The sequence below is a fragment of the Pseudoalteromonas sp. CO109Y genome, from assembly GCF_004208935.1.
Classification (GTDB): domain Bacteria; phylum Pseudomonadota; class Gammaproteobacteria; order Enterobacterales; family Alteromonadaceae; genus Pseudoalteromonas; species Pseudoalteromonas shioyasakiensis.
This window is the reverse complement of the sequence record NZ_SGPD01000011.1, coordinates 346,027-403,697: the sequence shown is the minus strand read 5'-3', so window position 1 is coordinate 403,697 and position 57,671 is coordinate 346,027. Positions and strand designations below refer to the sequence as shown.

The 57,671-nt window shown below is 40.7% G+C and carries 53 protein-coding genes (1 of these 53 running past the window's edge); 16 read left to right on the top strand and 37 right to left on the bottom strand.

Features of this window, described 5'->3' with window-relative positions:
* Positions 1 to 1,281, bottom strand: partial view of an anti-phage deoxyguanosine triphosphatase gene (locus EXT43_RS04680; RefSeq protein ID WP_055021046.1) — the 5' portion only. The gene continues 15 nt to the left of window position 1, outside the view; only the first 1,281 of its 1,296 coding nucleotides appear in the window; its start codon is at positions 1,279 to 1,281; its stop codon lies beyond the left edge, outside the window.
* 214 nt (positions 1,282 to 1,495) lie between these two features.
* On the opposite strand from EXT43_RS04680, the gene EXT43_RS04675 reads away from it, so the two are divergent.
* From EXT43_RS04675 to ttcA, 6 genes are all read left to right on the top strand, one after another.
* Positions 1,496 to 2,314, top strand: coding sequence for a glucosaminidase domain-containing protein (locus EXT43_RS04675; RefSeq protein WP_058584850.1), 819 nt, complete (start codon positions 1,496 to 1,498; stop codon positions 2,312 to 2,314).
* A complete protein-coding gene (locus EXT43_RS04670; protein WP_054561320.1) occupies positions 2,307 to 2,975 on the top strand; it encodes a DUF2987 domain-containing protein in 669 nt (222 codons plus the stop codon). Before EXT43_RS04675 ends, EXT43_RS04670 begins: the two co-directional genes overlap by 8 nt.
* A 496-nt stretch (positions 2,976 to 3,471) precedes the next feature.
* A complete protein-coding gene (ppk2, locus tag EXT43_RS04665; protein WP_130166469.1) occupies positions 3,472 to 4,365 on the top strand; it encodes a polyphosphate kinase 2 in 894 nt (297 codons plus the stop codon).
* An 11-nt stretch (positions 4,366 to 4,376) separates the two neighbouring features.
* Positions 4,377 to 4,691 (top strand): hypothetical protein, encoded by a 315-nt coding sequence (locus EXT43_RS04660; protein ID WP_130166468.1) that lies wholly within the window; start codon positions 4,377 to 4,379, stop codon positions 4,689 to 4,691.
* A 118-nt stretch (positions 4,692 to 4,809) separates the two neighbouring features.
* A complete protein-coding gene (locus EXT43_RS04655; protein ID WP_130166467.1) occupies positions 4,810 to 5,229 on the top strand; it encodes a hypothetical protein in 420 nt (139 codons plus the stop codon).
* Positions 5,230 to 5,455: 226 nt separating this feature from the next.
* Complete coding sequence (ttcA, locus tag EXT43_RS04650) at positions 5,456 to 6,349, top strand: tRNA 2-thiocytidine(32) synthetase TtcA (protein ID WP_054561325.1); 894 nt, start codon at positions 5,456 to 5,458, stop codon at positions 6,347 to 6,349.
* Between the two features lie 64 nt (positions 6,350 to 6,413).
* Here the strand turns inward: ttcA and uspE are convergent, their stop codons facing one another.
* From uspE to ccoN, 10 genes are all read right to left on the bottom strand, one after another.
* Positions 6,414 to 7,337: a universal stress protein UspE gene (gene uspE / locus EXT43_RS04645; RefSeq protein ID WP_054553049.1), complete on the bottom strand. Its 924-nt coding sequence runs from the start codon at positions 7,335 to 7,337 to the stop codon at positions 6,414 to 6,416.
* A gap of 102 nt (positions 7,338 to 7,439) precedes the next feature.
* Positions 7,440 to 8,174 (bottom strand): FNR family transcription factor, encoded by a 735-nt coding sequence (locus EXT43_RS04640; protein ID WP_054553050.1) that lies wholly within the window; start codon positions 8,172 to 8,174, stop codon positions 7,440 to 7,442.
* 38 nt (positions 8,175 to 8,212) lie between these two features.
* Positions 8,213 to 8,884 (bottom strand): sulfite exporter TauE/SafE family protein, encoded by a 672-nt coding sequence (locus EXT43_RS04635; RefSeq protein ID WP_054561327.1) that lies wholly within the window; start codon positions 8,882 to 8,884, stop codon positions 8,213 to 8,215.
* Positions 8,877 to 9,044: a cbb3-type cytochrome oxidase assembly protein CcoS gene (ccoS, locus tag EXT43_RS04630; RefSeq protein WP_054553052.1), complete on the bottom strand. Its 168-nt coding sequence runs from the start codon at positions 9,042 to 9,044 to the stop codon at positions 8,877 to 8,879. Before ccoS ends, EXT43_RS04635 begins: the two co-directional genes overlap by 8 nt.
* Entirely contained in the window at positions 9,041 to 11,416 is a 2,376-nt protein-coding gene (locus EXT43_RS04625) for a heavy metal translocating P-type ATPase (protein ID WP_130166466.1), read from the bottom strand. The genes ccoS and EXT43_RS04625 overlap by 4 nt, the downstream gene beginning before the upstream one ends.
* Positions 11,417 to 11,425: 9 nt before the next feature.
* Positions 11,426 to 11,917, bottom strand: coding sequence for a FixH family protein (locus EXT43_RS04620; protein ID WP_062565225.1), 492 nt, complete (start codon positions 11,915 to 11,917; stop codon positions 11,426 to 11,428).
* A 149-nt stretch (positions 11,918 to 12,066) separates the two neighbouring features.
* Complete coding sequence (gene ccoP / locus EXT43_RS04615) at positions 12,067 to 13,032, bottom strand: cytochrome-c oxidase, cbb3-type subunit III (protein ID WP_130166465.1); 966 nt, start codon at positions 13,030 to 13,032, stop codon at positions 12,067 to 12,069.
* Entirely contained in the window at positions 13,029 to 13,214 is a 186-nt protein-coding gene (locus EXT43_RS04610) for a cbb3-type cytochrome c oxidase subunit 3 (RefSeq protein ID WP_054561331.1), read from the bottom strand. Before EXT43_RS04610 ends, ccoP begins: the two co-directional genes overlap by 4 nt.
* Before the next feature lie 5 nt (positions 13,215 to 13,219).
* On the bottom strand, positions 13,220 to 13,894 hold the full coding sequence (gene ccoO / locus EXT43_RS04605; protein WP_054561332.1) for a cytochrome-c oxidase, cbb3-type subunit II: 675 nt from the start codon (positions 13,892 to 13,894) through the stop codon (positions 13,220 to 13,222).
* A gap of 12 nt (positions 13,895 to 13,906) precedes the next feature.
* Positions 13,907 to 15,340: a cytochrome-c oxidase, cbb3-type subunit I gene (ccoN, locus tag EXT43_RS04600; RefSeq protein ID WP_036967883.1), complete on the bottom strand. Its 1,434-nt coding sequence runs from the start codon at positions 15,338 to 15,340 to the stop codon at positions 13,907 to 13,909.
* Between the two features lie 346 nt (positions 15,341 to 15,686).
* Between ccoN and EXT43_RS04595 the strand changes: the two genes are divergently transcribed.
* The 3 genes from EXT43_RS04595 to EXT43_RS04585 all read left to right on the top strand — a co-directional run bounded on the left by EXT43_RS04595 (position 15,687) and on the right by EXT43_RS04585 (position 20,773).
* Positions 15,687 to 16,106: a hypothetical protein gene (locus EXT43_RS04595; RefSeq protein ID WP_130166464.1), complete on the top strand. Its 420-nt coding sequence runs from the start codon at positions 15,687 to 15,689 to the stop codon at positions 16,104 to 16,106.
* 590 nt (positions 16,107 to 16,696) lie between these two features.
* Positions 16,697 to 19,288, top strand: coding sequence for a TonB-dependent receptor (locus EXT43_RS04590; protein WP_130166463.1), 2,592 nt, complete (start codon positions 16,697 to 16,699; stop codon positions 19,286 to 19,288).
* A gap of 108 nt (positions 19,289 to 19,396) precedes the next feature.
* A complete protein-coding gene (locus tag EXT43_RS04585; protein WP_130166462.1) occupies positions 19,397 to 20,773 on the top strand; it encodes a hypothetical protein in 1,377 nt (458 codons plus the stop codon).
* A 35-nt stretch (positions 20,774 to 20,808) separates the two neighbouring features.
* On the opposite strand, the gene EXT43_RS04580 is transcribed toward EXT43_RS04585, so the two are convergent.
* The 10 genes from EXT43_RS04580 to EXT43_RS04535 form a co-directional block, all read right to left on the bottom strand.
* A complete protein-coding gene (locus EXT43_RS04580) occupies positions 20,809 to 21,072 on the bottom strand; it encodes a hypothetical protein (protein ID WP_055198739.1) in 264 nt (87 codons plus the stop codon).
* An 11-nt stretch (positions 21,073 to 21,083) separates the two neighbouring features.
* Positions 21,084 to 21,914 (bottom strand): peptidoglycan binding protein CsiV, encoded by an 831-nt coding sequence (locus tag EXT43_RS04575; protein ID WP_130166461.1) that lies wholly within the window; start codon positions 21,912 to 21,914, stop codon positions 21,084 to 21,086.
* The gene (gene mfd / locus EXT43_RS04570) at positions 21,914 to 25,387 is read right to left on the bottom strand and encodes a transcription-repair coupling factor (protein WP_130166460.1); all 3,474 of its coding nucleotides are present in this window, start codon (positions 25,385 to 25,387) and stop codon (positions 21,914 to 21,916) included. The genes EXT43_RS04575 and mfd overlap by 1 nt, the downstream gene beginning before the upstream one ends.
* Positions 25,388 to 25,416: 29 nt before the next feature.
* Positions 25,417 to 26,310 (bottom strand): carbon-nitrogen hydrolase, encoded by an 894-nt coding sequence (locus tag EXT43_RS04565; protein ID WP_130166459.1) that lies wholly within the window; start codon positions 26,308 to 26,310, stop codon positions 25,417 to 25,419.
* Positions 26,303 to 27,361, bottom strand: a complete 1,059-nt coding sequence (locus EXT43_RS04560) for an agmatine deiminase family protein (protein ID WP_130166458.1) — start codon at positions 27,359 to 27,361, stop codon at positions 26,303 to 26,305. The genes EXT43_RS04565 and EXT43_RS04560 overlap by 8 nt, the downstream gene beginning before the upstream one ends.
* 84 nt (positions 27,362 to 27,445) lie before the next feature.
* Complete coding sequence (locus EXT43_RS04555) at positions 27,446 to 28,039, bottom strand: PilZ domain-containing protein (protein WP_130166457.1); 594 nt, start codon at positions 28,037 to 28,039, stop codon at positions 27,446 to 27,448.
* Positions 28,040 to 28,144: 105 nt separating this feature from the next.
* Positions 28,145 to 31,318: a multidrug efflux RND transporter permease subunit gene (locus EXT43_RS04550; protein WP_130166456.1), complete on the bottom strand. Its 3,174-nt coding sequence runs from the start codon at positions 31,316 to 31,318 to the stop codon at positions 28,145 to 28,147.
* A gap of 14 nt (positions 31,319 to 31,332) precedes the next feature.
* Positions 31,333 to 32,538: an efflux RND transporter periplasmic adaptor subunit gene (locus EXT43_RS04545; protein WP_054561341.1), complete on the bottom strand. Its 1,206-nt coding sequence runs from the start codon at positions 32,536 to 32,538 to the stop codon at positions 31,333 to 31,335.
* A gap of 202 nt (positions 32,539 to 32,740) precedes the next feature.
* Entirely contained in the window at positions 32,741 to 33,433 is a 693-nt protein-coding gene (locus EXT43_RS04540) for a haloacid dehalogenase type II (protein WP_130166455.1), read from the bottom strand.
* 55 nt (positions 33,434 to 33,488) lie between these two features.
* Complete coding sequence (locus EXT43_RS04535; RefSeq protein WP_130166454.1) at positions 33,489 to 34,142, bottom strand: peroxiredoxin-like family protein; 654 nt, start codon at positions 34,140 to 34,142, stop codon at positions 33,489 to 33,491.
* Between the two features lie 105 nt (positions 34,143 to 34,247).
* Here EXT43_RS04535 and EXT43_RS04530 point away from each other — a divergent pair, with 105 nt between their 5' ends.
* The 5 genes from EXT43_RS04530 (at position 34,248) to phnW (ending at position 41,104) form a co-directional block, all read left to right on the top strand.
* The gene (locus tag EXT43_RS04530; RefSeq protein WP_130166453.1) at positions 34,248 to 35,123 is read left to right on the top strand and encodes a LysR family transcriptional regulator; all 876 of its coding nucleotides are present in this window, start codon (positions 34,248 to 34,250) and stop codon (positions 35,121 to 35,123) included.
* 85 nt (positions 35,124 to 35,208) lie between these two features.
* Entirely contained in the window at positions 35,209 to 35,769 is a 561-nt protein-coding gene (locus tag EXT43_RS04525) for an RNA polymerase sigma factor (RefSeq protein ID WP_055021034.1), read from the top strand.
* Complete coding sequence (locus tag EXT43_RS04520) at positions 35,766 to 36,836, top strand: FecR domain-containing protein (protein ID WP_130166452.1); 1,071 nt, start codon at positions 35,766 to 35,768, stop codon at positions 36,834 to 36,836. The genes EXT43_RS04525 and EXT43_RS04520 overlap by 4 nt, the downstream gene beginning before the upstream one ends.
* An 8-nt stretch (positions 36,837 to 36,844) precedes the next feature.
* Positions 36,845 to 39,868, top strand: coding sequence for a TonB-dependent receptor (locus tag EXT43_RS04515; protein ID WP_130166451.1), 3,024 nt, complete (start codon positions 36,845 to 36,847; stop codon positions 39,866 to 39,868).
* A 141-nt stretch (positions 39,869 to 40,009) separates the two neighbouring features.
* Complete coding sequence (gene phnW, locus EXT43_RS04510) at positions 40,010 to 41,104, top strand: 2-aminoethylphosphonate--pyruvate transaminase (protein ID WP_063527496.1); 1,095 nt, start codon at positions 40,010 to 40,012, stop codon at positions 41,102 to 41,104.
* A 56-nt stretch (positions 41,105 to 41,160) separates the two neighbouring features.
* Here phnW and EXT43_RS04505 read toward each other — a convergent pair whose 3' ends face one another.
* From EXT43_RS04505 to EXT43_RS04475, 7 genes are all read right to left on the bottom strand, one after another.
* Positions 41,161 to 41,847 (bottom strand): UTRA domain-containing protein, encoded by a 687-nt coding sequence (locus EXT43_RS04505; protein ID WP_063527497.1) that lies wholly within the window; start codon positions 41,845 to 41,847, stop codon positions 41,161 to 41,163.
* A 64-nt stretch (positions 41,848 to 41,911) separates the two neighbouring features.
* Positions 41,912 to 42,472, bottom strand: coding sequence for an HD domain-containing protein (locus EXT43_RS04500; RefSeq protein ID WP_062565240.1), 561 nt, complete (start codon positions 42,470 to 42,472; stop codon positions 41,912 to 41,914).
* A gap of 12 nt (positions 42,473 to 42,484) precedes the next feature.
* Complete coding sequence (locus EXT43_RS04495; protein WP_063704860.1) at positions 42,485 to 43,879, bottom strand: FAD-dependent oxidoreductase; 1,395 nt, start codon at positions 43,877 to 43,879, stop codon at positions 42,485 to 42,487.
* Positions 43,879 to 44,688 (bottom strand): phosphonoacetaldehyde hydrolase, encoded by an 810-nt coding sequence (gene phnX / locus EXT43_RS04490; protein ID WP_063528091.1) that lies wholly within the window; start codon positions 44,686 to 44,688, stop codon positions 43,879 to 43,881. The genes EXT43_RS04495 and phnX overlap by 1 nt, the downstream gene beginning before the upstream one ends.
* A 20-nt stretch (positions 44,689 to 44,708) precedes the next feature.
* The gene (locus EXT43_RS04485) at positions 44,709 to 46,013 is read right to left on the bottom strand and encodes a DUF5690 family protein (RefSeq protein ID WP_130166450.1); all 1,305 of its coding nucleotides are present in this window, start codon (positions 46,011 to 46,013) and stop codon (positions 44,709 to 44,711) included.
* A 48-nt stretch (positions 46,014 to 46,061) separates the two neighbouring features.
* Positions 46,062 to 48,875 carry a TonB-dependent receptor gene (locus EXT43_RS04480; RefSeq protein WP_130166449.1) on the bottom strand — a complete coding sequence of 938 codons (2,814 nt, stop codon included), beginning with the start codon at positions 48,873 to 48,875 and terminating at the stop codon, positions 46,062 to 46,064.
* Positions 48,876 to 49,014: 139 nt separating this feature from the next.
* The gene (locus EXT43_RS04475) at positions 49,015 to 49,413 is read right to left on the bottom strand and encodes a biopolymer transporter ExbD (RefSeq protein WP_063528094.1); all 399 of its coding nucleotides are present in this window, start codon (positions 49,411 to 49,413) and stop codon (positions 49,015 to 49,017) included.
* Positions 49,414 to 49,703: 290 nt separating this feature from the next.
* On the opposite strand from EXT43_RS04475, the gene EXT43_RS04470 reads away from it, so the two are divergent.
* Positions 49,704 to 50,681, top strand: coding sequence for a catalase family peroxidase (locus EXT43_RS04470; RefSeq protein ID WP_130166448.1), 978 nt, complete (start codon positions 49,704 to 49,706; stop codon positions 50,679 to 50,681).
* Between the two features lie 215 nt (positions 50,682 to 50,896).
* On the opposite strand, the gene EXT43_RS04465 is transcribed toward EXT43_RS04470, so the two are convergent.
* The 9 genes from EXT43_RS04465 to EXT43_RS04420 form a co-directional block, all read right to left on the bottom strand.
* The gene (locus EXT43_RS04465) at positions 50,897 to 51,523 is read right to left on the bottom strand and encodes a hypothetical protein (RefSeq protein ID WP_130166447.1); all 627 of its coding nucleotides are present in this window, start codon (positions 51,521 to 51,523) and stop codon (positions 50,897 to 50,899) included.
* A gap of 53 nt (positions 51,524 to 51,576) precedes the next feature.
* The gene (locus tag EXT43_RS04460; RefSeq protein WP_130166446.1) at positions 51,577 to 52,080 is read right to left on the bottom strand and encodes a hypothetical protein; all 504 of its coding nucleotides are present in this window, start codon (positions 52,078 to 52,080) and stop codon (positions 51,577 to 51,579) included.
* A gap of 116 nt (positions 52,081 to 52,196) precedes the next feature.
* Positions 52,197 to 52,769, bottom strand: a complete 573-nt coding sequence (locus EXT43_RS04455; RefSeq protein WP_130166445.1) for a hypothetical protein — start codon at positions 52,767 to 52,769, stop codon at positions 52,197 to 52,199.
* 142 nt (positions 52,770 to 52,911) lie between these two features.
* Positions 52,912 to 53,226: a hypothetical protein gene (locus tag EXT43_RS04450; RefSeq protein ID WP_130166444.1), complete on the bottom strand. Its 315-nt coding sequence runs from the start codon at positions 53,224 to 53,226 to the stop codon at positions 52,912 to 52,914.
* A gap of 487 nt (positions 53,227 to 53,713) precedes the next feature.
* Entirely contained in the window at positions 53,714 to 54,100 is a 387-nt protein-coding gene (locus EXT43_RS04445; RefSeq protein ID WP_130166443.1) for a hypothetical protein, read from the bottom strand.
* 134 nt (positions 54,101 to 54,234) lie between these two features.
* A complete protein-coding gene (locus EXT43_RS04440) occupies positions 54,235 to 54,795 on the bottom strand; it encodes a hypothetical protein (protein WP_130166442.1) in 561 nt (186 codons plus the stop codon).
* Positions 54,796 to 54,944: 149 nt separating this feature from the next.
* On the bottom strand, positions 54,945 to 55,139 hold the full coding sequence (locus tag EXT43_RS04435) for a hypothetical protein (protein WP_058584875.1): 195 nt from the start codon (positions 55,137 to 55,139) through the stop codon (positions 54,945 to 54,947).
* Positions 55,140 to 55,615: 476 nt separating this feature from the next.
* Positions 55,616 to 55,966, bottom strand: a complete 351-nt coding sequence (locus tag EXT43_RS04425; RefSeq protein WP_130166440.1) for a hypothetical protein — start codon at positions 55,964 to 55,966, stop codon at positions 55,616 to 55,618.
* Positions 55,967 to 56,075: 109 nt separating this feature from the next.
* A complete protein-coding gene (locus EXT43_RS04420; protein WP_130166439.1) occupies positions 56,076 to 56,606 on the bottom strand; it encodes a hypothetical protein in 531 nt (176 codons plus the stop codon).
* Between the two features lie 618 nt (positions 56,607 to 57,224).
* On the opposite strand from EXT43_RS04420, the gene EXT43_RS04415 reads away from it, so the two are divergent.
* On the top strand, positions 57,225 to 57,620 hold the full coding sequence (locus EXT43_RS04415) for a hypothetical protein (RefSeq protein WP_130166438.1): 396 nt from the start codon (positions 57,225 to 57,227) through the stop codon (positions 57,618 to 57,620).
* Positions 57,621 to 57,671: the final 51 nt, after the last annotated feature.

Here is a 57,671-nt window from a genome sequence, read left to right as displayed (position 1 = left end):
AAACAAGCGCTGATAGGTTTTATAAGCATATTCATCACTCATCCCAGATAAGTAGTCACATATTATGCGCATTGCATTATCACCTTGCTGATGCGCATTTAGCCACATTTCTTGGGTTGTTTCCGGTAATAAGCGCATTGGGTCGCTGGCAAAAGCACTAAATAGCTCAATCAGCAGGTTTTGCCCTTTAAATTCAACTTGCTGCATCTTTGGCTCGCGAATTAAACGTTTAAAAACAAAATGTTTTAGCACGTTAAGAATTTCGGCAAATTCATCCGGTAGGCTTACTGTGTATTGCAGTATTTCTGATTCGAAATCTGCGTTTTGTACAACTAACTGAGCGTTAATAATAAAGGTGTTAACCAACTCACCAATAGCGTCTTTACGCTCATACTCGTGATGAGAAAAGAGTCTGGCGGTTATCGAGCTTAAATGGGTAGTTAGCCACGCTGAATCGAGCTCTTGTAATTGTACAAGGGCGTGGTTTTGCCAATCAGCCAGCGTTAAAACCTCTGTAGCTATGGCATCTTCTAAATCGTGAACGGCATAAGCAATATCGTCGGCTAATTCCATAATTGCTGAGTCTATCGATTTGTAATGGGTTTTAGCTCTAAACTCATCAACCTTATAATGACTACTCAGCAGCGCTTTATCGTTATTCGACAGTGGCTCAATGATCCAATCGAAAACATCTTTATCGTCTTTATATAAGCCTTTGGCTGGTCGCCAATGGTCAGCTTTAATAAAACTACGTTGCTCACTCAAAGGTGGAATGCTGTGCCACAAATCATCAATAAAGGCTGGATATTTAATAAAGCCTAATAAGGTGCGTCTGGTTAAGTTCATGCCATAGCCATTAGAATAGGGCTCAAGCTTAGACACAATTCTTAATGTTTGGGCGTTACCTTCAAAGCCACCATGCTCGCGCATCATGTAATTTAATGCTATTTCACCACCATGACCAAAAGGAGGGTGGCCAATATCATGAGCAAGACATAGGGTCTCGAGTAGGCTACCGCTCGGAAAATTCGTAAATTCAGGGTGCTGCTTTTTTAGATGACGTAATAAACCACTGCCAATTTGAGCAACTTCTAAAGAATGGGTCAGACGGGTTCTATAAAAATCATTTAAGCCAATACCCATAATTTGGGTTTTAGCCTGCAACCTCCTAAAGGCTGCGGCGTGGATGATTCGAGAGCGGTCAACTTGCCAAGCTGAGCGGTTATCGTTTGGACGATATTTTTGCTGATCAATAATGCGAGCTTGCCAAGATTGGCACATAAAAATAACCTACCTTTTTCTCGTTTGCTTGCTTTTCAGTATACGCAAGCGCTTGAAAATTGCGAGTAAATTGGCGCTAAATCACGCTATTTTGGTAAAGGTTTAGGTAATTTCCTTAGGGCAAATTCGCCAAAAATAGACGGTTTTGGTATACTTCGCCTTTGTGTGTGCGTGACGTTACCGCACATGAGTAGTAGTTTATATGAGAGAATACATGCTTAATTACGTTTTTCGAGCTTTACTTGCTGCTTTTTTTGCATGGGCGTTGTTATCGCCATTTGTAGATAAAGAAGTAGTAGAAAGTGGGTCTGAACAATCGCAGACAACGCCAAAAGGGACCCAGCGCGTAATCAAAAAAGAAAAGCCATTACATAATGTGAAACTGCCAGATTTTGCAGCTTTTACTGATGTGAAAGAAAAGAAACATGCATTTTTTGATTTTATTCGCCCTCATGTTGAGGCCGAAAATAAAAAGATTCTACAGCAGCGTGCGACTTTAGAAATCGCGCGCATGATGCTGGAGTACAATGAGCCACTAAGTAGCAAACAGCAATCAGATATTAAAAAAATACTGAATAGCTACAAGTTGCCTACCACCATAGATACTTTATCGCTTACCCAGGCACTTCGTCGTGTTGATATTATTCCTAAAGAGCTTGCGCTTATGCAAGCAGCTAATGAGTCAGCATGGGGTACGTCACGCTTTGCACGTATTGGCTTAAACTTTTTCGGCCAGTGGTGTTATAAAAAAGGCTGTGGCATGGTTCCTCGTCGCCGTGCCAACGAAGCTGCTCACGAAGTGGCTGCATTTCAATCGGTACGTGCTGCTGTAAACTCTTATTTTAAAAATATTAATACCCATGCGGCGTATAAAGATTTAAGATCAATTCGTGCTGATTTACGTCGCCAGCAAAAGCCAATTGATGCAACTAAGCTAACACAAGGTTTACTGTCTTACTCTGAACGACGTGAAGCGTACATTGAAGAATTGAATAAAATGATAAATCAAAACAGAGCTTACTTTGATGAATAAACTCCTTCCATGGTTAAAAGCAGCAACCATCGCGGTTGCGCTAGGTGCAGTTGCTTCAAAGGCCGCTGCAACAGAATTTGTTGTTGCCTATGATGGCTTTTACGATCGTTTAAAAGTTGTTAATAAAGGCGAGTTTCAATACGCTCAAGTTAACTTTTATTTGTCTGATATTGCTAGCAACGAAGTATGCACAATTAAATCAGGTAAAATAATTACAGAAAAACAAGAGTTTGACTTAACTTATACAGATAAGGCTCAACTACTTTTACCATTCGATAAGCAGCTTGATACAGATAAAGCCGTAATAGTTGTTCAACCAGAAAATCCAAAACATGAATGCCAATTAAAGTTACAAATTGAAGCAACGGATCTGGCTGATTTTGAACTCAGTAAAGCGAACTTATATACGTTAAATGAAGAATTTGACGAGCTGTTATCTGATTTATCAGGCTTTTTTGTTAGCAAATTAATGTGGTTTTTACTGCCTGAACAACAAGGTGTTGTACTTAAATTTAACGGCCAAGATGCTATTTCGGCAAATGACGTTAGCTGTAAGGAGCAGCGTTGTTCAATAAAAGTAACAGACGACTGGCAAGACGATAACACAGTGCTTAGCAGTCATGCTGAGCTTATCAGTGCCACACCGTGGATTGTTAAATAGCGACCATATATTGGTAAAAGCGTTTAAACATCGGCAAAAGGGACCTTATTAGGTCCTTTTTTCGTTGTGAAGCAGATAGTTCTTATGTCTCTTTTTTTAAAGAGTTGCCTCGTTATTTTGGTTTAGTATCAAAATCTGAAATTCATCGTAAGCAGTGCAGTTACTTTGACTATTTCTTTTATCTACATTACTCCTCTTAATTCATATCTTTTCTAACTATTTGTATTGCTGTGCATTTAAGAATTAGCGTGTTTTTAGATCTGAAAACAGTATGAAGATATGAGTTTTTACTGATTGTTTCTTGCTATAGATAAAAGGTTTAATTTTATTTTAGCATCCTTGTTTTTACTTAATTATTAAGTGCTAACCTTCTATTTTTAAATGATTTTTCAAGAATTAAAAATATAGATTTAGATCAAGTTACTTAGCAATAACTGGCTTAAAGTAAAACTATAAAGATCTCAATATAGGTAGTTATAGTTTAAAAGGAGTCGTTATGCAGACAGTCAATGTCGAACCTGTATCAGTTAAACAACAGAAATTAGCCGAAGCCAATGCGAAACAAGGTGTGGTTTTTGATCTAAATGTTAAAAACCCAAGCTTAAAGTGGAATGCTGACGGTAAATACCCATATAAACGCAAAATGGACGTGGTTGAATACGAGCGCCATAAACACGAACTGCAAATCGAGCTTTTAAAAATGCAAGGCTGGGTAAAAGAGACCAACCAGCAAATTGTGATTTTATTTGAAGGTCGTGATGCGGCGGGTAAAGGTGGCACTATTAAGCGCTTTATGGAGCATTTAAACCCTCGTGGGGCGCACGTAGTGGCTTTAGAAAAACCATCTGCAAGAGAGCGTGATCAATGGTACTTTCAGCGTTACATTAACCACCTACCTACCAAGGGTGAAATTATACTATTTGACCGTTCATGGTATAACCGAGCCGGTGTTGAGAAGGTAATGGGCTTTTGTGATGATCACGAATATTTAGAGTTTATGCGTCAAACACCTCAACTTGAACGTATGTTGGTGAATAGCGGGATAAAGCTATTTAAATATTGGTTTTCGGTCAGCAGAGAAGAGCAATTTAGACGCTTTAAATCTCGCCAAAATGATCCACTCAAACAATGGAAGCTAAGCCCAGTTGATATGGCATCACTGGCTAAATGGCATAATTATAGTGATGCCAAAGATGCCATGATGTTTCATACCCATACTAAGGATGCACCTTGGACACAAATTCGCTCTGATGATAAAAAGCGCGGGCGTATCAACTGCATGCGTCATTTCTTAAGCTGTTTGGATTATCCAGAAAAAGATCACGAAATTGTGAATCGTCTCGACCCGCTTATTGTCACTGAACCTACCCGCATGTCTGCACGTCAGTGAAGGAGAATACTATGCAAAATTCACAGTCAGTATTTGAGAAGCGTCTTGCTAAGCTCGAAAAAATTCTCGAAAAGAGTAAAAAAGAAGTGGCTAGAACCTCTGAAATCGCAAAAGATGCAGCACTAAAAGCACAAGCAGCTGTAGAGTGCGCTAGTGAAGCAGAGAACCTAGCCGAAAATGCTAAAAAGCGCTTGAAAGCAGCTAAAAAGCAATTAAAAGAGGCCAAAGTGTTAAAAATAGCGCAGAAAAATGCGTCGAAAAAGTCGGCAATAAAACGTGCTAAACGAATGGCAAAGAATAAAAAAGCTAAAACTAAAAGCGCTTAAAGTTAACAAAGGGCACAGGGCTCATATGCCCTTTGTTTTTTATTAAGCGTATAGCTGGACATTTTTACGATTCTCGATATGCTAAACCTTACTTTTTCAGGGACTTAAAAGCATCTTAATGAAAACTTCAGCGCCTATTTTTGTTATTTTACTGCTATGTTCAGCTTGTAGCAGTCATTCACCTATCAAACAAGAAATGCAAACTAAGTTGCAAGGCTCATGGCAGTCTACAAATAGCCCAGTTTGTGAAGCTAATTTTCATACCATAACGTTTAAAAATAAAATATTAGAAATCTCTTATGATGAGCAGGGCTATATTTCCGCGTCTGAAGCGAGAAAAACCTTCGTTTATAATATTCTCTCAGCAGAGAAAAATTTAATCCGTGTGCAGCTTGAAAATGAAACCCGCTTAGATAAAAAGGGCAAGCCTGTGGTTTGGCATCTAAAACCTCTTAGAAATGATAAATACTGTTGGGGCAGAGATGATTGGCCTGACCTTGCTTGTACAGCTTCTCGTTACAAATGCACTGTAAAATAAATCAGCAGTCAGTTTACAGAGGTCAGAAAATTAGAGCTTTCAGCCTGTAAATTGATGAACCTGTGGGCCTATTCCCTAAGCGCTGTGCTTTACGTGGTATCTCTACGAGTGAAGCGCTTTAATTATCCCATGCTAATTATTTCAACTGGCTCAAAAAGTCCGTATAATCCACGCCGAACTTTTTACTATGAAACATGGCTAACAAAAGCCTGTATGAGCAGAGCAAATGAATCAAACTGATACTAGAAAAGAAACTCTTGAATTTAATAAACTTCAAAAGCGTCTAAGAAGGCATGTTGGTAACGCAATTACTGATTACAACATGATCGAAGACGGTGATGTTGTTATGGCATGTATCAGTGGTGGTAAAGATTCTTTTGCAATGCTAGATATTTTGCTTAATTTACAAAAAGCAGCGCCGATTAAATTTGAAGTGATTGCAGTAAACCTTGATCAGAAGCAACCTGGTTTTCCTGAGCACATTTTGCCTGATTACTTTGAAACGCTAAATATTCCGTATTACATCGTTGATAAAGATACTTACTCAGTAGTAAAAGAAAAAGTACCAGAGGGCAAAACAACCTGTGGTCTGTGTTCACGACTTCGTCGCGGCACACTTTATTCATTTGCAGAAAAAATTGGTGCAACCAAACTAGCACTTGGTCATCACATGGATGATATCGTTGAGACAATGTTCTTAAATATGTTCCATGGTTCGCGACTAAAAGCGATGCCACCAAAATTGCGCTCTGATGATGAACGTAACGTGGTAATCCGTCCGTTGTCATATTGCCGTGAAAAAGACTTAATTAAATACGCTGAGCACAAAGACTTCCCAATTATTCCTTGTAATTTATGTGGCTCACAAGAAAACTTGCAGCGTCAATCAATCAAAGCCATGTTGACTGAGTGGGATAAGAAAACTCCAGGTCGTGTTGAGAGTATCTTTAAGTCTTTACAAAATGTTAGCCCAAGCCAGCTTGCAGACAGAAACTTATTTGATTTTGAAAATTTACCACTTGATAGAGAAGGCAATCGTGAAAGCTATGACTTTAGCGAGGCGGTGGTCTCATCAACAAACATTGATGAATCATTATTTATTGATGTAACAAATATATAAAAACCCCCAAACTGTATATAAAAAAAGCCCCAAACTGGGGCTTTTTTAATGCATATTTAAAAGGTTATTTAGCAAGTGGGCTCACATAGCCGTCTGGTTTTAGTGCTAAAACATCGCAGTCAAGGCTATCAATAACATGCTCTGCTGTGTTACCGACAAGCGCTGCACTTAAGCCAGTACGTCCAACTGTACCTATCACTACTAATTCGCTGTTGAGGCGTGCAGCCACATCAGGAATAACATCTTCTGGTAAGCCTTCTTCAATGTGGCAATGAGCTTGGTCAATATCAAACCCTTCAGCTAATGAAAGCGTTGATTCAAAGTGATGTTTTTTAACTGATTCGTTATAAACACCTGGGTTGAATTCAGGGATTTCAATAGCGATATTAACTGGAGTTGCCGGGTAAGCATTCACAAGGTTAAGTGTTGCGTTGGCTAAATCACAAATGAAACGAGCGTCATTGATAATACGCTTGTTAAGTTCAAGGTGTTGTTCATTCTCACTCACTGCGTTCACAGCAGCTAAAATATTGCCTTTTGCCGGCCACTCTTTCTCTTTAACAAGCAAAACTGGAGCAGGGCACTTACGAATGAGGTGCCAGTCAGTTGGTGTGAAAATAACAGACTTAAGTGTATCGTGTTGATGGGTGCCTTTGACAACAAGGTCAAAACCATCGTTGATCACGGTATTGATAATGGCTTCGTAAGGGCGGTTATGCCAAACCACACAGCTATCAATGGTAAGCTCTGGATAAAGGGCAATTTGTTCATTTAACCATTCTTGGCGGTCTTTTATGACGGCTTCGCGCATTGCTTCACGCTCATCAGCAGAAAGCATTGTGGTCATTTCATAAGAGAAGTCGTAGATACTGAGGAAAGCGGTGATGGTCGCGCCAGATTTTTTGGCTAGATCAATTGAGCGGCTTAAACTATGCTGCTGCTCTTTGGTTGGGTCTATAACTGCTAAAATTCGTTTAATTGCGTCCATGTGCTGCTCCTTAACTGTTCCGCAAAAAGTAGTACTTTGAGTGTAACCTAAATTTAGAACAGTTAAAGGGGCAAACAATATAAAGTTGCGTTAAATCAAACTCTATTTACATTTAATCGCTGCTGTTGCTGCAAGCGCTTGCTGGTCCAAAATGGTGATAAATTTACCTTCAACCTTAATAAAACCAGCTTTTTGGAAGCGGCTTAAAAGGCGGCTAATTGTTTCAACAGTAAGGCCTAAATAATTACCGATTTCACCACGTGTCATGGTTAAACGGAATTCTTTACGTGAGAAACCACGTTCACCAAAACGCTCTGCAAGATTATAAATAAAACTGGCTAGACGCTCTTCAGCTGACTTTTTATTGAGTAACAATAACATTTCTTGGTCATAGTTAATTTCATTACTCATTAAACGCATAATTTGTTGGCGTAGTTTAGGTAGTTTACCCGCTAATTCGTCTAGAGTATCGAATGGAATTTCACATACCATTGAAGTTTCAAGGGCTTGTGAGAAGCTTTGATGAGCCATTTTGTTAATAGCATCGAAACCAACTAAATCACCAGCTAGATGAAAACCAGTTATTTGTTCATCACCTTGTTCAGACAAAGTATAAGACTTAAACGAGCCAGAGCGTACCGCATAAATGGCATTTAAGCTTTCGCCAGACTCAAATAAATAATCACCTTTATGCAGTGGTTTCTTACGTTCGATGATTTCATCGAGACGATCCATTTCTTGACCGTTTAATGAAAATGGCAAACATAGCTGGCTGATACTGCAATTATTACAGCTAATTGTGCATAAGCCTTTTGACTTGTTTTGTGAGAAGTCCATACATCAAATCCATTCAAATAAGTTAACAACCAGTAAGATTAATGAATTAGCTTATCGGTTGCTATAATTAATAAGTATATACCGTACCATATTATTACGCTGCCTAGAATAACCCTAGTCCAAACATGGTTGAAAATAGTGTTTATTTTCTGGCTGACGAGTCCTACGCTTATCATGGCAGGAAAGGTGCCTAACGCGAAAAATAACATCACACCTGCACCATGTGATGCTGATGGGCTAGTCAGTGCCCAGGTTAGCGCTGAATAAACCAATCCACAGGGCAACCAGCCCCACAAAGCGCCATAGAGTAGGGCTTTTGGGGTAGTATCGACCGGTAATAAATAACGATTAAGTTTAGCTAAATGCTGCCATACTAGGGTTTTGCCAAGTTTTTCTAGCCACTGTAGAGTTGCCGCTAAACGCATAATGTAAACCCCAACAAGGAGCATAAAAATACCACTCAAAAACGACAACGCTATCGATATAGAAGTATTTTGCGCTGCAAAGCGACTACTAATTCCTGCAACAAGAGCACCGGCAAGCATGTAACTTAGTGCGCGGCCTAGGTTATAAGCAACCGAAAAGCTCACTGCACGGTTTTTGTTGGCGGCAAGTTGTAAACTACTGGCAATGCCACCACACATGGCTAGGCAATGACCACTACCTAACAAACCCATTATAAATGCACTAATAAACAGCGGATCAATCATTACTTTTGTTGTGCTGCTCTTTATCGTCTTCGAACAGGATACTGTGGCCCTGTTTGTTTAAATCAGAAAATTGTTCGCTTTTTACAGCCCAAAAGAACACCCCAATAGCAATTAGCACAAATAAAATGGCAATTGGGATAAGCATGTAGATGATACTCATAGTTTTAATAACCTTAATGAGTTGGTAATAACCAAAATGGAGCTTGCAGACATACCAATTACAGCCATCCAAGGAGCAACGAGCCCAAGGGCTGCCAATGGTAAAATCGAACCATTGTAAATAAGTGATAATGCCAAGTTTTGCTTAACAATACGGCGCGTCTTTTTCGAGACAGTAAGCAAATGCTCTATGGCGGTTAGATCACTATTGAGTAATACCACATCGGCACTGTTTTTGGAAATATCAGCGCCGGTTTCCATCGCAATCGATAAATGCGCACTGGCAAATACTGGGCTGTCATTCACGCCATCACCCACCATAGCAACAATGGCACCTTTACTGGCAAGTGCTTCGACATGGGTTTGTTTGTCGCGAGGGCTACATGCAGCATGCACGGTATCTAAATTTAGCTGTTTTGCAATTCGCTCACCACTGTTAGAGGCATCGCCCGTTAACATATGGCACTTAATTTGTTGCGAATGAAGTGTAGTAATCAATTTTTCTGCGTTATTACGTAGGCTGTCGGCTAAGTAAAAGCGCGCAATGACTTGTTTATCGATATATAAGGTTGCTTGCGCATCTGCTTTTTCGGTATCAAACCAACCGCTTTTACCTATCGCCAAGTGCTGTTCATTGAGTAAAGCGGTAATGCCTTTACCCGGTTCGATAGTCACATTTTCAATAGGGTTCACTGTGTCGTTGAAACCAGCGAATGCATTAGCAATGGGGTGCTCAGAGAAACTTTCAAGTTGCGCTGCTAAGCGTAATGCATCAGCTTCACTGTATTGGGTGTTAACTAGTTCAACGCGTTCAATGGTAAAGCGACCTTGCGTTAAAGTACCTGTTTTATCAAAAGCAATATCTGTTAATTGTGGTAGCGTTTCTAACACATGGGCTTGTTTTATTAAAATTCCACGCTTCGTAAGGCTGGCTACAGCACACGTGAGAGCGGTTGGAATTGCTAAGCTAAGCGCACAAGGGCAGGTTGCAACAAGTACAGAAATTGTGACCCAAAAGGCATGCTCGGGGTCTATTTGATACCAACCAATTGCTGTTATTGAGGCAAACACTAATAAACAGGCAACAAACCACTGCGCTACTTTATCTGTTATCTCAACTAATCGCGGGCGCTTGGTTAACGCTGTGTGTTGTAACTTAATAATTTGATTAAGCAGGGTATTTTGACCGATTTTGTTGATCTCAATACTGATCACGCCATCATGGTTAATCGTTCCTGCGTAAACTTGATGGCTGACAAACTTATTAACGGGTTGATGCTCGCCAGTCATCATGGCTTCATCAACGGTTGTTTGACCTTTTGTAACAATACCATCAGCAGGAATTGTCTCGCCTGCTTTGATTAATACAACATCACCCAGTTTTAGTTTTTTAGCGGCAATTATCGATTCTTGATTATTCTCATCGATAATACGAGCTGTAAGCGGCAGTAACTTTTGCAAATTAGCGGTAAATTCACTGGCTTTTAAACGGGCTCTAAATTCTAAATACTTACCTAATAATAATAAGAAGGTAAACATACAGATAGATTCAAAATAAACTTCGCCAACCGACATTAATGTGGCATAACAGCTTGCCCCATAAGCACCAAAAATAGCTAATGAGACGGGTAAGTCCATATTCAGCTGTTTGGCTTTTAAACCATTAATGGCATTGGTTAAGAATGGCAGGGCACTGTAAAGAATAACTGGAGAAGCAAGCACTAAGCTTATCCAGCGGAAATACTGCTCGAAGTTCTCTTCCATGCCAGAGAACATGCCAAAATACATGGCAAAAGCAAACATCATTACTTGCATGGTCATCAGACCGGCAACCCCTAAACGGCGGATGTAGGCTTTTGCGGCTTGCTGTTTTTGGCTTGCTTCAAGGTCTGCCTGAAACGGATAGGCTTTATAGCCGATTTCATGTAATGAGGTAATAATTTGGCTAAGCGGTGTAATCGATTTATCCCATTGGATCATGGCACGGTTGGTCGAAGTATTTACATCAACACGTTTGATTGCTTTTAAGTTAAGTAGTTGTTTTTCGATTAACCAAGCACAGGCAGCACAGGTGATGCCTTCAACCGTTAATAGCACTTCTGATAAATCATTAGTGGCTGAAATAAACTCGTCTTGAATATCTTCGTTATCGTAACTTTTAATCAACTCGAGTTGCTCTGGAACAAGTTGTTCAACTTTACCAGAGCGCACAGTTCTAAATTTATAGTAATCGGTCATGCCTTGGGCGACGATATTCTCAGCAACCGTTTGGCAACCAATACAACACATAGGTTGTGCCTTACCGTCTATTTCGACAGTCGCATTAAAGCCTTTTGGCACACTTTCAAGACAATGAAAGCAATTATCGGACATTAGAGTTTACTACTTATATTCAGGGCTAATCGAAATCGTTTTTTCAGTTGGTAGAATTACATCTTCTTTAAGTTTCCAACTGTTATCGATTGGTTCAATAAACACTGTGTATGCACCGTCAACATGGGTGTCGAGTAGGGCAGTAAAATCGCCATGGGCGTTTTTCATTAGGCTTACATCAAAGTCATTGGCTTTAATGGTGCGATGATAAAATGACATTTTTAAAGAATGAACATTGCTTGCATCACCCTTGGTGAAAGTGAAAGTTACTTTGTCGCCTGCAACATTTAAATCGCCATGTAAATAAAGTGCTTTTGCTTTATTAAATTTGCTGAGTTCAAGGTTAATTGCTTTGCCTTTTTTATAGTAATCATCAACAACCATATCTGGGCCGTTGCCAATCGCCATATAAATAAGACCAGCACAGCCGATGATGGCTGCAAGAGGAAAAGAGATTAAAAACCATGGCCAAAAGTTTTTATACCAAGGAGTGGGTTTCATAGTACTTATACCTTTAAAAACGTTGTACGCATTTTATCGGATTTAAAAGCAAAAGACTAAAAAAAAGCCTCCAGATGGAGGCTTTTTTGATCTTAATTAATCTATTGAATTAAAAGATTAATTGTTTATACATTTTATTAACCGCGTGGTTATTTATCTTGCGATAAGCTGTAAACGTACGCTGTTAATAAGTGAACTTTATCTTCACCTAAAATGTCTTTCCATGCTGGCATTACACCGGCGCGGCCATTGATTAGTGTTTCTTCAACAGCACGTTTAGAACCACCGTATAACCAGATGTTATCTGTTAGGTTAGGTGCACCAAATGGTAAATTGTGTGCAACTGAACCTTTACCGTCAGCACCGTGACACGCAGCACACATTGCAAACTTAGCAGCACCTGCAGCAGCGTCTTTTTGGTTAACAGTACGGCCTGAAAGGCTAAGTACGTGAGCAGTCATTTCTTTAATGCCTTGCTCGCCAAGTGCATCACCCCAAGGTGGCATCGCAGCAACACGACCGTAAAGAAGTGTTTCTTTGATCTTGTCTGGTGTACCGCCGTATAACCAATCGTTATCCGTTAGGTTAGGGAAGCCTTGACCACCACGTGCATCTGAACCATGACATTGTGCACAGTTTTGAGAGAATAAACGTTGACCAATCTCAAGCGCTTTTTCATCTTTAACTAGTGTTTCAATATCTTGTTTTGCGAATGACTCAAAGATTGGGCCAAAACGCTCATCAGCAGCGATAAACTCTTGGTCTAATTGAACGTTCTCACCATTTTCTAAGGCTACTCTAGTTGCTTCTTTTGAAGCTGCTAAAGATTTTACACCCTGGTTAGAACTTGTCCATTTACCTAAACCTTCCCAGTTACCTAAACCTGGGTAAGCAGCTAGGTAGTATACAGACCAAATGAATGTAGCGAAGAACATGTAAGTCCACCACTTTGGTAGTGGGTTGTTTAGTTCTTCAATGCCGTCAAACTCGTGACCACAGCTTTCGCCTTCTTTAACACCTGTGTAGTTTTTTAAGTTCCACAGTAGTAGGCCGAAGATGATAGCAAGACACGCTAGGGTTAATACGATAACCCATATACTCCAAAAGCTAGTCATTTCTCAGACTCCTTTTCCTCGTTAGAGATTGTGTTGTTGTGTTTTTTTTCATCTTCAAATATGGCATTAGCAGCGTTATCAAATCGGCTTTTGCTACGCTTGCTGTATGCCCATACAACAATCACAATAAACAGTACTAAAATTACCAGAGTCAAAATGCCTCTGTATGTTCCGTAATCCATAATAATTACTTCAAGTGTGTGCCAAGCTGTTGTAAGTAAGCGATTAGAGCTTGCATTTCAGTTGCGCCTTCACCATTGTTCATGGCTTCGATTTTCGCAATGTCAGCTTTTAGCTCTTCGTCACTTCCGTAACCTTTACCGTCGTAACGGTCGCTTGCTTTGTCGATTCCGAAGCTATCACGGAATACTTGAAGCTTTTTAAGTGTATGGGTCGTATCGACTCTGTTTTCGTCTAACCAAGGAAACGCTGGCATGTTTGACTCAGGAACCACAGCACGTGGGTCCATTAAGTGAGCATGGTGCCAATCGTCTGAGTAACGCTCACCAACACGAGCAAGGTCAGGACCAGTACGCTTAGAACCCCATTGGAATGGGTGATCCCATACTGACTCACCAGCTACAGAGTAGTGACCGTAACGCTCAACCTCGTCACGGAAAGGACGAATCATTTGTGAGTGACAGTTGTAACAACCTTCACGCACGTAGATATCACGGCCTTCCATTTCTAACGCTGTAAGAGGGCGTAAGCCATCAACAGGTTTAGTCGTATCGTCTTGGAACATTAGTGGAGTAATCTCAACTAACGCACCAAAGCTGATTGCAAAGACAGTCAAGATAGCCATTAGGCCAACGTTCTTTTCGACTATTTCGTGTTTGTTTTGTGAATTATTATTGCTCATCGTGCTACTCCATTATGCCAATTGTGCGTCAGCGTCTAATTGAAGCGAATCTTTCTTCGCTGCAATAGTACGATAAACGTTGTAAGCCATAATTAGCATACCTGTTACGATGAATACACCGCCTAGGAAACGCATGATATAGAACGGATACGAAGCTTCTAATGACTGTACAAAGCTGTACATTAACGTACCGTCTGAGTTTACTGCACGCCACATTAGACCTTGCATTACACCTGAGATCCACATTGCTACGATGTATAGAACAACACCAACAGTGTGTAACCAGAAGTGCGTGTTAACTAGTTTAACACTGTACATACGGCCTTGTGAGAATAGTGCAGGGATTAGGTGATAGATAGCACCGATAGAAATCATTGCAACCCAACCTAGTGCACCTGAGTGTACGTGACCTACAGTCCAGTCAGTGTAGTGAGAAAGCGCGTTAACTGACTTAATAGCCATCATTGGGCCTTCGAACGTAGACATACCGTAGAAAGATAGAGAAACAACTAAGAAACGAAGTACTGGGTCAGTACGTAGTTTATGCCATGCACCTGATAACGTCATGATACCGTTGATCATACCACCCCAAGATGGAACGAATAGGATAACTGACATAACCATACCTAAGCTTTGCGTCCAGTCTGGAAGCGCAGTGTAGTGTAGGTGGTGAGGACCTGCCCAGATGTATAAAGAAACAAGAGCCCAGAAGTGAACTACCGATAAACGGTAAGAATAAACAGGGCGACCTGCTTGTTTTGGTACGAAGTAGTACATCATACCTAAGAAACCAGCAGTTAATAAGAAACCAACAGCGTTGTGACCGTACCACCACTGAACCATTGCATCTACAGCACCTGCGTAGATAGAGTATGATTTAGTTAGTGAAACTGGAATTGCCATGCTGTTTACAATGTGTAAAACGGCAACAGTAATGATGAAACCAGCGTAGAACCAGTTCGCAACATAGATGTGCGATACTTTACGCTTGATTAACGTACCAAAGAATACAACTGCGTAAGTTACCCAAACAACGGCGATAAGAATATCGATTGGCCATTCAAGTTCTGCGTATTCTTTTGAGCTGGTGATACCTAGTGGTAAGGTAATCGCTGCTAGTACGATAACAAGTTGCCAACCCCAGAAGGTGAAGGCTGCTAGTTTATCTGAGAAAAGGCGCGTTTGACATGTACGTTGTACGACGTAATAAGACGTCGCAAAAAGTGCACTTGTACCAAATGCGAAAATTACTGCGTTCGTGTGTAACGGACGTAGTCGAGAGTAAGTTAACCATGGTGTATCAAAGTTAAGTGCTGGCCAAGCTAATTGGGCAGCAATCAGAACCCCAACACTCATGCCAACGATGCCCCAAATCACTGTCATAATAGCGAATTGGCGTACAACTTTATAATTGTACTCAGTTTGTGATGCTACTGTTTGGCTCATTTTCTGGCTTCCGCTGCAATAAATGCGTTTTAGAAATGAATTACCCACTTTTATTCAAAGTGGGGCCTACTATTACTTCACAAGCGTGTTACCTAAAGCCAACTTAGCAGTGCTAGCTTCAGAAAACAAACTCGAGAAACCCTTATTTTTGCGATGGAAATGATAAAATTTTTGACCTTAAAAAGATAGGTCAATTGCATAAAATTATGACATCAATCAAATTTTAGCGCTTTGTTGGTTATTTTTTGTCAGAGATTGTATTTTTATTAGCTTATTCCATCTAGCATGGTTGTCTTTTCGCGGGTAGCTCACTAGTATCCGCTTTTATTTTATACAGGCAAATAGAGTGCGAACTAGTTTATTACCCGTTTTCCTTTTCAGTGTATTTTTAGCTGCATGCGATAGCCAAAGTATAGAAGAGGGCGGCACAAGTACAAGTTGTGAGAACAATAGTCATTGTTATTACCCTAATAATGCAGAAGTTTGGCTGAGCAACCCAGATGTCAGCCCTGAGTTGCCTTTTGCAATCAACCTAAAGCTGCCGAAAGATGCTAAAAACCTCTCTGCAAAACTTGAAGGGGTCACTATGTATATGGGTTTTATTCCACTGCAGTTTAAACAGACAGGGCAAGTTTGGGTTGCTGATACTATGGTTGGCGCATGCTCTGAGCCTGTAATGACCTGGAAAATGATGCTCACTTATACTACTGGTGACAATCAACCACAAACTTTGCTTTATTATTTCGATTCACTGCAAACTCGATAACATCTTCCCTTATTATTGTTGATCACAGCTTTTGATTATTTAAAAGCTGTGATTGTCGTCATCCCTACGTCATCTTTTTCTACTTTAATGTTCTTTATTAGCCGTATCTTTATACGGAATTACAAATTGACGGAACAAAAACAAAAATTCTTCCTCTAATACACTGTTTAACGGACTAACTTTGTCTATTTAGTTAATTTAAGTGAATAACTATGGTTAGCAGTCTTACCAAGCTTTTACGGTTTTTATAACGTTGTGTGATCAACTTGTAAAAATTTCATTTGTAGCACTAATTGGGCTTTAGTTACACTTGATTACAAAGTGCGTGCAATTGATTTCAATCGTGTTTTTTTTGCTACTTAATAATGTTACATTGCTGATGTAGAAGTGTTTTTTTCTGTTAACATTGATACATCGTGAAACCTTATTACCTAAAATGGATACACTATTTTGGGGTTGTGTTTTCTTTAACCTGCCATTCAGTTTTCGTTCAGTTAACTGAGCCTAAGTTGCCCTCCGCTGACTCGTGATTCTAATAATAACGAGCGCTACCTAACTAAAGGTAAATTTCCAACAAGTAGGGTTTTCACATGAAAAAATCAATTCTTGGTTTAGCTGTTGTTTCAGCAATCCCAATGTTCTCAAGCATGCAAGTTTTAGCTGCTGATGATGCAGCAGAGTCTATTGAAAAAATTCAAGTTACAGGTTCTCGCATTAAGCGTACCGATATGGAGACGTCTAGTCCTGTAACTTTAATTGGTGCAGATGACATCAAAGCAATGGGTGCATCAAGCATCGATGGCGTTCTACAAAAAATGACTGCAGCAAGCGGTGCGATGACTAACCCTGCTGTTAACAACGGTTCAGGCGGTAACGCACGTGTTGACCTACGTGGTTTAGGCGCACAACGTACTCTAGTACTAGTAAATGGTCGTCGTATGATCAACTCTGGTACTGGCGCAGCATCTACTGTTGACTTAAACACAATCCCAGTATCAATGATCAAGCAAGTTGAAGTACTAAAAGACGGCGCATCTGCTGTATACGGTACTGACGCGGTAGCTGGTGTTGTTAACATCATCTTAAAAGACGACTTCGAAGGTCTAGACATGAACCTTAACGGTGCTATCACTGGTGAAGGCGATGCAGACGAAACGTCTTTCGATATCACAATGGGTTCAAGCTTTGACCGTGGTAACGTTGTAATTGGTTTACAATACACAGACCGTGGTGATGCTTCTCAAGCAGACCGTGATTTCTCTGATTGTCCAATCGAAGAAGATTACGAAAACGGTAGCTTCTACTGTGGTGGTTCTTCTTACACGCCTTTCGGTCACGTTTGGGCTGAAAATGCAAGCTTACAAGGTCAAGCAGACGGCGAGTGGCACGACTTCACTTCAGCAGGTGATGCTTACAACTACTCAGCAACAAGCTACCTTTACACGCCAATGCGTCGTTTAAACCTAACAGGTATCGGCCACTTTGACGTAACTGATGAAACGCGTTTAGTTTCTGAATTCACTTACTCTAAGCGTTGGTCAACTCAACAAATGGCTCCACAGCCAGTATGGTTTGACTTCACTTACGATGCAGCAACTATGGGTGATTCACTTCTTTCTCACGGTGTAGCTGATGGTGAAGACATCTCTTACGGTCGTCGTATGACTGACGTAGGTCCTCGTGGCTATGAGCAAGTTGTTGACACTGTACGTGCAGTAATCGGTCTTGACGGTGCATTCGACAACGGTTGGGGCTGGGATACTTCAGTAGTATTCGGTCGTAACGACTCAGTTGACCGCGCAACTAACCTACTTAACATGGGTTCAATCCAAGACGCAATCGAAGAGGGTACTTTCAACCCACTTAACCAAGCTGATTGGTCAGGTAGCAACCTTGCACAGTACAACTACACTGAAAACAACTCAGGTGGTAGCCAATTATTAGTTATTTCTGCTGGCCTTAACGGTGAAGTAATGGAACTTCCTGCTGGTTACGTTGGTTTCGCTGCTGGTATCGAGCGTCGTGAAGAAAAAGCATGGTACGTTCCAGATTCACTAACTTCACAAGGTCTTGCAAATGACCCACGTGTTGAACCAACTGGTGGTCGTTTTGACGTAAACGAAGCTTACGTTGAATTCGCTGTTCCACTTCTAGCTGACGCACCATTTGCTCAAATGGTTGACTTAAGCGCTGCTGTTCGTGCATTCGATTACAGCACATTTGGTTCAGATGAGACTTGGAAACTAGGTCTAACTTGGCGTGTAAACGACGAACTAATGCTACGTGCTGTTCGTTCAACTGCATTCCGTGCTCCTACAGTATCTGAGCTTTACCAAGGTAAATCACCTTCATTCGAACAAGTTAACTTCCCTGGTGCACAAGACCAAGCTGAAGTAACTGTTGGTGGTAACGACCAATTAACGCCAGAGCTTGCTGATACAGTAACTGCTGGTTTCGTATACGCTCCAGAATGGTTCGACGGTTTCTCAATGACTGTTGACTACTACGAAATCGAAATTGAAAACTCAATTTCAAGCGTAAACAACCAGTACATCGTTGAAAACTGTCTTGATGCTTCTACTGGCGCATACAAGAACCAAGATACTGCTTTATGTCAGTCTTCTGCAATCAACTTCAACCAAAGCACTGGTCGCATTAGCTTCAACAACCAATTACAAAACATTGGTAATGAATCTACTAAAGGTTACGACGTAAACTTCAAGTATGCATTTGAAGCTGCAGGTCTTAACTGGCGTACAGGTCTTGATGTAACAATCCTTGATGAGTACATCGTTGATTCAGGCACAAGCACAATCGATTACACAGGTCTTGTAACTTCAGGTATCGGTAGCTACGCGAAAGTTAAGTCTAACTTCACTCTTAACGCGTCTGGCGACAACTGGGATGCACAATACCAAGCACGTATGATCGACGGCCTAGACAGCTACGCATGTCTTGCTGACGACAGCGAGTGTCTAGTACCAAGCGTTGGTACTGTTGTATACCACGACATCAGCGGTTCATACATCCTGAACGACACAGTGTCATTCTCTGCAGGTGTTAACAACTTATTCGATAAGCAAGCACCTTACTACTCAGGTAACAATGACTCAAACACTGACCCGTACACATACGATGTACTAGGTCGTCGTTTCTTCGCTGGTATGAACATCAAGTTCTAATCTAGTTTGAAATGATTACTAAGGCCCAGTTTTTACTGGGCCTTTTTTATTGTCTGAAAGCCTATCAACGCGTAAACTATAGAGGTACTTTTAACAAACGAGGTGATATTGCTTAAACAAGACGAAAACTTATCTTTTATTATTGAGCCTGAGCTTAAACCACGCACAGAGCAACGACTCGACCTGTATTTCTCCATTCCGAATGAAATGAGTGTTAACCCACAAACACTGAGCGAAGAATCATTCTTTAATAATAACTTTAAATCGCACCTTGCGTATAACGCTAACAACATTCACTTACCCTTAGTGAGAAGCCGCTTTGTTAGTAAAAACAAAGGTGAACAGCAAGATTATCGGCAAAACTTAAACTTATATTGTTATCAAGTTCGACTCGCGCTGAATGCCGATATTAAAGACACCCTAAAACACCAAGAAGCCGATGAGTTTTACCCTGCAGCCATTGAGTTGTGCCAGCAAACCAAAGGCTTGTTGAAAAAGCTAAGACGCTATACCCCAGATGATGAAAAGCTACTGCCATTTTATAAAAACGCCGATAACTACTTAAGCTGGCATGTAGAGCAGTCATTTTTGAAACTACTGGATGAAGGGCCGCGCAGTAGTGATTTTGCAAAAGAGCGCAGTGATCTATTAGAGTTTTGTAAAGCTGAAAACAGTTACCGTGAAGAGCAAGAATATAATTCGCAATCAACACTTGAAGATGCCAACCGTATCACCAATAAAATGCGCCTATTGCAACGTTTGATTGAGCATGGAGTGGTACTTACACGTAGCACGCGTCACTTAAACAGTTATTTAAAGCGTATGGTAAAGGGCACGGTGACTGCTGTGATCATGGCCTTTGTGATGTTGGTTGTGTTAAATGCTCGCTCAAACTTTACCGAAGTAACAGCGACGTTGATTTTGATCTTGGGTGTTATTTATGGTCTTCGTGAAATATTTAAAGAAGACATAACACGGGTGATCTGGCGAGCTATCGTACGAGGGCGACCAAAATGGCGCTTTCAATTTAAAAATAGCGTTACTAAAGACAAAATTGCCAGCCAATACATTTGGCTTGAATACACCAGTTTTAAACGCCTGCCTAAAGCGGTAAGAAGAATTTTTTCGAAGCGACGTCATCAAAATAAACAGGCTGCTCAGTGGCTGCATTTTGCAAGCGAAACACAAGTTAACGCGAAAGAGTTTTTACCTGGCTACGATACCTTGCAACAAACCATGCAATTTAGCTTGGCACCGTTTGCTCGCTATTTAAAGCGGGGTGAAGGTAAGCTCTATCATCTAGATAGTAATAAAATCTCTAAGAAAGCTGTAGAGAGGCGTTATCAGTTAAATGTGGTATTAGTGTTTACACAAAGCGAAGATGAAACTTTGTATCAGCGCTACAAGATTACGTTAAATCGCAGCAAAATTGTTAATATTGAGCGTATTTACTCACAAACTGACATTCTGAAAGATGAAAGATGAAAGATGAAAGGGTGGCCTTGGCCACCCATTTCGGTTTATTTAGCGTCTAAACCTGTTTTGCTGTAAAGCGACACTTTGTCTGATACTAAGGTAATTTCGATGTTCTTATCTTTGTTACCCCAGATACAGTTAGTGTGTAGTGTCTTTTCTTCACACTTATCAGCTGAACCTAAAATAGCTTCAACCTCAGTTTTATCCATACCAATTTCAATTTTTTCGTAGTTCTCTAAATTTACTTTTGAGCAACCAGCTAAAGTAAGTGCCGCAGCCGCTGCTGCAATTGCCATATATTTTTTCATAATTGTATCCATTAATGGTTGTAGCGTCTTATTTGCACGATCATCCCCATACGTGGGTGATCAAAATAATGTATCTCGTTACTAATCACACGTTTGAATTGTGAAAAACGTGCTTTTTCGTAATCACCTGTTTCTAAGCGCTGACTAATATCAAAATCTGCGTTTATAAACAGGTAGTGACGAACATAAATCTTCATTAAACCGTCTAATTCCCACTCTGGCACATTTTGCAGTTGGTCGGGAATATAGCGCTCAGTAGGTCCGACTAAACTAATAAAATCGTTGTTTTCTTCTACAGGACTTGCGTGTTTTGCTAAGTGCTCGCCGGCAAAGAGGCGGATACTCGGAGCTCTTTTTTCACTCATTTCAGGAAAACGCCAGCCCGTGTGTAAAATTGGGGTTAAACCTTTTCTATCAAGCTGATTTTTTTGCTCAACAAACTGTAATTGTTCTGGCGCCATTAAATAAATGTCGTCAGTGTCTTCACGGGGTTCAACAACGGGTGTCACAGGCAGTTGATTATAGCTAGCTAAAAAATCAACACTGTCATCACACACGTTAGAGTGAGGATTGCTATTGACTAAAGAATCTGTGAAAGAATCACTGCGAAACCGGCTATCACCTTCAATACAAGCCTGTTTTGCTTGTGCTGTGTATGCGGGAGATAATAAATCCTTGCTACGCTTAGCCTTGATTTCATCGTGTTTTAGGCTGAAATCTTCCTGTAAATAAGGAGCCGGGCGCTGTTTATAAATAAGAACTTCTATTTCGAACCAACGTGTTGCAAATGACGAGCTTGTAAATAAGCAACAAAGCAGTAGTAAACTATTTCTAAACAACATTAATGGCTAACCTTTTTTTCGAAATCTGCAATCATTGCAGTGACCATTTTTAAGCGTTCGCGAGCGTTGGCTTCGCTAATTGCAAAGCGCAGTTTGTTTGCGCCATCCATTTTATACACCTGCGGTGCACTTTGTATCAAACCTATAATGAAGCTAGGGTTAACCTTTGTATGCTGGCTAAACTCAAAATAACCACCTTTCGGGTTTGCTTCAATCTTCTTAATGCCAATATTACTTGCTTGCAGTTTTAATTGCTGCAAACTGAATAAGTTTTTCGTGGCGTCAGGCAGTAGACCAAAACGGTCAATCAGCTCTACCTGTAACTCATCCATATCATTGAGGTTAGCACAGCTTGCAATGCGTTTATAGATACCTAAACGTACGTTTACATCATGAATATAATCATCAGGCAATAACGCTGGCAGCTTTAAGTCAACTTCAGTTTGTTGACCGAGTAGGTTCTCAAGGGTTGGCTCTTTACCTTCTTTGAGGGAGTTAACCGCTTGCTCAAGCATTTCCATATACAAACTAAAGCCAATGGTTTGCATTTGACCTGATTGATCATCACCAAGCAGCTCACCGGCACCACGAATTTCTAAGTCATGGGTTGCGAGCGCAAAACCTGCACCAAGGTCTTCCAGTGACTCTATCGCTTCAAGGCGTTTAACCGCATCTTTACTGAGTGATTTAGGGTTACCAGTCAGTAGGTAGGCATACGCTTGGTGATGGCTTCGGCCTACACGACCACGCAACTGATGCAGTTGTGCCAGACCCAGCTTATCTGCTCTATCCATAATAATGGTGTTGGCAGTCGGTACATCGATACCGGTTTCGATAATAGTGGTACACACAATCACGTTATATTTTTGGTGATAAAAATCACTCATAATTTGCTCAAGTTCGCGCTCTCGCATTTGACCATGTGCGGTTGTTACGCTGGCTTCAGGTACCCATTCACTGATTTCTTCAGCAACTCGGTCTATGGTTTCAACATTATTATGTAAGAAGTACACCTGACCACCGCGTTTAATCTCACGCAGAATTGCTTCGCGAATTAGTTCAGCATCTCTTTGCCTAACAAAGGTTTTAACCGCTAAACGTTTTGCAGGCGGTGTGGCTATGATTGATAAGTCGCGCATGCCACTCATTGCCATGTTTAATGTACGTGGGATAGGGGTCGCTGTGAGCGTTAAAATATCGACATCGGCACGTAATGCTTTTATTTTTTCTTTTTGACGCACCCCAAAACGGTGTTCTTCGTCAACAATCAATAAGCCCAAATCTTTAAATTGAATATCTTGTTGAATAAGCTTGTGAGTACCAATCACGATATCTAATTTACCCTCAGCCATTTTATCTAGGGTGTCTTTTTGCTCTTTGGTTGAGTTAAAGCGCGATAAAACACCCACCTCAATTGGTAAATCGGCAAAGCGGTCTTTAAAGTTTTCATAATGCTGCTGTGCAAGCAGTGTGGTTGGTACAAGTACTGCAACTTGCTTGTTATCATTTACTGCCACAAAGGCTGCGCGCATTGCCACTTCGGTTTTACCAAAGCCAACGTCACCACATACTAAACGGTCCATCGCTTGCTTACTTTGCATATCACCGAGTACAGACTCAATGGCGTTGCGTTGATCGTCAGTTTCTTCAAATGGGAAGCTGTCGCTAAACTGACGATAAGCACTGCCATCAAGCTTAAATTTATTGCCAGGCTTTGCTTGGCGTTTAGCGTAAATATCTAAGAGTTCAGCAGCTACATCACGAACTTTTTCGGCGGCACGTTTTTTTGCTTTTTCCCACGCATCAGAGCCTAACTTATGAAGCGGGGCAGAGGCTTCTTCGCCACCTGAATAGCGGCTCAGCATATGTAACGCTGAAACGGGCACGTATAGCTTTGCCTCGTTGGCGTAGATGATCGTAACAAACTCAGTGATCACACCGGCAGCATCAATGGTTTCAAGGCCTTGATAGCGTCCTACACCATGATCAAGGTGCACAATCGGTTGACCTTCACGTAGCTCAGCAAGGTTACGAATAAGCGCGTCTTGGCTAGCTTCGTATTTGTGTTTACGGCGTCGACGCTGCGAGACCTTAATGCCTAATAATTCTTGCTCTGTGATAATGGTTAAACGTGGCTTACCGTCTAGCACCACACTTTGCTCAAGTGGTGAAACAATTAGGCCAACATCACTCGAACTATTGGTAAAATCGCTAAACGATTCAAATTCTTTAAGCTTTAAACCACTTGGCTTTAATAAAGTGAGTAATGATTCGCGGCGGCCATCCGATTCAACCGAGAGCAGCACGCGGCCTTTTTGTTTTTTCTCACTGGCAACATATTCAATTAAACCTTGGTACGGTTCATGTAACTTATGATCAATACGAACATTTGGCAGCTCTTTACTAGCAAGGTTGGTGTGACCCGCTTTGGTGCCTAATTTTGCTTGCGATAAACGAATGCGCGCGTATTTACCAAATTCACCAAATAGCTCATTAACGCTTTGATACAGTTTTACAGGTTCAAGTAAAGGTCTGAGCGGATCAACACGGCGGTTTTCATAGCGTACATTCACATCATGCCAAAACTGATCAGCAGCATGCTCAATATCGCCAAAATGCATAAAGGTTGTATTACTTGGTAAGTAATCGAAGATAGTTGCCAATTCATCAAAAAACAGGGGCATGTAATATTCGATACCCGCAGGCCAAGTTCCTTTAGTCACCTGCATATAAATTGAGTCTTGTTCAGAGCTTGCGCCAAATTGTTCACGATAGTTGATACGAAAACGCTCAATGTCTGAGTCGTTAGTTGGGAATTCGTGGGCTGGCAGTAACTCAATTTTGTCGACCTTTTCATCTGAGCGCTGGCTTTCAACATCAAATAAGCGAATGCTGTCGAGCTCATCATCAAAAAAGTCTAAACGGAATGGGTGTGGGCTACCCATAGGGTATAAGTCAACGATAGAGCCGCGAATCGCGTATTCACCGTGCTCCATCACTTGTTGTACATGTAAATAGCCCGCTTGTTCTAAGTTTTCACGCAGTGTGTGGGTATCTAGGGTATCGCCCACTTTAAAGTTAAGGGTTGAACCATAAATAAACGAAGCAGGGGCAGTACGCAGCATCAAGGTCGACACTGGCACGATTAATACACTTTGTTGTTCTTTTTTTAAGGTATTTAACGTGGCTAAGCGCGCCGAAATAATATCTTGGTGCGGCGAAAAATGATCATAAGGGAGTGTTTCCCAGTCAGGGAAGACCATGACTGGGTTTTCAGGCAACAGAAATTCGAGTTCAGTTTCAAGGCGTAGGGCGCTTGGTGTATCTGGGGTGACAATCACAACCAGCTCGTTGTGTTGTTTTACACCTTCTGCGATAGCGATGCTAAGCCCGCTACCGGTAAGTTGTCCCCATTGAATTTTATCTTTTTCAGATTTTACCCAAGGCAATGCTGCCCATTGCGCAAACGCCATTTACTACTCCTTTAAACTGTTTTTACTGCTTAGTCTCGATAAATCTTGGTTAAGTCCTGATAGTGATCGATACGACGATCACGAAGGTAAGGCCAAATTCGACGTATATTTTCACTACGTGCTTGGTCTAATTCAACAACTAATAATTGCTCATCACTGTTGTTCGCTTCGGCTAAGATTTCACCTTGAGGGCCCGCGATAAATGAGTTACCCCAGAACTGAATACCTTCACTTTGACCGCTTGGATCACTTTCATGGCCAACACGGTTACAGCTGATCACCGGCACGCCGTTAGCAACAGCATGAGCACGTTGTGAAATAACCCAGGCGTCTTTTTGACGTGTTTGCTCGTCTTTTTCATCACGTGGGTCCCAACCAATGGCTGTTGGGTAAATTAAAATTTCAGCACCGGCCATTGCCATTAAGCGTGCAGCCTCTGGGAACCATTGATCCCAACACACTAATACGCCTAGTTTACCAACAGAAGTTTGAATAGGCTCAAAACCTAAATCACCCGGTGTGAAATAAAACTTCTCGTAAAAACCTGGGTCATCAGGAATATGCATTTTACGGTATTTACCGGCAATGCTGCCGTCAGTTTCAAGTACCACAGCAGTATTGTGATAAAGACCCGTAGCGCGCTTTTCGAATAATGATGACACGATCACCACATTGAGTTCTTTAGCAAGTGCGCCTAAGGTGTCTGTGCTTGGGCCCGGAATGGTTTCTGCTAAATCAAAAACGTCTACATCTTCGGTTTGGCAAAAATACAAGCTACGGTGTAGCTCTTGAAGAACAATTAGCTTAGCGCCTTGGCTTGCTGCATCACGAATGCCAGCAATTGATTTAGCCATATTGTCTTGAGCATTACTGGTGTTTGATTGCTGAACAAGAGCAACCTTTAAATGCGTTGGTTTAGTCATTGTTTGTTCCTGCTAGAAAGCCGCGCGGTAATTGCATTGTAATACAGTGTAAGCTGCCAAATTGGTGAATAATTGGCACACAATTAATACCCACTACAGTGTGATCTGGGTATGCTTTGGCAACCTGACCAAGCGCCAGTTGGTCGTTTTCGTCACCATAAATTGGTACTAAAACAGTTTTATTGATAATTAAATAATTAGCGTATGTGGCAGGTAGTCTATCACCATCTTCATCGAAAACTGCTTTTGGCCAAGGTAAGGCAATCAGCGTGTAGTTTTCACCCTCTGCTGTTTTAAATGATTGCAGTTGTTTTTCCATTGCATCAAGGGCCGCGAAGTGCTCATCATTTTTATCGTCGCACTTAACATAAACAAGCGTGTTGTTTGGTGCAAAACGTACCAGCGTATCAATATGACTGTCGGTATCATCACCTGCAAGGTAACCGTGATCAACCCAAAGAAACGACGTAGCACCCAGTTGCTCAACCAGCGTTTGTTCTATATCTGCTTTTGTGAGTTCAGGGTTACGATTTGGGTTTAATAAGCACTCGCTGGTTGTGAGTAGCACGCCGTGTTCATTGATTTCGACGCCACCGCCTTCAAGAACAAGATCACTTTGCTGATAGCTATTTTTAGGGCTCGCGACTTGCTTTACAAGTACTTGATTAATTTGATTATCAAGATCACTTGCAAACTTATTGCCCCAACCATTAAAAATAAAATCCATTACTTTTAAATCTGTTGCGTCATCAATATTCGCACAGGTCAATGGGCCATGGTCACGTGCCCAGGTATCGTTACACGGTGTCACCACAAAGTGAATGCGATTAGCATCGACATCTGCATTTGCAAGTAAAGCTGCAATATGTGCTTTGAGGGCATTATCATGAGCTACAATCACAACATCTTGTTGTTGGCTTATTGCTTGGCAAAGTGCTACATACACAGGCTCAACAGCGGTTAAATTTGCTGCCCAATCTGTGTCTTGATGAGGCCAAGTGAGCATAACGGCATCTTGCTCAGCCCATTCAGGTAAAAGTCTAAATTTCATGAAGGTATTAAACAAACTAAGGTGGGGCTAGTTTAGCATTTTAGCCATAGATGTCAGCTTTTTGTGCGCGATAAAGCGTGATTTTTAACTGTCTTGCTGATTGTTTTCTTGCTGACGTTTTTTAAGTTGGCGTGTTTGTGCGTGCAAGGCTGCTCTTACGACTAAATCTTGGTCAGCATCGCGAATGGCAATAAACAATAATGTGTATTGGTATTTATCATCATCGCATTTTTCAATGGCGACTAATTCGGTATAGCAATAAATGGCAGATGCTTCGTGCTGCAAGAACAACTTAGTACGAAATGTTTGCCCTAATTCATACACATCAGCTGAGGTAAGTTTTACACCACCACCGCCATAACTATCGCAATAGTTTGCGTTATCGTCAGGCTGCTCTGAGGCTAAGATGTGACTCATGATTAAATCAATTTTACGGGACTGTGCTTGTAAAAAGGCTGCCAGTTCTTGTGCAACATCACCTAGATTACGCAATGGTCGCAAACTTGTTTGCTCAAGTTCGTTTACTTCGTTGGCAAGTTTAAATAGGGCAGGGATATCCGCTTCAAGTTCAGCATTGGTTTTTGGCACAGCACTTGGTTCAACCGCATATAAATTGACACGGTTGCTTTCGTTGATTTGAAAATATTGTTCAAATTCGGCTAATTTTTGATTATTCATGCTGTACTCCACACATCTTTCCTTAATACTAGCGTTCGAAGCAGTAAATTGCTAGTAATCAAATAATCAAAAAAAAGGGCAAACTCATTGTTTGCCCTTCATTTTTTACAGGTTACCCTCTTGGGTTTTAACATGTTCTTGTTGATGATGTTCTGCTATCTCATCAGCAAGCTCTTGTCTTGAACGTTTTTCAGTTAACTTACGCGCCGTTAACCAATAGAAGAACAGCGGCACAAAGAATACAGCAAGGAATGTCGCTGCCATCATACCGCCCATGACACCGGTACCAACACTATGACGTGCACCCGCACCTGCGCCAGAGCTCAGTACTAGAGGCACTACGCCTAAAATGAATGCAAGCGAAGTCATAATGATTGGTCGAAAACGTAACCGTGCAGCCTCAAGTGCAGCCGTACTTGCGCTCCAGCCTTGTTGATGTTTCATCAAGGCGTATTCAACAATAAGAATCGCGTTCTTACTGGCAAGACCAAGTAGTGTTACCAGACCAATTTGGAAGTACACATCATTTGTCATGCCAACAACCCAAACTGCTATAAGCGCACCAAAGGTACCAAATGGCAGAGCAAGCATCACAGACAGTGGTAGTGACCAACGCTCATACAGGGCTGCTAGAATCAAAAATACCATGATCACAGCAAGGCCTAAGGCAATTCCTGTGGTGCCTGAACTGCGTTTCTCTTGGAATGCAGAGCCTGTCCACTCGTAGGTCATATTAGGTGGTAATACTGCTTGTGCAATACGTTCAACTTCAGCAATAGCTTGACCTGAGCTGTAACCCGGCGCTGCATTACCCATCAGTTTAACAGCAGGTAAGTTGTTATAACGATTTAGGTTTTCTGGGCCACGGCTATACTCGATAGTGGTAAAGGCTGAAAGCGGCACCATAGTACTTTGATTGTTTTTAACATAGATACGGCCAATGTCATCAGGCTTCATTCTAAATTCAGCGTCTGCAGACATTAGTACTTGCCATGCGCGACCAAATTTATTGAAGTCGTTAACGTAATAAGTGCCTAAGTTACCTGCAAGAGCAGTGAACGCATCATCAATTTCGACACCCATGGCACGTGCTTGTTCACGGTCAACATCAACACGTAGCTGAGGTGCATCAGGGCGCCAAAGTGTTTGCAGGCCACTGATAATAGGGCTCTTTTGTGCTTCAGCTGTCATCAACTGCATTGCATGTTGAAGTTTGTCTGGGTCGCTATCACCTTTGTTTTGAATGTAAAATTCAAAGCCACCTGTGTTACCTAAACCAAAAATAGCCGGAGGATTAAAGGCAAGAACGAGCGCCTCTTTAATACCTGCTGTTTTCATGAAGAGCTCTTGCACCAGCGCCTTGGTATCAACTTCACGCTCATCCCAATGCTTTTGAGTCACGAATAAGGTTGCAGCGCTGTTTTTGTAACCACCGCCAATAAAGTCAAAACCGGTAAACGCCACAACGTTTTCGTTTGCTGGGTTTGATTGCACGGCCTCAACAACTTGCTGTGTTACTTGCTCTGTGCGCTCAAGTGATGAACCGTCAGGTAAGAAAATTGCTGAGATGTAATAACCTTGGTCTTCATCTGGCACAAGTGAACCTGGGGTGTTTTGCCAAAGGCCAATTGTTGCTGCAATCATACCTGTCATTAAGATCAGCCCTAACAGACCGCGGCGCACCATAAAGCCAACAGCACCGACATAACGGCCGGTGATCTTGGTAAACATGTCGTTAAACCATAAGAAGAAGCGGGCAGTTTGCTTGTGTTCTTGCTTTAAAATAAGTACACAAAGCGCAGGTGTCATGGTTAATGCAACGACACCGGATAAACTTACAGCAATCGAAATAGTAATAGCGAACTGGCGGAATAGCTCACCGGTTAAGCCACCTAAAAACGCAATTGGCACAAACACTGAACAAAGTACTAAAACAATGGCTACTACAGGGCCGCTTACTTCGCCCATCGCTTTAACAGCGGCGTCTCTGGCACCTAGGCCTTCTTCGTGCATGATACGCTCAACGTTTTCAAGTACCACGATGGCATCATCAACAACAATACCAATCGACAGCACCATACCGAATAAGGTGAGTGAGTTAATTGAGTAACCCAGCATATACATGCCGGCAAATGTGCCCAGTAGTGATACTGGCACTGCAAGGGTTGGAATAAGCGTTGCGCGCCAGTTTTGTAAGAATAAATACACCACTAAGAATACCAATACCATGGCTTCAAGTAGTGTTTTTACAACTTCACGGATTGATACTTCAACAAAGCGGGTTGTGTCGTATGACGTTAAATGAGCAAGGCCGGTAGGGAACTGGCTTTTCATTTCTTCAATAACACTGTTTACTTCTTCAGCTACATCAAGAGCGTTTGCTCCTGGTTGCAAGAAGATACCTAACAGTACCGCTTCTTTACCGTTAATCGTTCCTTTGAAGTTATAGTCTTTTGAGCCGAGCTCAACGCGGGCTACGTCTTTTAAGCGTAAGCTACTGCCGTCTGTGTTTGAACGAATAATGATATTTTCAAATTGCTCAGGCTCAGACAAACGCCCTTGTGCAGTTACACTGTAAACCAGCTCTTGAGGAGATTGTGTCGTAGGCGTCGCACCAATTTTACCTGCCGCGTATTGCGAGTTTTGTACGCGAATTGCTCCTGCAATTTCTTCAACAGTGACACCTAATTGGCTCATCACATCAGGGCGCAACCAAATACGCATTGCGTAATCTTTGGCACCAAAAATTTGTACACTGGTAGTGCCAGGAATGCGTTTAACACGGTCAAGTACGTTCATAGTGACATAGTTTGATGTCCATAAACTCGAACGTGTTCCATCTGGTGAGTAAAAGGCATGAACTTGTAAAAAGCTAGAAGAACCTTTTTGAACCACCACACCTTGGCGGCGTGTTTCTTCAGGTAAACGGGCTTCAACCTGTTTAACACGGTTGTTTACGTTTACAGCTGCTTGGTCAACATCAGTGCCAATTTCAAAAGTAACTTCGATGGTGGTTGAACCTGCACTGGTTGACGTTGAAGACATATACATCATGCCTTCAACACCGGTAATGGCATTTTCAATCGGTGTCGCAACCGTTTGCTCAAGCACATCGGCAGATGCACCCGGGTAGGCTGCGGTTACTTGTACAACCGGTGGGGCTATTTCAGGATATTGCGCCACAGGTAAGCTGCGCATCGCAGCGAGGCCGGCAAGCACAATAACAATAGATATAACAAACGCAAAAATGGGTCTGTCTATAAAGTAACGAGAAAACATAAGACTCCCTGTGCTTATTCTGCGTGGCTTGGGTTAGCGGCAGGTTGGCCAACATTGACTGGCATACCCGGGAAGAAAATACGTGCCATGCCATCAACAATAACTTGGTCGCCTTCTTTTAAACCACTGCGAATTAACCAAAAGTTTTGGTATTGCTCGTTTTCTGGTTTTTTGATCCATTCACCTACAGTAACAGGGGCAGGTAAAGCGACATCCATACCTTGCTCGTTTTTACTTACTACATAAACAAACTTACCAGTGCCGTTATCAAGTACTGCACGTTGCGGAACAATGAAAGCGTTTTTGCGTACTGCACCACTTAACTCAACGCGAACGAATTGGCCCGGGCGAAGTTGAAAATCAGGGTTAGGAATGATTGCCTGAAACTCACTGGTACCTGTGTTTGGATTAATACGCACATCAGAGAAGTTAACTTCACCGGTTTGTCCGTATAAAGAGCCGTCTTGAAGTTTAATTTGTGTTTTCCAGTGGCCTTGCTCAGGTAAAGTCAGTGAGCCATTTTTAACATCTTGACGCATTTGTAGTTGTTCACGCTCAGATAAGCCAAAGCGAATACGAATAGGGTCGAACTGAGTCATTTGAGTCAGTAATAAATCTGGTCCAGAAACATAGGTTCCTTCAGAAACAAACTCACGTCCCATTACACCTGCTACAGGGGCTTTTACTTGCGCATATTCAAGGTTTAGTTGCGCTTCTTTTAAGGCAACTTTTGCAGCGGCCAAATCAGTTTTAGCAATATCATTGGCTGAGCTTGCGTTATCGTAATCACGTTGTGAAACAGACTTTTCGGCACGTAGTTTAGCTAATCGTTTAACGTCACGATCAGCTTGAACAAGCGCTGCTTTTGCACCATCAAGTGCTGCTTGCGCACGATCAACCGCAAGTTGATAAGGTTCTAGGTCAATTGTAAACAGTGATTGGCCTTGCTCTACACGCTGACCTTCTTCAAAGTTGCGTGATTCAAGAATACCGGTGACACGGGCACGAACTTCAACTTCTTTTGAACCAGACAGCGTCGCCGGCAGCTCAATAGTAAAAGGGGCATCGTGAGTTTCCATTGTCATAGTCGCGACAGCAGCGGGGTGCATTTGACCCTGTTGTTGCTGTGGCGCTTCAGAACAACCTTGCAGTAGCAAAGGAGCAGAAACTAATAACAACGCAGATAATGATAATTTGGCAGGTGCGAAAGGCAGACGCATGTTTACTCCACAGTCCAATTGTTAAGTAGGTATACATAAAAAGTAGTCCATCAGCATGAAAGACGTCACTATGCATATTCATTTAGCGTTTAGTTTATACCCAAAAAAGAGAAAGGTACACCCTGTAGTTTACTTTTTTATTGGGCGTAAAAAAAACGCAAAGCATTTTTGCTTTTCGTTGATAGACAGGTTAAATCGCTTCTTACTTTTGAGCCAGTAATAAGGCTAACTCTTCAAGGTTTTTAACAATGTAGTCTGGTTGCTTTGCCAGTGGGTAAAGCGCTTTACCGGGCCTTGCGATAAACGCTGTTTGCATACCCGCTTCTTTAGCGCCTGTAACATCCCAGCCGTGCGCAGCAACCATCAAGGCTTCGTGAGGCGCTACATTTAATTGTTCAAGCAACCACTTGTAAGCGCGCAGATCGGGTTTATACACTTTAATATCTTCAACACTGTAACGGTGAGTAAAGTAATCTGTTAAACCAGCATGTTGGAACTGCGCTTTTACACCGTTATTTGACGAATTTGTAAAGCTGACTAGTTTATAGTCTTTCTTTAATTTCGCTAAAGCTGGTTTAACATCGCTATGGGCAGGTAAAGATAAAAGCGGTGGCACAATCGCTTGCTTTGCTTGCTCTTTAGTTAAGGAAATTTGATTATTACTTGCCACCATCATCAGTGCAGCAACGCCGATGTCAGCAAAGTCATGATAATCATTAGACACCGTACTCACTAAGGAATGATGCAGCATGGTCGAAAACCAAAGCGGTAATAGCTGGGTATTGCCATCAAGCGCTTTAGCGACTGAGCTTTGCATTTGTTCAAGATCAAGCAAGGTTTCGTTGACATCAAACACAATTACTTTTGGTTTTGCTTGGTGTTGAGACTCTGCCATTGTGCCTCCCGAGTAAGTTATGGTTACTAATAAAACTAGACTAAAAAATGCTTTTTTAAACATGATTTAGTGCCTTAACAGCGTTAAGAACATCTAAAGGCTCTGCTCTTAATGTGTAATCTTCATGAGCAAATGCAAATTGAATCACCCCTTGGCTATCAATAACATAGGTTGCTGGTAGTGGTAATTCGTAGCTTTCGTCACCATTGGCTTTTGGAATATCTAAACCAAGTTGATCGTAAACAGGGATCAAGCGTTCATCTAAGGTGAATACCAAGCCACACTTTTTAGCCAAAGAGTTAGACACATCAGAAAGCACCGTATAAGCCAGCTCGTTTTGCTGTTGAGTAGACAGTGATTCATCAGGTAACTGCGGCGAAACAGCAACTAACTGTGCATTTTGATCAGCAAATGCTTGTTGCATATTGTTAAGTGCACGTAGCTCTAAATTACAATACGGGCACCAGCCACCACGGTAAAAACTCAGCACAAGCGGGCCTTTCGCTAGCAACTCAGCCGAGCTGATTTGTTTGCCCTTGCTGTCGGGTAATTCAAATGCTGGAAACTTATCACCAACTTTTAAAGCATGTTTACTTAATTGTTCTGCAATCAGTTTTTCAGTCGTGACATCCATCAAATTTAAGATATCAGCTGGGACATTGGCTTTCTTTTGCACTTCAAATGCGTCGATTTGGGTTTTTAAAGACATACATACTCCAATCATTTTTACAATTTGTAGCAAGTATAGAGTTTTAAATTTTTATATATACAATACAAAACTGAAACCTAAATTCGAAAATATTGAATCAAAGCCATGTACAGTTTATGTGATTTAGAAACCTTTATTGCCATAGTTGAAAACCAAGGTGTAGTTGCTGCCGCTAAAGCTCAGGGCCTCTCACCTGCAACGGTAAGTCATCGCTTAAGTAAGTTAGAAAAAGCATTAAGTACTGTATTGTTGTTTCGTGACAGTCGGCGAATACGCTTATCGCCTGCAGGGGAGTTGTTTTATCAACGAGCTGGTGCCATTTTAGAAGCTTTATATGATGCTGAGCATCAAATTGGCGCAAGGGGTTCAGCAGTGTCAGGGCTTTTACGAGTCACTATGCCGCCTTGGGTCTTTTCGAAATTTGTGATGCCTGATCTTGGCCACTTTGAACAGCAATTTCCCGACTTAAAACTCGATTTTATGATTACAGATCAATTTGTGAATATTGTGGATGATGCCCAAGATGTGGCTATTCGGGTAGGTCAGTTGGCAGATTCAAACCTGCTTTCTCGTAAGCTTGTTAGTAACTCTCGTATTTTGTGCGCAGCACCGAGTTATATTGAAAAATATGGCCAACCTAAATCGGTGGCTGATCTTAAAGACCATTACTGGGTGTGTTTGCCATGGCAGCGACAGCTTAAATTTAACGAAGGCGGGCAAATAGTTAATTATAATGCGAGAACGCGTTTTACTGTATCTAACTCAGATAACATGACACAGGCGGCGATTGCAGGCCATGGCATAGCGATTAAATCTTATATTGCAATTAAAGATGACTTAGCCGAAGGGCGGTTAATCGAAATACTCCCTAATAGCCTCGTAGATGCTGACGCGCCAGTGTGGTTTTTAAAACCACAAAACAGCCTAGTGACGCGCAAAACAGAGGTTTTTTATGAGTTTATGAAATCTATGTTTACCTAAGGTACAAAAACTTAACAAATGGCTTGTAATTAAACTGAAATCTCGTACCCTAAAGCAATAAAAATATAATAAAGGTGAGTTAAGGATGACAGATCAAACTGGGGTTATCACCGCTTTTACCGAGATATCGAGCAAGCTTAGGCGCTTTGTATCACGTATCGTCAGCCCTGATGATGTAGAAGATATTGTGCAAGAGACGTTTATAAAAAGTTATGAAGCTGATCTTAAGCAAAATATCGAATATACTCACAGTTACATGCTGAAAACGGCTAAGCATTTGGCGCTAAATCATATTGCTAAATGGGACAATAAATACAAAGAATCGTTAGATGAACAACAGCAGGTTGAGCATCACATGCGTTCAATGGCACTTGAAGATGAAGTGACTTCTAAAGAACGTTTTTTGTTTTTTTGCCGAGTGACTAACGAATTAAGCCCTCAGGTTAAAAAATGTTTTATCTTAAAAAAAGTCTATGGCTTAAGCCAAAAGGAAATTGCAGCTAAAATGAGTCTTAGCGAAAGTACTGTTGAAAAACATATAGCCAAAGGCTTATTACATGTTCACCGAGCAATGAAATCACACGACGTACAACCACAGGCATTTACCCCAACCACAGAGTTCACTGCAAAAGAGGTGAACAAATGAGTAATGTTCATCCATTTTCATCAAAAGACATGATTCAAGAGCAGGCGAGTCAATGGATCAGTGCAATTGATCGTGGCCTATCTAAAGATGAAGTAAGCCAATTACATTTGTGGGCTCACCAAAGTGCGGCTCATCAAGAGGCATTATTTGAACTTGCGACCTTATGGGATGAAATGAGTGTACTTAACGAGTTAAGTAGCTTATTTCCTTATAAAGCACCGCAAAAACAACCTGCAGTGTTTGGTATGGCAACCGCTGCCAGCTTTTTAGTAGCGATGCTGCTTGGTTCTATCATGCTTATTTATTCAAGCTATTGGCAAAGTGAAGAAAACGATTACGCCAAATTTAGCAAAATTTACCGCACCAAAGTGGGTGAGCAAGCTGAATTTGTGCTACCAGACAGCACTATTGTTCAGCTTAATACCAATACTAAACTCGAAGTTGCCTACTCAGGCGATCGCCGGCAGTTGATTTTGAGCCGCGGTGAAGGGCGCTTCAATGTTGCCAAAGATCCGAGCCGTCCGTTTACGGTTATTGCTGGTGATAAATCATTTACTGCACTTGGTACAGTGTTTAATGTTCAGCGAAATACCGCTTCAGACTTAGAGCTAGTGGTGACTGAGGGCAAGGTGATGATTGCTGATCCGAGTACTCTGGTTGATGCTAGCGACTTTAATCGTTTAAAAGATGCCTCAGATAACAGTGCAGATATTAAAGCGCTTCGCGCTAATGTTGTTGTATCTGGTGAGAAAGCACTAATAAAACAAAGTAAAACAGAGCCAATTAAACAGTTATCGGTTGATGACGTACAACGTGATTTAGCATGGCAACAAGAAATGCTGATTTTTAATGGCGAGTCTTTAGGCGAAGCTCTACAAGAAGTAAGCCGTTATACTGCCACACGTTTTGAATTAAATGATCCAGAGCTTGCCTCATTAAAAGTGGCTGGTGTGTTTAAAACTGGCGACATTAAAGGTTTGCTTGATTCTTTACAGGCCAACTTAGGTGTAGAACATCAACGTTTAGGTGAACATCGTGTTAGCTTAACTATCGCTGCAAAAGGTTAGTTCTGTCTATGAGAATACGCCAATGTAATGATGTTAATTGTGCGCCACCTTCTCGTCACAAAAAATTAATTAAAAAAAAGTTAAATTTACATAGCGGATTTTTCTTCCTCACTTGTTTGTTTAAATTGCGCAGTAAGCAATTGCCGTTGTTACCTGCCTCTTTTGTTATTTATGGCCTCACAGCAGGCCAAGTAGCAATAGCGGCTGAAAAACAGATGCTGCAATTTGACATCAAAGCGCAACGAGCTGATTTGGCGTTAATCGAATTTGCAAAGCAAACCGAACAAACAGTCATTTTTTCTTTCGAATTAGCAAAGCAATATCAAGCGCAATCTGTGTTTGGCTTTTACACCAAACTTGAAGCACTGAATGCGATGCTAGAAGGCACTGAGCTCGATGCGGTTGTTGATCAACAAGGCTTGCTGAGTATAAAACTCAAACAAGTAGATAGGATAGATAATAACATGATCAAAGTATCAGGGGTCAGCGCTGCAGTCGTGCCATTACTGCTTGCCGCCAATACGCAAGCGTTAGCAGAAGATCAATCAGCAGAACAAAACATCGAAAAAATTGCCGTTGTCGGTAGCCGTGTAGCAGGACGCTCGGTTGAAGATTTACCGGTTCCGGTTGATATTTTAAGTGCCGAAGCACTCGAGAATACAGGTCAAACAGAAGTAGGCCGTATGCTTCAGGCTATTGCACCGTCTTTTAACTTTTCAAGCTCGTCTATCAGTGATGGTACTGATGCACTTCGCCCTGCAACCTTACGTGGTTTAGGGCCAGATCAAACCTTAGTTCTTATCAATGGTAAACGCCGCCACCAAGCGAGCCTTATTCACATTAATACTTCAGTAGGTCGTGGTACGGCGGGTACCGACATGAATGCTATTCCTGCTGCTGCAATCAAACGTATTGAAGTATTACGTGATGGTGCTGCTGCGCAATATGGTTCAGATGCCATTGCAGGTGTTATTAATATCGTATTAAAAGACGCTGAAGAGGGCGGTAAAGCAGCGATTAATTACGGTGAGTATTCAGAAGGCGATGGTGAAACTGTAACTGTTGATTTCAACAAAGGTTTTGCTTTAGGTGATGAAGGTTATTTAAATACCACAATCAACTACCGTGACCGTGCGCCGACAAACCGTGCAGGTCTTCATGGCTCATGTCAATTTTACGGCTGTACTGAACTTGATGACGGTACGCTATTAGCAGGCGACCCTCGTGAGTTAACAGCACCTCGTGATACGTTTAGGATTGGTGATGCAGATTCACAGCAATTTGCTCTAACCGTTAACACAGGCTATGAGCTTGCTGGTGGTGAGCTATATGGCTTTATCACTTATTCAAATCGTGAAAACGAATCAGCTGCGTTTTTCCGTCATAACGCAAATGCTAATGGTAACCCTGTATTACAAGATGGTGATGCAACCATTCCTATGGGTTTCTTACCAAAAATTAATACTGTAATTGATGACGTGTCTTATAACTTTGGTTATAAAAAATCATTCGATAATGGCTCAAGCATTGATTTATCGTACACCTACGGTGAAAACAGCATTGATTACACCACAAGTGACACTATCAATGGCTCTTACGCTAACTACCTTCGCTATGACCAAGGTTTAACGGCTGATGAAATTCGTGCCACTATTCCGCGTTCAGCATATGCATATGGCCTTGAATTATCACTGCAAACTCTAAACCTTGATTACACTAAAGATTACGATAACTTCTCATTAGCACTAGGTGCAGAGCTTCGTACCGATGAGTTCCGTATTCTTGAAGGTAGCGAATACGCATACCGTGATTACGATACAGTTGATGGTGTGAGCATCTATTCTGGCTTGAATGGCGGGGTTGGTAGTGTTGACGCTGCAAGCGGCACGCAAGGTTTTGGTGGTTCAGATCCGGCATCATCAGTTGATGAGTCGCGCGATGTGATCTCATTCTATATGGATGCAGAAACCTATGTTATCGATGATGTAATTATTTCAGGTGCGGTACGTTACGATAACTACAAAGGCTTTGGTGATACAGTTAACTTTAAGTTAGCGGGTAACTGGTCTGTCACTGAAGATGTGTCTTTACGTGGTGCATTAAGCACAGGTTTTAGAGCACCTTCTATGCAACAACTTTACTTTAATAACGTAAGTACACAGTTTGTTGTAGGCGATGACGGCAGCTTAGTGGCTGAGCAAGTAGGTACGTTTAGAAACGACAGTACCTTAGCGCAATCAATTGGTATTCCTAAGCTAAAAGAAGAGAAATCACAAAACCGTAGTTTAGGTATTGTGTATAACGTAACCGACAATATCAATTTAACCATTGATTACTACTCGATTGATATCGACGACCGTATCGTTATTTCTAACCGTTTAGGTAAAGGTTTATCAGATACGCTAGATGCTGCACTTGAAAGCTCAGGCGCAGGTGCGGGTCAGTTCTTCTTAAATGGTGCAGACACAGAAACAGAAGGTGTTGATTTAGTTGCCACATGGAACACTGAAGGTCTTGGCGGTACGCTAGATTTCACCTTTGCTGCTAACTTCACTAAAACAGATGTAGTTGATTTATTTACGCCATCAGGTAGTGGCCTTGAGACTATTCCGGTAGAAGATGTGTTTTCTGCCCAAGAAACATCAATTATTGAAGAATGGCAACCAGAAGACCGCATTAACTTAAGTGCGCTTTACCGTTTAGAAGATTGGACTGTAAACCTATCTCTAAACCGTTACGGCGAATACACAGTTGAAGATGGTGGTCGTCAAACATACGGTGCTGAAATCTTAACTGATGTTAAAGTTAACTACTTCTTTAACGAAAACCTGTCATTTAACATTGGTGCAAATAACTTATTTGATGTTTACCCAGATAAGAACACCATTGGTAATTCACGCTCGGGTACGATTGTTGATGCTAGCGGCAACACAATTGTTTCAAGCCCTGGTGTATTCACTTACTCACGTCGTTCAGCACCATTTGGTTTTAACGGTGCGTACTACTACGTAGGTGCAGAGTACAAGTTCTAAACTCCCTTTAGATTCCTTTATTATTTAACTTGCAAAGGGCCGTTAGGCCCTTTTTTAGTGCAGTCATAAAAACTTCACTTTTTTTATCAACATAAATCCCTAATAATACCTGGACTAGACCAGATTTAGGCGATATTAAAAATGAATGAATACTTACTGTTAACTCCTGGCCCATTAACAACATCGGATACTGTAAAACAAGCGATGTTAAAGGATTGGTGTACATGGGATGACGATTATAACTTAGGTGTTGTACAGGCTATTCGTAGCAAACTTGTAACTTTAGCCACTAAAAGCAATGACTATACGTGCACATTAATGCAGGGCAGTGGCACTGCGAGTGTAGAAAGTGCTTTAGGTAGTTTAGTCGCAAATGAGCATAAGTTATTGATAATAAACAATGGCGCGTATGGTAAACGGATGGCAGAAATTGCCCAGTATTTAGGCATTGACCATTGTGTTTTAAATTACACTGAAACTCAGCTACCAAACTGCGACGACATTGAAAAAACACTCTTGAGCGATGAAAAAATTAGTCATGTTGCAATGGTGCACTGCGAAACGACGACTGGCATGCTAAACCCAGCAAAGCAAGTTGGCGAACTATTATCACGCCATAACAAAGTGTATATTTTAGACGCTATGAGCAGCTTTGGTGGCGTACCGTTTGACTTAGCAGATTGGCACATTGATGTAATGATAAGCTCATCTAATAAGTGTATTCAAGGTGTTCCAGGTTTTGGTTTTGTTATTTGCAAACGTGACTTAATTGAAGACTCTCAGGGTGTTGCACGTTCGTTGTCACTTGATTTACATGCACAGTGGCAGTGTATGGAGAACAACCAAGGTAAATGGCGTTTCACATCTCCTACACATGTTGTACGCGCATTTCATCAAGCTCTTATTGAATTAGAACAAGAGGGTGGTATTGCAGCACGTCATAAGCGTTATAAAAACAATCAGCAACTCTTAGTGACTGCGATGAGAGATTTAGGTTTTGAAACACTCTTAGATGAGAGCTTACATTCACCGATTATCACCTCATTTTATTCCCCAACAGCAAATGGGTATGACTTTAAAGAGTTTTATTTGTTGCTTAAAAACCAAGGGTTTGTGATTTACCCAGGTAAGGTGTCAGATGCTGATTGCTTTAGAATTGGCAATATTGGTCATGTGTTCGAAAACGATATTACACGTTTAATTAAAGCAATATCAAACAGCAGATATTGGTTATAAAGAATGTTCACCCGTGTAAAGGCTTTGTTTAACAAAGCCTTTTTTCATTTATTGCCTTAGTGACCTTCGACAGTCATTTCAATGGCATTATGCAACCAATACTCAATATTGTAATCCACTAAACTTCCTAGTTCATCAAAGCGTTTACGAATAACTTTTAAACAGGGAGTACCACTATTTTTTTGCAATACCTGTGCTACATCGTCAGGAAGGACAGTCACACTAATTGCGCACTGCTCATTGACTACATTTGTTGCGTATTGATTTGCCATTATTTGTGTTATCGAGCCATTTAGGTTGTGCTCAGCAAGGCCATCAAAACGCGCAGCATCACAAAAAATATCTTCAAACATCACTAAGCGCTCATCAAGGCTGCGGGCACGTTGCAAATGGTGCAAAGTTGATGCAGAAAATTCTGCTTTTAAATCATGATTGCTAATTTCTTGATGGCTAATCACTTGGGTATCAGCAACAAAGCCTTGTTGTTTTGCCAGTTCATAAAAGTTTACTTTAGTGGCAGGGTTCCACTTAAGTTTTGTTGGCGTTACAAACCAACCACGGCGCGTTTGGCTATAGATCAATCCTTCAGCTTCTAAACGAAGTAGTGCCTCACGGACTGTAATACGGGTCGAGTTAAATTGTTCTTGTAACAAACGCTCAGAAGGGAGCTTGTCACCCGTGTTCAGAGTCCCTTCGCTTAGTAATTGATGTATGTAATTTCTGATTTGTTGATATAAAAGCATACCGTGCCTTTTTGCTAAATACAGCTTTAGCTTAACTGATAATAAAAGGATTTATAACGTTTGATTATGAAATTAAATAGTTATCTAAGTAATCTAGCCAAAAAGAAAGTGGTTCAATATGCATATTTGGATCTTTTGCACAGTCGTCAAGTTCTCTTAATTGTAAAATTTCTTCAAAATATGGCTGGGCTGCAAATTGATTAGCTTGTTGTAACGACAAAGGGCCACCTTGTTGTTGCAAGGTGAGTGTACTGGCAGGCGAAAGTGTTTGCTCATAACCAGCATTCTTTGCGACTAAATAGCGTTTAGCTTGAACATGTTGAGAAACCATGGCAACGACAGCAGCATTAAAGTTATTTTCTTTTAAAAAAATTGCGCCAAGCTCGCAGTGATTCACATATCCTTGCTTGGTCATCGTGAGATTTTGCTGCTGTGCGATTAAATGCCCAATATCATGTAAAAATGCAGCAACGACAGTATCAGCGCTTAATTTTTGCTGCAATGCAAGCCCAGCGCACTGGGCTGCATGAGAATACTGAGTACAAATTTCGTCATAGTGTTGGTAACCAAACTGCTCAAATAAATAACGGATCTGTGTAATTGTTGGTTGGTGTGTAATGGTCATCTTAAAAAAGCTCTACGATTTCATATCAACTTTTCCTGCGCTGCCTATGAAGCTGGCAAGATACGTATCTATTTGATTTACATGCGTGTTATTGTCTTCTGCTCGTTCTTTACGACGAATTGCATTACGAATTAGGTAAGCGCCGACAGTTCGAAAGGGCTCAACTACAAAGTTGTCTAATGCTTGATTTACAAGGCCACAGTGTTGCCAAACAGGTGCATTTTTTAAGATTAAAGCACACAGAATATTAGCCCCTAAAAAAGACTGTACGACGCCATTACCAGAATAACCCCCGGCGTAGATAACGTTTGCTTGATTATTCAAATGTCCAAAAAACGGGAAGCCAGTGACACTTCGGTCAGAAGGGCCTGTCCAAGTTCGATCAATTTCAAAATTATGGTTAGGGAAAAAGTGTGATAAAGAGTTATTTAATAGCGTTTGATAGCGACTCGGTTGCTCAAATTTATCACTCATTCTGTTTGCGAAGCTAAAATAATTTCCGCCTTTGCCTAGCATTAATCGACCATCAGTAGTGGTGCGGTAATAGTTTACAAAAATACGGGAGTCTATTATTGCAGCGCCATGATTGAGACTTAAATGCGCAAGGGTTTCAGGCATCGGTTTAGTAATTGCCATATCGCTTGAAACCAGCACGATATTGCGTTGAAACTGCGGTTTTAGGGTAGGGAGCCACGCATTAACGGCAAATACAAGATGATTAGCACAAATATTACCTTGGTTTGTTTCAACATTTAGAGGGGACTGTCCGCTATGTGCTTTGTATTGGCACTGTTCAATAATTTTAACGCCTAAACTTTCAGCGACCTGTTTTAAACCACGAACTAATTTTGCCGGCTGAATACTACCACCATGAGGTGAATAATGACCGCTAATATTGGCGGCTGACCCTGTATTGATGAGTGTTTGAGTATCACAGTGTTGCCACGCATTAAGATTATTATCCTCAAGCATTTTTATTGCGGGGGTTAACAAGTGCTTTTGTGCTTCATTTGAGGCGGTGTAATAACAGCCATCAATTCGACAATCGCAGTCGATACCGTGCTGACGAACAAACTCTGCAATTTGATGAACCGCTGACTCAGACTCTTTGACTAAAAACAGTGCCTTTTCGAGACCAACTAACTTACTTAAACTGGGCAGCTTAGTTGACCAAGTTAACATTGCACCGCCATTTCTCCCTGATGCACCTTGCCCGCAAAAGCCTTTTTCAATGATGGTAACTTTTAAATTAGCTTGTTGCTGCTTGAGTTTGATAGCAGTCCAAAGACCCGTAAAGCCACCACCTATGATACATACATCGCAATGGTGCTTTGTAGGTAATGAAAGAGGAAGCGCATAGGCTTCCTCTTGCATTGCGTTATCAAACCAAAAAGGTTGAAACTGCATTATGGGCGCTCCCCTCGGCTTAGCTTGGCATCAATCTCCATCAAAACAGTTTCAATATCAGCCAGCGAGTCAACCACGAAATGCGCACCTGCAGAGTACAAGCTTTGGTAAGCTTGACGTGTCAGTTGCTGCTTTTGCTCAGCACTACAAGCTTGCCACTCTTGTTCTGTTAAGCCGATAGCATTACCGCTTAATGCGAGGCCAATTGTCCACATTCCGGCATTCAAACCTTCTTCGATGCCGGGGGCAGAATCATCAATTTTTATACAGTTAGCGACTTTTTTAATGCCTAAAGCATTTACATTTTCAAGAGCCATCCAAGGGCCAGGGCGAGAGCCGGCTTTAAGGTCATCACTTGCTACCCAATGATCCGGTTGATAACCATAGTCTGCAGCGGCACTGACTAACACTTCCATAACTTGGCGAGGATAGCCCGAACAACTGCCTACTTTGATGTTTTGCTGTTTTAAGCGATTGATCACTTCAAGCGCACCAGGAATAGGCATTGCTCTGTCTGCTACTTTTGCCTTTTGTAATGGCATGAAAGTTTGATAGATGTGATCAATATCTGAGTCTGACATTGCTCGGCCAAACTGTGAGTGCCAGCGTGAAGCAACTGACTCCAATTTTCCAAGTGTGGCAATGTGATCCCATTTTCCCATACCCATTGGAATACGCGCTTCTGCAAGTGAAATCTCAAAGTCATGAGCTTGTTTAAATGCTTCAACAAAAATGGTGGTAGGGGCAACTGAGCCATAATCCACGACAGTTCCAGCCCAATCTAAAATGATAGCTTCTATGTTTTTCATAAGATTCTCTTTTAATTGTTTCAGGTAACAACCTGTTTTGAGTGATGAGTTCGAATAGAGGATAAACGTACTGTGAAATAACACAGTGAACATGCAACTAAAGCGGCGGCTACAATGCCAACTAAGTAACAAGCGTTAATAAAGAAGTTAAGCCAACTGAGCTCAGGCATAGCAAACGTTCTGTACAGTAAGATACTGACAGAGCCAAGATAGCCAGCAGAATCAGCAAGATAGATTAAAAAACCTGCATTAGCGACAGAGCCAACGGCTGAAATCATTCGGTCAAATAGAAAACAGTTATACGGGATGTAACTGATATAGAGACCTGAGCCAAGTAAAACCATCCACGCTTTTGCGGATATTATGTTAGCTTCGAAAGCAAAGGTACTCGACAATAACAAAGCGGCACCGAATAAAATAAAGCCGTGATTGACATAAAATGCGGTTTTGTTGTTTTTTACCAAAACCATCGCACCTAATGCGATAAGGACAATAAATGACATTCTTATCCCCGCGTAGGCGAAAATGGCAGGTTCTTCACCATGGCCAAGAGCTTGCCAAATTTCAGCTGCAAAGTTGTCACGGAAATCACGAAAACCAGTAAACAGCATAAAGCTTAAAATGAGGCAGCTAATACCAAACCAATATTGTTTAAAAAATTGCCAACGTGCTTTGCCATCCATAGGTAAGCGTTTTTGTCTTGCTTGTTCGTCCTCTGCTGTTGGTTCTGGAATGAGAGTTAAGCATTTAACACTAAACAATAGCAGCGGGAAAAATAGCGCACCTGTCGCTGCAGGCATCCATAGCTCAGGTACATTTAGTGTATCAATAAGCCATTTGCCTACACTGCGAACAAGGCCTGATGCCAATATAAAAGTGACACTCAAAATTGCGCCTAGAATTTCACTGGTTTTTCTTCCTTCAAGAAAGCTAAAAACAAGTCCCCAAATCATGCCTAGTGAGAGGCCATTAAAAAATAGCCAAATAACATTTAACCCAATCGGAGTGATAGCAAATAACACCAGCGATATTTCTGCAGCGGCAATAAGGCCAATAATTGTTAAACCTCGTTGCTGATGCTGCATCTCTGAAATAACTTTTATGCCAATAAATTTAGCGCATAAATAGCCAAAAACTTGCGCCAAAATCAGTGCAATTTTAAAGCTTACCTGCCAACTCGGATCGTCGAATTCAGTGTAACTATTTGCAGTGAATGGCTTACGAAATGCGTACATAGAAAAGTAAGTGAGAAATGCAGCACTGGCTGCAAATAACACAAAACCGGTTCCTTGGGCACGTTTAAGCCAATTAGGGTGTGAAAACATTAGGTATCCTTTGCGGGGCAATGGCCCCGCATACAACTCAAAGACTGATTAGAACTGATAATTAAAGCCAACCATGCCGCGTACACCGTAGTACTCTACTTGTAGAGGACGGCTTTCATCGCCTAGGTAGTATTTAAGAGGCTCGTTGGTTAAGTTATTCAGTTCGAGGTAGACTAATGCGTTTTCGTTAAGCTGATATGACGTCGTAAAATCAACGCTTGTATTGTCGCCATAATAGCTGTCAAATGGTTTGCTGCTGCCATGCTCTTCAATGTATTCACCTTTGAAGTTAACGGCTAATCGAGCTGCAAAATGTGTGTTATCGTAATACACCGTAAAGTTGTAGAGACTATCTGCTTGGCGAGGAATTGAGACTTTGTCTGCGCGACCAGGAATCGTCATTTCTGAATCCATGAAGGTCGCATTAGCCATGATGCCAAAGTTATCTAGTTCAGGTGTAATAAAACCTAAATCACGATTAAACGCCACCTCGAGGCCTGCAAGCCATGCGCTATCGCCATTTTCAGGGCGAATAATATTTACCCCAGTGTTATTGCCGAACTCTCCTATAGAGCTACTTTGAAAAATAGGATCGGTAATATCTTTATAAAATACCCCCAGAGAAACTAACCCTAAGCGGTCAAAGAAGTATTCAGCCATTAAGTCGACATTATTTGAATAAGTCGGCTCTAAATTTGGGTTACCAGAAGTTAATTCGTTGTCTGCTTCTAAGTAAGTCGCTCCTGGAGTTAATGAGCCAAAGTCAGGACGAGCAAAAGAGCGAGTTAATGCGAGTCGATAATTGGTTTGGCTGTTAGGGTGGTAGGTTAAATGCAATGCAGGTAACACAGACAAGTAGTCATTGTTTGCTTTAACGCTTTCGACTTTATCTTCATCTGCAAGGTAAATATAACCGTCAACTTCGGTGTCTGTTTGAGTTAAACGAAGACCTGTTAGCATTTCCCAATTAGCGTTAATGGTATATGTTGCCATACCATATAAAGATGCATGTTGTTCATTAACATCAAAGTTTCTGCCAAGCGCTCCACCATTTTCGATTAAAGCAGATTCACTCTTATCAAGGACAAACTTGCCTTTATTGTTATTCCAAAAATTTGCTAAGTCATCAGTACTTGCAACTTGCGAAAACTGACTTTGATAATCGTAAGAAAGCTCGCTTAAATAGTCACTTCGGCCCGGTTGGTCCGCTAATGTAAAATCACTCAGAGTAGGGGCTGCGCCATAGTTTTCAGTATCCCATGCATAAAATTCATCGCTGAACCTAGCAACGCGTTCTTTATCGCGATATTTTGCACCTACTTTAACAATAAGGTCGCTATTGAGCTGCCACTCAAAGTCTAAAGCGGCAACAATTTTATCTTTTTCATTCACCTTAATTTTATATAGTTCGACCCACGATAAGCCCATTTGGCTTGGATCAAACGAAAAGCCACTTGGTAGATGAGTGCTGATTTGGTCCCATGGATCTGAGCCACCATCAATCGTGTTATAAGCGTAGTTTTTGCCTGTATCTCTGTCTTCAAGGCCTTCGTAACCGACATTTTTTTGGTCAAATCGAACTACAAAATAACTGTTATCTTCGCTGTTAGGCGTGTTGCCATACCTAAATTCGTTTTCATAGCTAGATAAAGACCAATTTAATGTTTTGTCGTAACCAAAGAAATGCTCACCAGCAAACTCAAAGCCAGTCATTTCTGTTATGAGCTCATTTCTTATATGTTGTAGCTCTGCTCTGTTTTTATCAAAACGCATACGATGCTTATAGTGCGTTTCATCGTCGATTAGTGTGCCATACATGGCACTCGCACTAATACTGCCTTGTTCTAGCTGGTATTCAACAGAACCATTTAAACCGTAAGTTTCACGAGTTCCGGTGTAATCTCTTAGCTCTAAACGATAAATTCCTAAACCATCATTTCCTCTACGAGGCTCAAAGTTATCTGTTGCCCAGTCCCGTTGCCAAGCTGTTGCGTTAATTAAAAAACCTAATTTGTCATTTAAGATGCGATCGCCATAAAGTAAGTTGGCAGAGTAGTTATTTCCATCAGCTAGTTCATTTTGACCGAGTGCTAAATTGGCATTAAATACAAAATCATCAGGAGCTTTTTTGGTTATAAAGTTAACGTTACCACCAATAGCATCTCCCTCCATTTCTGGCGTTAATGCTTTTGATACCTCAACAAATTCAATAAGCTCACTCGGGAAAAAGTCAAACGCAGTGGCGCGGCTGGTGGTTTCTTCTTCTGCAGTTGGTAATCGGTTGCCATTGATTGTTGCAGAGCTCCACTGCGCAGGTAAGCCGCGAACAGCAACAAATCGGCCTTCGCCTTGATCGCGTTCTATAGAAACACCAGGGATGCGTTGAACTGCTTCAGCTGCGTTACGGTCTGGCAACTTACCAATGCCATCAGCCGAAATAACATTTTTAATATTTTTAGCATTCTTTTGGCTATTGGCCGCAGCCATTTCACCACGTTGAATTTGACCAACAGCAACGACTTCTTCAATGGTATTAGCTGAATTATCCATCACAATAGGAGACAGTAATTTAACCTCATTGTTGCTTATCTCAACATCAACAATCTGGCTGCGATAACCCATATAAGAAACTTCAAGTTGGTAGCGGCCTGCATCTAATTTAGCAAGCTCAAACTTACCATCATAATCAGTCACCGTTGATTGATTTGTGCCAACGACTTTAACCAAAGCACCTGGCAAGCGATTACTATGATCTGTGATAGAGCCTTGAATTTTTGCATCAGTGGCAAAAGCGCTATGCGCTGATAAAAATGGGTAGCTGCACAAAAAAACAGCTGTGCTGAGTGTACGTCGTTTAATCATCTGTTGAGCCTCTTATTTTTAAATTAATCTGGACTAGACCAGATTTGTTGCAGACAATAATAGAGAGGCTTTTTTACAAAGATGTGACGGTTTTTTATTTTTAATATTAAAAAAGGGTCAAATGACCCTTTGAGATAAGTTATAAAGACGTGCTTATAGAAATTGGCACATCTTGATATTGTTTTATTTTATCAAGCAAGGTTACTAAGGTTTTGTGGCTGCTTTGCTCACTTGCTGTTACTTGCACGTTGGTCATTTCAAACTGTGCGGCAAATAACGCAAGGTTAGCGATTATTTGCTCTGGTGTGATAAGCCGGTTTGCAAAATAAATACTGTCGTTTTCAGTGATAGTAAATTGTGCTTGTTTTTTAGGGTTTTCAAGACTTGGTTTTGCTAAAGGGCGATTTACTTCAATAGCGCGCTCTTTAACAAATGAGGTTGTGACGATAAAAAATATCAGCAAGATAAACACAATATCGAGCATCGGGGTCATATCTACATCAGCGTTTGCAGTGGATTTTTTATGTTGTTTCACCATAATTAGGTCCTTGTTGTTTTTGACCAAGCCACAAAATTTACAATTAAGTGGACTAGCCATAGTCGTGATTAATACCACGGATTATTTTTAAAATGCTGGGCGCCACAGCAGTTTTTCGGATCCTAAATTTAAAGTTAGCAGCTTTTAAAAATACTGTAGTTAAATAAATATTCTAAGTTTATTAAATGTTTGTAGCGTTTTTGTTGGTAAAAATATTTATTAACTTTGATGAAATCATTTTGAAGTTTATCTGGTCATTTTTGTCGGAATTAAGTTTAAAGGATGGATAAATGCTAAAAATTAAGTCTTTAGTTTGTGCTATGTGCCTTGTTTTACCAACAGTAAGTTTTGCTGAGCAACCAGTAAACGGGCAAGATTTTATCAATTTATTTGAAAAGCTTTCAGGTAAGCAGCCCGGTATCAGAAAAGGTCACGCCAAAGGGGTGTGTGCTGTTGGCACATTTACACCTAATCAAGCTGCAAAGCAGTATTCAATTAGCCCTTTATTTAATGCGCCATCAAAAGCAAATATTCGTTTTTCTATGGGCGGGGGTAACCCTCACGCTGATGAAACTTCTCGTGCCCCACGAGGAATGGGGGTGCAGTTTGTGCTAGAAAATGGTGATGTACACAATATTGCAGGGCTAACTACGCCAGTATTTGCAGGCAACAGCCCAGAAGCGTTTTTTGGTTTGCTAAGTACTTTAGTACCTGACGAAAAAACAGGGCAAATTGATTTTGCGAAAGTAAAAGCATACAGAGAGCAAAACCCGAGTACCTTAGGGCAATTTAATTGGCTGCAAAGCCATAACCCGCCAGCATCGTATGTGTCTTCGCGTTATTTTGGTGTGCATACCTTTTACATGGTTGATAAAAAGGGCGTTAAACATGCCTTTAGATGGACCATGGTGCCAGAAGAGCCAGAGCAGGTGCTAACAGAAGAGCAAATGAAAACCTTCCCTAAATCATTTCTGGCTAAGCGACTTGAAGAAGATTTAGCGAAAGGGAAGGTGCATTATCGTTTTCAAGCTGAATTAGCTGAGCCCGGTGATGCATTAACGGACCCTTCAGTACGATGGCCTGCTGATCGCAAAACAATTAATTTAGGAAAGCTCACCATAGAATCGACAGGTCAGTCAGGCTGCGATCTTACTAATTATGACCCTAATCTATTGTCTAAAGGCTTTTTGCCAAGTGATGACAAAGTACTTAAATTACGCTCAACAGCCTATGCGATTTCATTTGCGAAGCGTTTAACGGGGCAATAAGTCTTAAGTGTATCTGTCAGGTTTGATTAAAAGGAATTAATAAACCTGACAGGGGATATGAGTTAGAAGTAGACTGTCGGCTAAACTCGTTTTTGCTCATAAATGAGTTAGAGACGAAGGACGGATCTGTATAAACAAAGGGCCTTGGTAACGCCGTCATAAAGGGCCGACTGTAGCGGAACGTAGAGGAGTATTTTTTGATGGCCTTGTTAGCTTTACAACTGCTGGAAGTCGCCACGTGCTTTTAAAACCCCTTGTTGCTTTAGAAAAAATAGTTCATTCAAATAATTGCCATAAACCGCTGTAGCTCTGTTACCACTAATGTTGTAGTAAGGCTGTGGAAACCACACTTCAACTTCTTCTTTTTCATAACCAGAAATATCAAACTCTACTGGTGAGTAAAAATCAATTTTAACTGGTTTAATTGTTGTGTTCGCATTATTTGAATGAGTGTAATCATAGGCAGCGTATGCACCAGCCCAAACACCTGATTTTGTTTTATATACGGGAGTAAATTGGTATTTTGAATGGTAATACTTTCCATCATGTAATACGACATAAAGAAGAACGTGGTCGTATTCTGAGAATAGGGGAACACCGTAGTGATCAAATACCGTAAATTCTATTTCTGAACCATGATATGAGCCCTTAAAGGGTTTTATGATCTGGTATTTCGCAAGAAATTTACTATCAAATGAACTTTTATTTTCTTTGAGTTTTGGTGTAACAGGAGTCAGGCTAATTTTCTTGCCAACAAAAACAAAGTATTCACTATCTTCGGTCTCAGCTAATAGCTGGCTAGAGAGAAATAATGAAATGAAAAACAATATGAATTTATGCATGATCTATCCTTGTAAAGCTAAACATTATTGGGTCCTGTTGAATAGCTTTTAGGTTACCGCAAACCACAAAAGCTTTCAGGTGCTTTTTTATAAGCTGGAGATGCCTGAATTGAATCTTCTACAGATTCCACGAGTGCTTTTAATAATTTTGGCGTAGGCTCTATGAAATTTGAGCAGTTGCAAGACCAAGATACAGTATGACTGTCACCACCAATTTTTAGATATAAAGTTTTAGTTGGGCAAGGAGCACAAATCTCTATTCTTTCTATATCCTCAGATGAATCTGGTGCCACTTTTTTTCTGTGTTCAATTGAGTTAGGTAATAGGAAAAAGTTTATTTTATCTGCTTCGTGAATAATTCTCTCAATTTGAATTGTAGAAAGCTCTAATTTCTCTGAGTATTTGCCACGATCACCGCACAGTTGCTTTTTGTATTCTTGTCTATAATAGTCGTATGTCTCAAAGACATCTTGATAGTGCAGTTCAAAACTTTCAATTTGAGGACTTGAACTGCACCCAATTAATAAAGATGTGAGCAGCAAATATATGTGCTTCATAGGAAACCTAACGCCCGCTTAACAGGCGCAAAATGCTTGGCTAAAATTAGGAACGAAGTGACGCAAGCCAAGCTTTTTGCGTCCTTTGTTGAAGCGTTTGTTAGGCATACTGTACTCTAGATCAAAGGGTAACTTACAAACTGCCGGAGTAATGATGGACATAGGAATTTACTATATTCATCATTAAGTCTTCCCTTTGGTTGAATTGAAGGATAAATCATTGCGTAGTCTGCAAAATACGCAGCTTGTTTCAATAATTCCTGAGTACAAATTTCTTCCTTGCCTTCATTTTTTAATTTATTAATAAGATCTAATGAATGGCTTTCTACATCTTGAATCCAAATATCAATTCTTTCTTGATCAGGTGGATCGTCAAAACAAAATGCTGCACCTTCAACATGCCAATTATATTCGCTTACAGAATCCCACTTAACCTTACCTTCAACAAACCCCTCAGCAAGCTCAATTCCTTTTCTACTTTCTTCTTGAGTCAGCAATGACCAAATGCTACGGCATGAGGATAGATAAAATTGAAAGAGTGGCATTTCAACACTTAGATAATCCATCCAATTTTCAGAATTTGGATATACCTCAAATTTTTTGGCAACAGAAATATAAGGTTCTTGAGTCCAAATAAATTCGATCATCAATGAAGCATTTTTACATTTAAGCCATTCGTCTTTCGTCATAAGTTTAATTGTATGCCTAACGCCCGCATAACGGGCAAAAACACGTAGGCTACAATACCGAGCGAAGCGCAGGGAGCCTACGTGTTTTTGTCCCCAGCGAGCGCAGCGAGTGGTTAATGCGTTTGTTATACGCAATGCACAATTATTGGGTAATAGCCCAAACTGTAACACCGCCTATAACCGCAATAAGTAAACCCAAAGATACAATGCCTAAAGGTTTTTCATACCATTGCTTTTCTGGCCTCTTGGTAGCTATCAAAGCTTCAATATGTTGCACAGCACCTTGATAGCTTTGGTATCTAAAGTTTCCTGGCAATATTTCACTGAAATGTCTTCTTAGCACAAGTAGAAACTTTTCAAGTTCTTCCTTGTTTGCTGTTGAGATTTCAGGAGATCTTGAATATTCGAGAGCTTCGTCCATTTGAGTTGTTGTTGATTCATACTCGAATTGCTTCACGGTTCCCTCCTTGCGTATAACATGTTTATAGCGAGCTAATCGCGCGTTTTTCTACCACAACGTAGCTCGTTTTTCTTATTAGATTATTTTTAACAAACTTGCTAACTAATTGCCAGTGTTATTAAAATTTAGGAGTTCTCGCTTTTACCTGAGGATAAAAACGAGCGATTGGGTCGTTTTCTTGACTATGCGAGCAATAGACTTTGACGAAATAGAAAAGCAATTGTGAACGGCCGATGTTCGCTCTTTTAAAATTCGCCTAAACACGTCTTGGGACAGTAACGAGTCATGCTTGATGGTCAGTAATTGGCTCTTCGCGGAACTTCGGATGGTGAATTTGCTAGTTGCTGTCTCTCAATTGATGTTTAAACCTAACAATTAAACTCTCAGAATAGATACAAAACGCTTATCTAATTACTAAATAAAAGGGCAACTACTTGTTTGCTACAGTGCGTGAAGAATAAACGCCAGCCAATATTTTTTCATTTTAAATTTTATTGTTAGCTTCGAACTCTACGACGCTAACTTTAACCACGTGATTAGAACAGCGTAATAATGGCCACGAAGCATTATATTGAACTTCAAGAGGCTTAGTTTTCTTAATCTGTAATTCACTGCCAGTCAACCAAGTCAGCTTGAACTCAGCATTCAATTGATAAGAAGCTAAGACTCCTACACCACAAGTGCCGTTAGCAAAATCAAGAAATACTTGAGTAACATCACCACTTACAGAACTTGTTTCAACAATATATGCCTTATGCCCAAGCGAAGAAGTTAAAACCTTAGATTTCTCCATCTTTAGCCCAGAAGGTAAAGTGTTTTTTCCACAACCCGCAAGCGCTGCAATGATGAATAGTGCGAGATACCATCTCATTTAGAAACCTTTTGCCCTGTAAAGGGGGTAATAATGTTTGTCTAAAAATTATGAATAGTAGCGGAACAGAGCCAGGCTTTAGCAGTCACATCACCTGGTGCGTTTGTTAGTTGTACTTACAACCAAAACTGCCACTACTTTTTTGATTTTTGTATTTTATAACTTGTTGGCTCTTTTTCTTTGTGGCTTCGATTATCATCGTATTCGATACCCCGATACTCACCACTATGCCCCGTTATTAGTATTTTCCTTATATCTAGCCACAATATTACTCTTTCAGCTTCTTCAGCAATGTGAGGGTAGAATTCATCAACTTTATCATTAAAACCATCTGGACAAGTTAAACCAAGACCGTAACCCAACCCAAGGTTATCCATGAAACCAAATCCTTCGCAATATAGGTCATAGCATTGCTCGATATATTTATCCACATCGTGCGGCTTAGCAATTATTTTATGGAGGATGTTGCGAATACTCCATTCATAATATTTACCCATAGAAAAATACTTTGAGAGCACTTTTTGGGCTTGATATAAACTGGAAGGCGTTTTGTAGTTTATTGAAATGATTTCGAGATAATCATCAGAGTCTAAGGTTTGTTCGAGTGTAGTTTCCGTGTACACCCAATTCTCGAAGTCAGATAATTCGATTTCTCTGGATACTAATCTATAGAAAGTTAATTCGATAGGATGCAAACAATTCTCTCACAAAGCTAACGCCACACTAAGCGGCAACTAAAACTTGGCTATAATTTGCAAGGAACAAGCGCGAGCCAAATGTTACGCGTCCGGTCAATTTTAAGTGCCTTGCTATGTGTGCTTCAAAACTGAACCAAACCGATATATTAGTATCCATATTTGTCGGGGGTTTGGAAAATCGTTTTTACGATTTTTAAAGCTTCTTCTCTGGCCAGCTCACATTGAATTAGAATGTTCACTGCCTGATGAGTACTTTTAGATTTAATTGCTTCATCGAATGCTTCAAATTTATTGAGTGTAAAAAGCCGCTCATTTACAGTCATTCCCTTCAGCTCGTTCATTACATCACTCCTAAACACAAATACATCGCAATATGGGGCGTATAAAGCTTGGTTAAAATTAGCGACGATGGAGTACAAGCCATGCGTTTTTTGCCCATACTCATTACGGACTGAACCAGGTTTGTTGCATAGCTGATAAGAACTCTTCTGTAACAGGATAACCAGAATCATCGCCAATGACTGAATCTATGTCACAAGTTGGACAAAGAGCTGTATCCCCATCATCTGTCCAATATAGGATATTTTTGTAATCGAATATATCGAGGCAATAGAAACAACCACATTTATTGCTATTTCGCAAAGAATCTCGATGATATATCGATTTTTTGTGAGCCGCTTTAGCAGCATATAGTAGTTCAATATCCATATTTTTAAAGGGTATATAATGCCCTGTTTAGGAGGTAATTATTGGCTAAAAAACGAAAGCAGTGAGTAAATCCAACTGTTTTGCGTCCATTGATTAATTTATTTGTTAGCTATACACATTCCATTCTGTAGCTCAAAGTTAAATTAGTTATGCTATCTGAGTTTGCAATGTAACGAATAATAGCCTTTTCGCTGTACCAGTCACCAGACCATTTAAATTTGAACTCACCATCTAGAGTTTCAGATTTATACGCTTCACCGTTTAGCATCAAATGTATAACGGAAGCACCGGTAGAGTTTCCATAGCCTTCTATCTTAATAGCTATAACTTTATCTCCACATGTACTCGTTAATGTAAAAGTTTGAGATTTTGTTAAATTCTTATAATTGATTGTAGAAACTTGATAATTATTACTACAAGCTATTAAACCAACCAATAAAAAATAGATTAAAACTCTCATTCGATTACACCATATAGCTAACGCCGCGATAAACAGCAAAAAGTAGTTGCAAAATTTGTGATGCACGAACAAAGCCAACTGTTTTTGTCCGCACTTTTAATTTACCTTGTTAGGTGTATGTATTCCAAATTAGAGTAAACAAAACAAAAATTGAAAATGTTGCATACGTGACGATACCTAACCAAAAACAACCGGGTGATTCACTGCGCCTAACAGTTATTGCTTTAATTTCTATTTCTCCAGTTTTTACTGCATGAATGCAATAAACAAGTAAAAATGGGCTTAAAAATAAAAACACTATAAAAGCTACGAAGTCACCAAACCCCTCGGATTTTGGTGTAAAGACAAATGCCAAGAAAGTAAAAATACAACCTAAAAGAAAAATAGTTTTCAAAAGCCGCGAGGTATTTAACCTTAAGTTAGTTATTGCTTTGATTACAACGTTATCATCGTTTTTAACAGAACTTATTGGTGGCTTACATTTAGAGCTAGTTTTTGGAGAAATACCTTTATTTCTATTGTCTATTTCTTTAAGTACAATTTGATACCTATGATGATATTTATCCCGATCAATATGCTCTAAAACATCTAAAAGTTCCTCATGAGTATATTGAGAATAATTTGGTTCAGAAGTAAACACCAAGTACACCTAACATGTTTATAGCGAGCAAATTACGCGTTTTTCTTATTGGTTTATTTTTAACAAACTTGTTAACTAATTGCTAGTGTTATAAAAATCTAGTAGTGCTAGCTTTTTAACTGTATAAAACGAGCGAAAGGGTCGTTTCTTGACTATGCGAGTGATTAAATTGTAGCTTTACGTATATACAGTTAGAAGGATTGTAAATGAAAAACTCTCTCCGTATTTTAATTACATTGAGGACTATATACTCTATCGACAGTACTCATTAAGAACTACAAGTACTTAATTTAGGTAAGTTCGCGATTGTTCTTCACTTTCGCAACATACGTCACCAAGATTAATAGAGGATACAGAAGCCGAAGCTTTTATATCTTTAGCTCTGTGTGAGAAGGCATGGACTCACGAACTAGCTAAGCAGCAATATAAGTCTAATAATTTAACGAAGAAAGAGTATGGGTATATAGTTGCAAATATAGATCTTGGTTTGGCTACAGTGAAAAAGTGCACATAATAGTTATTCTATAGGACGTGAAATGGTTAGCATGAACTCCTTCGTTGCTCATATAAGCCTTTTAATTTAGACCCGGTTAGTAGTTCGTTGTATTGGTGAGAATCGTGCATATTGCTATAAGTTTTAAAAGTACAAAGTTTGACGTTTCAAAAGAGCGAACAAATCAAATTAATCCGATTTTTGGTGAATCACTTTTAAAGTGGTTTAAATCTGAAATTGAACCTGACTTTGACGTTACTGAACCAGATGCAGAGGATTGGGGGTGGTATAGCTATATTGACTGGAAGGGACGTCAATACATGCTTGGTGCATCTACTTATTTTGAAGAAGGGGATGATCCAAAGTCAGAACTCGAGTGGGTTTTACAAATAGATAAAAGCCGTACTTTCATTGAGAAGCTCTTTGGAAAAGCAAAAATATCTGAGACTGATGAATGTGTATTGTATTTAAAATCGAAACTTGAGTCAGAGCCTAAAATTAGCTCAGTAAGTTTTGAGTAATAACACAAAACAACCGTTGTAGTGAGGTGTTTTTAGTGGTTGGCTTTATTT

Coding starts and splice junctions, on each gene's coding strand:
- EXT43_RS04675 (WP_058584850.1), top strand. CDS start 1,496: ATGCTTAATTACGTTTTTCGAGCTTTACTTGCTGCTTTTTTTGCATGG.
- EXT43_RS04670 (WP_054561320.1), top strand. CDS start 2,307: ATGAATAAACTCCTTCCATGGTTAAAAGCAGCAACCATCGCGGTTGCG.
- ppk2 (WP_130166469.1), top strand. CDS start 3,472: ATGCAGACAGTCAATGTCGAACCTGTATCAGTTAAACAACAGAAATTA.
- EXT43_RS04660 (WP_130166468.1), top strand. CDS start 4,377: ATGCAAAATTCACAGTCAGTATTTGAGAAGCGTCTTGCTAAGCTCGAA.
- EXT43_RS04655 (WP_130166467.1), top strand. CDS start 4,810: ATGAAAACTTCAGCGCCTATTTTTGTTATTTTACTGCTATGTTCAGCT.
- ttcA (WP_054561325.1), top strand. CDS start 5,456: ATGAATCAAACTGATACTAGAAAAGAAACTCTTGAATTTAATAAACTT.
- uspE (WP_054553049.1), bottom strand. CDS start 7,337: ATGGACGCAATTAAACGAATTTTAGCAGTTATAGACCCAACCAAAGAG.
- EXT43_RS04640 (WP_054553050.1), bottom strand. CDS start 8,174: ATGGACTTCTCACAAAACAAGTCAAAAGGCTTATGCACAATTAGCTGT.
- EXT43_RS04635 (WP_054561327.1), bottom strand. CDS start 8,884: ATGATTGATCCGCTGTTTATTAGTGCATTTATAATGGGTTTGTTAGGT.
- ccoS (WP_054553052.1), bottom strand. CDS start 9,044: ATGAGTATCATCTACATGCTTATCCCAATTGCCATTTTATTTGTGCTA.
- EXT43_RS04625 (WP_130166466.1), bottom strand. CDS start 11,416: ATGTCCGATAATTGCTTTCATTGTCTTGAAAGTGTGCCAAAAGGCTTT.
- EXT43_RS04620 (WP_062565225.1), bottom strand. CDS start 11,917: ATGAAACCCACTCCTTGGTATAAAAACTTTTGGCCATGGTTTTTAATC.
- ccoP (WP_130166465.1), bottom strand. CDS start 13,032: ATGACTAGCTTTTGGAGTATATGGGTTATCGTATTAACCCTAGCGTGT.
- EXT43_RS04610 (WP_054561331.1), bottom strand. CDS start 13,214: ATGGATTACGGAACATACAGAGGCATTTTGACTCTGGTAATTTTAGTA.
- ccoO (WP_054561332.1), bottom strand. CDS start 13,894: ATGAGCAATAATAATTCACAAAACAAACACGAAATAGTCGAAAAGAAC.
- ccoN (WP_036967883.1), bottom strand. CDS start 15,340: ATGAGCCAAACAGTAGCATCACAAACTGAGTACAATTATAAAGTTGTA.
- EXT43_RS04590 (WP_130166463.1), top strand. CDS start 16,697: ATGAAAAAATCAATTCTTGGTTTAGCTGTTGTTTCAGCAATCCCAATG.
- EXT43_RS04580 (WP_055198739.1), bottom strand. CDS start 21,072: ATGAAAAAATATATGGCAATTGCAGCAGCGGCTGCGGCACTTACTTTA.
- EXT43_RS04575 (WP_130166461.1), bottom strand. CDS start 21,914: ATGTTGTTTAGAAATAGTTTACTACTGCTTTGTTGCTTATTTACAAGC.
- mfd (WP_130166460.1), bottom strand. CDS start 25,387: ATGGCGTTTGCGCAATGGGCAGCATTGCCTTGGGTAAAATCTGAAAAA.
- EXT43_RS04565 (WP_130166459.1), bottom strand. CDS start 26,310: ATGACTAAACCAACGCATTTAAAGGTTGCTCTTGTTCAGCAATCAAAC.
- EXT43_RS04560 (WP_130166458.1), bottom strand. CDS start 27,361: ATGAAATTTAGACTTTTACCTGAATGGGCTGAGCAAGATGCCGTTATG.
- EXT43_RS04555 (WP_130166457.1), bottom strand. CDS start 28,039: ATGAATAATCAAAAATTAGCCGAATTTGAACAATATTTTCAAATCAAC.
- EXT43_RS04550 (WP_130166456.1), bottom strand. CDS start 31,318: ATGTTTTCTCGTTACTTTATAGACAGACCCATTTTTGCGTTTGTTATA.
- EXT43_RS04545 (WP_054561341.1), bottom strand. CDS start 32,538: ATGCGTCTGCCTTTCGCACCTGCCAAATTATCATTATCTGCGTTGTTA.
- EXT43_RS04540 (WP_130166455.1), bottom strand. CDS start 33,433: ATGGCAGAGTCTCAACACCAAGCAAAACCAAAAGTAATTGTGTTTGAT.
- EXT43_RS04535 (WP_130166454.1), bottom strand. CDS start 34,142: ATGTCTTTAAAAACCCAAATCGACGCATTTGAAGTGCAAAAGAAAGCC.
- EXT43_RS04530 (WP_130166453.1), top strand. CDS start 34,248: ATGTACAGTTTATGTGATTTAGAAACCTTTATTGCCATAGTTGAAAAC.
- EXT43_RS04525 (WP_055021034.1), top strand. CDS start 35,209: ATGACAGATCAAACTGGGGTTATCACCGCTTTTACCGAGATATCGAGC.
- EXT43_RS04520 (WP_130166452.1), top strand. CDS start 35,766: ATGAGTAATGTTCATCCATTTTCATCAAAAGACATGATTCAAGAGCAG.
- EXT43_RS04515 (WP_130166451.1), top strand. CDS start 36,845: ATGAGAATACGCCAATGTAATGATGTTAATTGTGCGCCACCTTCTCGT.
- phnW (WP_063527496.1), top strand. CDS start 40,010: ATGAATGAATACTTACTGTTAACTCCTGGCCCATTAACAACATCGGAT.
- EXT43_RS04505 (WP_063527497.1), bottom strand. CDS start 41,847: ATGCTTTTATATCAACAAATCAGAAATTACATACATCAATTACTAAGC.
- EXT43_RS04500 (WP_062565240.1), bottom strand. CDS start 42,472: ATGACCATTACACACCAACCAACAATTACACAGATCCGTTATTTATTT.
- EXT43_RS04495 (WP_063704860.1), bottom strand. CDS start 43,879: ATGCAGTTTCAACCTTTTTGGTTTGATAACGCAATGCAAGAGGAAGCC.
- phnX (WP_063528091.1), bottom strand. CDS start 44,688: ATGAAAAACATAGAAGCTATCATTTTAGATTGGGCTGGAACTGTCGTG.
- EXT43_RS04485 (WP_130166450.1), bottom strand. CDS start 46,013: ATGTTTTCACACCCTAATTGGCTTAAACGTGCCCAAGGAACCGGTTTT.
- EXT43_RS04480 (WP_130166449.1), bottom strand. CDS start 48,875: ATGATTAAACGACGTACACTCAGCACAGCTGTTTTTTTGTGCAGCTAC.
- EXT43_RS04475 (WP_063528094.1), bottom strand. CDS start 49,413: ATGGTGAAACAACATAAAAAATCCACTGCAAACGCTGATGTAGATATG.
- EXT43_RS04470 (WP_130166448.1), top strand. CDS start 49,704: ATGCTAAAAATTAAGTCTTTAGTTTGTGCTATGTGCCTTGTTTTACCA.
- EXT43_RS04465 (WP_130166447.1), bottom strand. CDS start 51,523: ATGCATAAATTCATATTGTTTTTCATTTCATTATTTCTCTCTAGCCAG.
- EXT43_RS04460 (WP_130166446.1), bottom strand. CDS start 52,080: ATGAAGCACATATATTTGCTGCTCACATCTTTATTAATTGGGTGCAGT.
- EXT43_RS04455 (WP_130166445.1), bottom strand. CDS start 52,769: ATGACGAAAGACGAATGGCTTAAATGTAAAAATGCTTCATTGATGATC.
- EXT43_RS04445 (WP_130166443.1), bottom strand. CDS start 54,100: ATGAGATGGTATCTCGCACTATTCATCATTGCAGCGCTTGCGGGTTGT.
- EXT43_RS04435 (WP_058584875.1), bottom strand. CDS start 55,139: ATGAACGAGCTGAAGGGAATGACTGTAAATGAGCGGCTTTTTACACTC.
- EXT43_RS04425 (WP_130166440.1), bottom strand. CDS start 55,966: ATGAGAGTTTTAATCTATTTTTTATTGGTTGGTTTAATAGCTTGTAGT.